Raw genomic sequence first — 57,671 nt, 5'->3', positions numbered from 1 at the left:
CTCTCACGACGAGGTGGGGCAACTCGCGCAGAACTTCAATGACCTGGCGGTTGCTCTGGATCGCACCATCGGCGCCCTCAGACAAGAGAAAAGAAAAATAGAGGACATCCTGGCCAACATGAGCGAAGGAGTGATCGCCGTCGATCAAGAAGGCCGTATCCTTTTTTCCAATCCCGGCGTGGCGAGAAACCTGGGGACGGCATGCGGTGCTGTCCTGCAAGGGGCCCCAATCGGCTCCCTGGGCTGCCCGGAACTGGCCGAGCTGTTCGCCGATGTACTTAAGTGCAAAGAAAGCCGGAGCGGTGAACTCGTGCTGAACGATGGCAAGACCTGTGTCATAACACACGTCACACCGTTGGTGGAACCGGGGGAGGCGGTGAGCGGCGCAGTGGCCGTGCTGGAGGACGTTACGGAGCTCAAGCAGGTGGACCAGCTGCGGCGGGATTTCGTGGCCAATGTGTCGCACGAGCTGCGCACCCCGCTTACCGCCATCCAGGGTTTTGTTGAGGCCCTGCTGGACGAAGTGACTCGCGATCCGAAGCAGTACCTTGAAGTGATCTATCAGGAAACCTTGCGCCTGAAAGCCTTAATCAACGATATCCTGGAGCTCTCTCTCCTGCAGTCGGGGCAACCCAAATGGGATCTGAATGCGGTGGATGTCGCCGACCTCTTTGGGCGCGTCCTCTTTAAGCTCAGTGAGCAAGTTTCTGCGAAAAGTCTCACAGTGGAACAGGATGTTCCGCCCGACCTGCCGTTCCTTCTGGCCAATGAGGACCGTGTCGAGCAGGTTCTTGTCAACTTCCTGACCAATGCGATTCGTTACTCCCCACCCGGCAGCACGATCAGCCTCAGGGCTTTTTCTGCGACCGGGAACATAACCGTGGCAGTGGAGGACCAGGGGCCCGGCATTCCGGCGGAGGACCTTCCCCACATCTGGGAACGCTTTTACCGCGTAGAAAAATCCCGGTCCCGCGCCCTGGGCGGGACCGGTCTGGGGCTCGCCATCGCCAAGGAAATCATCGAGACCCACGGGGGCCGAGTGGGTGTTACGAGCGAGGTCGGCCGCGGCTCTACCTTTTGGTTCACCCTTCCGGCCGTGCCGGAAGACTGAACTGTGGTGCCGGGCACCTGGGAACTCTTCCCAGGTGCCCTTTAATCTGAGTGGGCGGGGTGATCCCAAACATTGACAGCAGATCCCGTTACTGCTATGCTCAAATTGGGTCTTTGTGTTTCTGCATCACGTAAGACCAAGACCATCCCAAGGGGGAGGGTGTACCCTGTGACAGAGACCAGTGGAGATCTGGACGCTATTCTTAAGCGTCTTACTTCGGAACTCCTCGGACTTGCGCCGGTGGCGATCTACCTCTTTGGTTCCCAGGCCACCGGAGAGGTGCGGCCGGACAGCGATATCGACTTGGCAGTGCTGCTGCCGGAGGGCAAGGCGTTATCGGCGCTTGAGCGTTTTGACATAATCGACCGCTTACAAAGAATTGCTAACCGGCAGGTGGATTTGGTAGTGGTCAATGCTGTGCGCCTGCCGCTGCAGTTTGAAATTATCCATACCGGGCGGGTTCTCTATGAGTCCAGCTTCGACGCCCGTACGGACGCGGAAGACATCATTGTCCGCGATTATCTGGACCTTAAGCCCATGTACGAACAGAACTTCCGGGAGATCCTAGAAGCAGCAAAGGAGGGGGCGGCAACACAACATGTTTAACGAACAGCTTGTGGCAGATCACACGCAGCTGATTCAGGCCTCTATTGCTCGCCTGAAGAGTCTGGCGTCTTTATCCTGGGAAGAGTTTGCAGGAAATCCGGACAACTTTGCCATTGCCGAACATCACCTACGTCGAGCTTTACAGGCCGTTCTAGACCTCGGCGGTGGTGAAAGCGGGCCTAGGTAACCCAGCCAATTATAGGGATATCTTTGACCTCCTGGAAAGGGGCGGCGTCCTTGAACCCGATTTGACGCATAAGTTCCGTGGAATGGCAGGGTACCGCAACCGACTGGTGCATGATTACGCCCGTCTCGATGAAAGGGAGATGTGGGGCATTATCCAAAATGAGCTAGGCGATCTTACGCTCCTCCTCAATCGGCTCCTCGATTACATTGCGGAGAAATCCACCACCCGCTACGAATAAGCGCCTCGTCTTTAAACGGCCTCCTTACGGGGAAGACTAACCCTGAAGGAGGTGAGACACGTGCCGGCAAACACCAACCAGGCGCGCCAGACCATCAGCCAGATGCGCCAGATCGTGGGGCAGTTGCAGCGGAGCGAGGCGACCAACGTGCGCTCGGCCCAGCGGCTGGCCCAGGACGAGAAGGCCAACCAGCAGGTCCTCTCCAACGCGCGTTCGCCGAACTATCAGGCGACCGCTGCCAAAGAGGCCCAAGCGGCTAATCAACTCAACCAGTTCGCCAACGCCGAGAACAACGCCGTCTCGCAGCTCAAGCAGCTGGACCAGCTCCTGAGCACGCTCGAAAACCAACTGAGGTAAGGCTCAACCGTGCAAAAAAACCAACTCGGGGCACTGCCGCCGCCCCGAGTTGTTAAGTTTCGGACGTATGGTGGTGGGTATACTTACAGCAGAAAAACCGCCCAACCAGGTGAGGTGGTTAAGCCGTCATTCTCTAAAGCCGGCACGGAAAGCATCGGGAGCCATTGCTTTGACGGGCGATCCCGTAAAGTCCTTGAGATTACGGGTGATTATCAGATCAAGCCGGTTGCGTTTGGCACAAGCAGCCAGCAGGGCGTCCTCGTAATCGGACATGGGCAGGGTAAGAGCTCTTTCGCAGTCGCTTCCCGTGTGCGGCGCCCGCTGCCTTTGACCGCGGCAGGCACTCCCAGCGTTTGCTCGGGATCCCGATGTTTCTTCGGCACCCGATTTCTTTTCTAACCTCAATGCAACCTATGATGGCCTGGCGTACGACCCGGATCTTCCTCGGGTCATTTTTTACGCTGGAACTCATATACTCATACTGTAACTTTATGGGAATGGAGAACCCTGCGATTCCACTGCAAAGGAGGAATTCCAGATGGTGTGTTGGGGACGGAGATGGGCGGCCGTCGGCGTGGTGGTCATCATGCTGGTTCTTCCGCTGGTGGCCTCAGCCGCGCCGGCGAGGCCGCGCGCCAGGGACGTCGGCATTGTCACCGGTGTTTTCAAGCCAGGGCAGTATAACGCCATAACCGACGTCAAAGGTGTTAAAGTGGGGCACACCGCTCTCATCGAGGGCGAGGGCAAGCTGGTGCCGGGCCAAGGGCCGGTGCGCACCGGCGTTACGGCCATCATCCCGCACGAGGGGAATCTCTTTCAAGAAAAGGTGCCCGCCGCTGCCTTTGTTCTCAACGCCTTCGGCAAATCTACCGGCCTGCAACAGGTGAACGAGCTCGGCACGCTGGAGGTACCCATCGTTCTTACCAATACCCTCAACGTACCGCTGGTGGCCGACGCCGTCATCGAATGGTCGCTCAAACAAAACCCAGAGATCGGCATCCGCACCGGCACTGTGAATCCGGTGGTGGGCGAGGTCAACGACGGCTTCCTCAACGACATCCAGGGGCGGCACGTGCGCAAAGAGGACGTCTTCCAGGCCCTGGAGAACGCCCACTCCGGGCCGGTGGAGGAGGGGGCGGTAGGCGCCGGGACAGGGAGCTCCTGCATGGGCTGGAAGGGCGGTATCGGCACGGCGTCCCGCGTGCTGCCGGCAGAGCTGGGCGGTTACACCGTGGGGGTGCTGGTGCAGACGAACTTCGACGGGGTGCTCACCGTGGGCGGCGCTCCCGTCGGGCGCGAACTGGGCCGCTACTCTTTTAGCAAATACTTCCCATACAGCCTCCCGGAGCCGCAGGACCCCGGCGGCTCGGTGATGGTGGTAGTGGCCACCGACGCCCCGCTCGATCAACGTCAGCTCGAACGGGTGGCGAAACGCGTAGGACTCGGCCTGGCCCGCACCGGGTTTTACAGCAGTAACGGCTCCGGGGATTTCTTCATCGCGTTCTCCACGGCCCAGCGCATCCCGCACAGCTCCGGCCTCACCATCAAGAGCGAAGTCGTCAGCAACGACTCCATGTCCGCCCTCTTTCTGGCTACCGTTGAGGCTACCGAGGAAGCCGTGCTCAACTCTTTGCTCAAGGCCACCACCGTGGTCGGCCGCGACGGCAACACCCGCGACGCCATCGACATCAAAGAGCTCTTACAGGTCCTTAAGAAGTACAACGCCCTCGATTGGGACAAAAAGCTCCCACCGTGGGGAAACGGCCAAAAGTAAACCCAAGAAGAAACAAGAAGACGTAAGACAAAGGCGCCTGGTCCGTACGATTCTACTTTGAAGGAGGGCATTCACGTGCTGCGTTGGAAGTGGGGACAAAAACTGGTGGCCGTCGGCGTGCTTGTTGTTATGCTACTTCTTCCACTGGTGGGCCTGGCGAAACCACTCTATCCGCTGGAACCGGAGACGTTGTTCGAGCTCCTCAAAGGTTCCTACCGCTACCAAGAAGATGGCTGGTGGTTCCTCCACATCGAGGGTGAGCCCTTCGCCCGGGGGTTCCAGTACGGGTTTTACATGGGGCCGGAGATCGAGCAATCCATTGCCCTGCTCAAGGACTATTACGCCCAGGACAACCAGCCGTGGCAGCTCTACCGCAGCATAGCGGAGAAAATGATCTGGAACAAGGTGCCGCACGAATACCAACGGCAGCTGGAGGGGATCGTGGCCGGGGTGCAGACGCGCGGCTACGAGGTGGATATCTGGGACATCACCGCCAGCAATGCGCGCTACGACATCTCCTACTACCTGGGTTACCTCAAGAACAACAAGCTCCCGATCCCGCAGGAGTTCGGCGACTACACCGTTGCTACGCCCGGCATCTACGCTGCCATCGACTCTTTCTTGGCCAAGCAGGCGGAAAGCTGCAGCGCCTTTGCTGCCACCGGCGCGGCCACGCTCACCGGCGAGATGATCCTCGGTCACAACACCTGGACCAACTATGCTCTGGCCAAGCTGGGCGAGAACATCATCGTCCACGAAACACCCACCAGCGGCCACGAGATCCTCTACCAGCCCTACGTGGGCGGTATTTGGAGCGGCCGCGACTGGCTGATGAGCGGGGCCGGCCTGGTGGTGGCGGAGACCACCAACCCGGGCATGAGCTCCTGGTATGACGTGAACGGTATCCCCGTTTTCGTCCGTTCGCGCCAGGCCACCCAGTACGCCGACAACATCGACGAGTGGGTTAAGATCATGGTGGAGAAGAACAACGGCGCCTACTCCAACCACTGGTTGGTGGGCGACGCGAAGAACAACGAGATCGCGGCCCTGGACCTGGGCCTTAAGAAGTACGACGTGCAGCGGACCAAGAGCGGTTTCATCGGCTCCTGCAACTTCCCGCAGACCGAAGCCATCCGCAGCGAGACCACGTACGACTATACCAAACCCGAGGGTTCCTACTGGCGCTTCGAACGCTGGAACCAGCTGAAAAAGCAGTACTACGGGAAGATCACCGTGGAGCTTGGTAAAGAGTTCCTGGCCGACCACTACGACGCTATGAAAAAAGAGTACGGCCCGGACGTGCGCCGTACCCTCTGCGGTCACGGCGAACTGGGCGGCGGGACCTCCGGCGCCGTGGACGGCAAGGTGACCTCCGCCAGCCTAGCCAAGGAGATGAAATTCTGGGCGCGCTTCGGTCACCCCTGCGGCACACCCATCTCCAGCACCGAGTACTTCGCCCAGTATCCGGATAAGAACGCCTGGCTCAAGCCCTGGAACTTCAGCATGCCGGTCCAGGAGTGGACCGTGCTGGGGCCGCGGGGCGAAGGAGGGAAATTGAAAGAGACGCCGCACAACCGCTGAACCATGCTTCGTGTCCTTAAGTAGCCCTCGGTTTGAGCAAAAAGTCCCAGCATAACATGGGGAAGCGCCATGAGCTAATGGCGCATCAAGCAAGACGCCTGCCGCCCCTACCTGCGGCAGGCGTTTTCAGCGTTCTCCACCTGATGAATGCTTCGACACGTTTCGATACAAAAGAGCAACAAGTTGATACCTGACTCCGCAATCAGGCGCTTCGTACTCTCCAACCCTAATCTTGGGGTGTAGTTCGATCCAACTGTCAACGTCACCAAGCTTATGCTTATTCAGACAGCTAGTTCCGAGTTGTCTCCGAGCAACAAGCGCAGGGCCTGGCGATGACCAGTGGAGCGGTAGACCTTGACGTTATGCCCGATTAAGCTGTCTTCAATAGGACCGACGTCCGAGAGACGGCAGTTTTCCAGAATGACAGAGTGCTCGACGCTGACGTTTTTCAACGTACTGCCGGCACCGATGGCGCTGAAAGGACCGATAAAGGAATCTTCGATAATCGTGCCGGGTCCAATGACCACGGGACCTCGCACAGTGCTCCTAAGAACCTGGGCACCCGGCGGTAGCTCCACGCGGCCCATTAGCTTACTTGCATCATCGGTCTCGCCCTCTATACGCCGGACCGCAAATTCATCGAGCACCACACGATTGGCCTCGAGTATATCATCTTTCTTTCCAGTATCCAGCCACCAACCGGATACTTCTTTGGCCGTAACAGGAAGTCCTTCATCCAGCAGTTCCTGTATGGCGTCGGTGATCTCCAGCTCGCCGCGCCACGAGGGTTTGATGCGCCCGATAGCCTGGTGGATGGCGGCGGAGAAGACGTATACGCCAACCAGGGCGAGATCGCTGGGCGGATTACTGGGCTTCTCAACAAGGCGAACAACGTGGCCGTCGCCGGCGAGAACCGCCACGCCGAATTGCCGGGGATCAGAAACTCTTTTAAGCAGAATGGAGGCGGCTACTTCATTCTCATTCCGGAAACTCGCCACCAGCTGTTTTATGCCGCCTTGAATCAAATTGTCGCCCAAAAACATCACGAAAGGCGCTGCCTCCAAAAATGGTTGGGCAGTCATCACCGCGTGGGCCAGGCCTGCAGGTGCCTCTTGCACTATGTAAGTGAAGTTGGCGCCCCAGCGGGAACCATCCCCCAGCGCCGCTTTGATGCTTCCGCCGGTTTCAGGAGAGATGATGATCCCGATTTCGGTAATTCCGGCCGCTACGATTTGATCAATGACAAAGAAAAGAATCGGCCTGTTGGCAACCGGAAGCAATTGCTTGGCGGTTGTATACGTTAGAGGCCGTAAGCGGGTGCCGCGCCCGCCGGCCAGAACTAAGGCTTTCATGGGTTATATCACATCCCTTTTGAAATCGTTACGGTTCAGGCGCTGCTCGTATTGCCGTGCGTAGTACTGCCGGTAGCTACCGGCCTTCACACGCTGCCACCATTCCCTATGTTCCTTGTACCAGCGTACTACTTCCGGGAGCCATTCCTGAAAACGATACTGAGGCTTCCAACCAAGGGCTGCTTTAATCTTTGAGGCGTCAATGGCGTAGCGGCGGTCGTGCCCTGGACGGTCAGGCACAAAGGTGATTAAGCTTTCCGGTAGGTCAAGGGTTTGTAGTATACTGCGTACCACTTCGAGGTTCGTCAGTTCACAGCTGCCGCCAATGTTGTAAACCTCGCCTGGCACGCCGCCAAGGAGCACTGCTTCCAAGGCCCGGCAGTGATCCAGGACATGGATCCAGTCACGAATGTTCAGACCGTCCCCGTATACGGGGAACGGTCGGCCTTCAAGAGCGTTAGTGATCATCAGCGGAATCAGCTTTTCGGGGAACTGGTAGGGCCCGTAGTTGTTGGAGCAGCGCGTAATGAGGACGGGGAGGCCGAAGGTATGGTAATAGGTGCGCGCCAGCAGGTCGGCTGCTGCCTTACTAGCCGCATACGGACTGTTAGGAGCGAGTGGGGCGTGCTCGGTGAAAGGAGGTTCATCGGAGCCTAAAGTTCCATAGACTTCATCCGTGGACACCTGAAGAAAGCGCTTCACGCCGTGCGCGCGGGCGGCGTCGAGCAGTACGTGGGTGCCCTGAATGTTTGTTTCGATGAAAGGAGTTGCGTCATGGATACTGCGGTCGACGTGGGATTCAGCGGCAAAATTTGCAATGGCGTCAAAGGTGTTAGCACTTAAAAGTTGGGTAATGAGGGTTTTGTCGGCTATATCCCCATGCACAAACGTATAACGCGGATCAGGCGCTATGTCGCTAAGGTTTTCGAGATTACCGGCATACGTCAGCTTGTCTAGATTTACTACGTACCAGTTTTCGTGAGCGCTGAGCACATAACGAATGAAGTTGCTGCCGATGAAACCGGCACCGCCGGTGACTAGGATACGCACTATCTTAACTCCTTTCTACGGGCTCCTGGAAGACTTCAAAAGAAAACCCTTGGCTAAGCCTTGAGGTACAAAAGAAAGCGGCTCAGGGCGTCTTGCCACGCTGGTAAAAGGTATCCCACGGTTTCCCGCAGAGGGAAAGAATTTAGGCAAGAGTTCATCGGCCTGCGTGCCGGGCGTAAAAGTTCCCCAGTCCTGATTGGAACCACGTCTACCTGCAAACCGGCCTGCCGGAAAACCTCAACCGCGAACTTAAACCATGTGGTGGAACCTTGATTTGTAACATGATAGATCCCAAATGCACCTGTCTCTACCAGGCTGGAACAAGCGCGCGCAAGATCAAGCGTATAGGTGGGGCAGCCCAGCTGATCGTCGACCACGCGCAAAGGAGCTTTATTTGCAGCCAGGTTTAGCATGGCCGAGACGAAGTTTTTGCCGCCGGGGCCAAAGAGCCAGCTGGTGCGTACCAGGTAGTGGTGGGCTGTGAGCGACCGTACGTAGTTTTCTCCCCAGAGCTTGCTTTTGCCGTAGATATTGAGGGGGTTAGGGGAGTCCCAGACCTCATAAGGTTCGCCTTTTTCGCCATCGAACACGTAATCCGTGCTGATATGAAGAAGTGCGCACCCGGATTCAAGGCAGGCCAAAGCCAGGTTACGGGGCCCCAGCGCGTTTACAGCAAAGGCCGGTCCCGGTTCTGTTTCAGCCTTGTCCACAGCGGTGTAGGCGGCACAGTTAACGACGAGTTGAGGCCGTTGCGCTGCAACGGCTGCTCTAACCGCAGGGAAGTCGGTTATGTCGAGAGTGCTGTGGTCGGTTGCTAATACGTTCCAACCCTTTGCCATAAACTCGTTCACCATGGCCTGCCCCAGCATTCCTCGGGCGCCGGTTATGAGCACGTTCATGGGGCTACCTCATTTGCGTGGCCCAGTTGAAGCCAATGCTGGGGTCGTTGTAGGGCAAACGTTTTTCGTCTGGTTCATTAGGATTGTAAGACCGGGTGGTAAAATAGATGATGATAGCGGGTTTTTCACCCAGCGTCCGGTAACCATGAGCAATGCCCTTGGGGATAAGGAGGAGCTCCGGATTGTCCTCCCCAAGGTAAAACACGTTCGTTTCCCGGTAAGTCGGGGAGTCGGACCGCAAATCGTGCAGCACCACCTGGGCGTTTCCTACGGGGAAAAACCAAAGGTCATCCTGATTCTCGTGGTAGTGAAAAGCCTTGATTACCCCAGGGTAGGTTTTCGACATCGACGCCTGACCGAACCGCTCCAGCAGCCCTTCATCGTCACGCAGGATCTCTTGAAAGAACCCGCGATCGTCGGGGCGGCGAACAAGCTTCTTTGTTTTTACCCCGCTAATCATGGGGTCATAACCCTCCTTCTTGTTTTCCCTCAGTGCCCGTTAAAGCGTTTTGTAGTTCTTGGACCGCGGGGTGGCAAAGCGTTAATCCACACGCCTGGGCTTCCTCGGCGTACCGGTTAAAGACGCCCGCGGGAGCCGTGTCAATGAAGGCGTGGGCCGTGCGATAAACTGCTGCCCCAGCCCGCGGCGGTACAACATCGTTTACTACCAGAAGGAGGCGACCTTCCTCCTCCAAGTCTATTCCTTCACGTGTGGCCCAAGTTTGGAGGCGCTCTAGAATTGAACCGACATCAGGCCAAAGCAGGGGATCGATACGGATCAACAGCCCCACATCAGCTCTGGCCGCAAAAGCTTCATAAAAGGCCTTTACGGCTTCAGTCCAGCGTTCGCCCGGGCGTTCCCAGTCGGGGATGATTAAAAAGTGGTATGAACGCTTATCCAGCAGAGGCACAGGAGCGTCGTTTTCTTCGGCCAATTGCCGAGGGGTTAAGGGACAGTAGTGCCAATCCTTTGAGAAACCCTGGCACAGCATTTCTCCGTAGGGGATTCCGTCCTCTATTTTGGTTTCAGGGGCAACCTGCCATTTTGCTTTCAGAAGCTCAAAGTTCCGCCGCATCAGTTTGGCGTAATCGATGCCCCCGTTGCGGAACGAAACGCTGCCAAAATGATGAACAAAAGCATCATCTGCTATCCAGATCTTGTAACCAGCCAGTTGAGCACGGACACAAAAATCATCGTCCTCAAAATTACCGATACCGAAACGCGGGTCGAATCCGCCGATGGCTTCTATCACTGCGCGTTTGACCAGCATACAAAAGCCGATGGCGCGGATGGCGAAGGAACCCTGGTAAGCATTTTTGCGGGCCAGGGCCCGTGCAAAGCCTTCCATTAGACTCAGGTTGTTTCCATAGGAAGCGGCGGTGCACTGGCTCCCCGAGACGTTGTTGGCACGTGGCCCCACGATGCCCACCTGCGCCGCTTGGGCTGGTCGCAGGAGTAGACGCAGCCAATTAGGCGAAAGCACTATGTCATTGTTCAGGATTACCACGTAGTCGCCCGCGGCAGCGGCCAAGCCTTGGTTACACGCGTACGCGAAGCCTGTGTTGAGCTTATTGCTTATTACCACGACATTCGTATGTTGTTTTTGCAGGCTGGCGAAATAAGAAGCCGTACCGTCTGTAGAGCCGTTGTCAATCAGTATAAGCTCAAATGGTTCCTCAGTGTTACGAAAAACGCTGTCGACGCACCGCCGGGTGTATTCAACATTGTTCCAGCAGGGAATGACAACTGAGACAAGCGGTTGTTTCCTGGTGTCCTCCGCCAGACTGAACATGGCAAGAGGCTTACCTTCGCCATATACCAAGGGGCGCAGGGTTTCACGAAGCCGGAAGGTCACGGCTTGGGGACTGTAATGCTGTGCCACATGTTCAAGCCCTTTTTTACGCAGGGTTTCCCAAGCGGCAGCATTCGAGTATAGTTCCACGACTGCTTGGGCAAAGGCTTGCGGCGTTTCGGCTTCGCGAACATTGACGCGGTCTGTTAACCCCATCCCTTCCGTTCCGATAGGGGTCGTCACCACCGGAAGCCCGGCAGCAAGCGCTTCTGCAACTTTCCCTTTCATCCCTGCCCCAAACCGCAGCGGGGCAATTGAAAGGCGGGCTGAGTTTAACAAGGGACGCAAGGTTGGTACGTGGCCCATTATCTGGACATGTCCGCCGAAGCGCAGAGCGCCGGCTACGGCTTCCCTCAGCGCGTTCGGTACGGGATCGCCGACAATGTACAGGGAAATGTCAGGGATTTGCTGTACAATTGTTGGCCAGCAGTTCTGTAAGAACCATACGATACCGTCGAGGTTGGGTGGGTGCCGGAAGTTACCGACGAACAACAGGCCCTTTCGCTGGTGAAATGAATTTAATGTTGGCTCAGGTTGATGGACGTTGGGCACCACAGAAATCATCTTTGAAGGAAGTTCCTGCATCAGGATGGCTTTTTCTTTTTCGGTAACGGCAATCACCGCGTCGGACTGCCTGTATATCGCCAGCTCTTTCTCTTTCGTGTCCGTCTTTGGACCGCCTTCCAGGTCTGACATGCGCTGCTCGCGCAAGAAGTGGAGATCAACGGTATCGGTAAGGAGAGAAGCGTGCGGGGCAAATGAGCGGACCGTATCCGCAATTGCGGTAGCTATCGCGTAACCCTCAGCCCAAACGACATGAGGTTGGTAGGAAGATAGGAGTACGGCTAGTCTGGCCTTGGCTTCAATAGCAGTCTGCACTGTATTTCCTGTGACAGCGTTTCCTGTACTGGCAATGACGTACACACCGGTAGATTGCAGGATTTTCATGTATTCCTGAAAGCCATGCTCAAAGAAGGTGAAAAAGCAGACGGCATGCCCTTCTTTCTTTAGCAATTGCATTACTTGAAAAATGCGCTGGCTTCCGGAGGCGCGGTCAAACAATGGCGGAAGCTGATCAACAATCAGAATTCGGAGGGGCGGTACCCTGTGCGCCGCCCTCTCTAAGAAGGTTCGGTTCATCGGGTACTGTTGCCGCAACTCATTATTCCACTTTGAACGGAATTTGGCCTGATTAATGGCCTGGTAAGACTTTATGCCTTGATCAAGGCTCTTTCCAGCCGTTGCCCCTTCCAAGTGTACAACTACCGCCCGCGGTTGGTAAACAACACGCCAGCCGTGTTGTCGCAGGGAAAAGCAAAGGTCTGTGTCTTCATAATATGCCGGCGCGTATTGGGGATCGAATCCTCCGACAGTCCAAAAGGCACGGGCTTTTACCAGTAACGCAGCCCCGCTGCAGTAATCAACATCGCGCGGGTAAAGGAACCGAGGATCGTCTTTGTCTTCCCCTCGCCCATAGTTCCAGCCTGAACCATCGGCGAAGACAATGCCTCCTGCTTCTTGGAGTTTGCCGCTCGGGTATATGAGACGTGCTCCGACTGCCCCTACATTTTCAGGTGAAGCGGCCGCCATGAGAGCAGCAAGCCAGCCCTCTTGTACTTCGGTATCATTGTTGAGAAAGATGAGGTATTTGCCACGAGCGCCGGCAGCCCCCTGATTTGCCGCCAAAGTGAACCCCATATTGCCGGCGTTGGAGATGCATCTCACGTCTTGATGCTTTTCCAGGAACTCTCTTGAGCCATCGCTGGAACCGTTGTCGACCACGATTATTTCATAGGCTGAGGCGGGGCCGGAGTTCTTGCGAATGGCTTCAAGACAGCGGTTGATAAGCTCCAAGCGGTTATAATGAGGGATGATGATGGAAACTTGCGGTTCTGTCAGTGTTCGCCGGCCCTTCCGCGGGCCGGCAATGAAAAGTATCTGATAGGCCGTCAGCTCATCGAGTTCTTCTTTCGGTACCTTTCGGGGCAGTTTTAGCCCAGGCAACTCTATTTCTTGGGGCAGGTACAACTCGTGGCCGGTGCCTTGGGCGATGCGTACCCTGGAGTCTGCTACGAAGCGGGTCGAGTATACCTCTAGTCCAGCGTTTTCGATCATCTCTCTGGCACTGTCCAAGGTAAAGAAGCGCAGGTGAGTTCGGTCGAAAATGCCGGCTTCCGTATAACTCCAAGAGCCAGAAAGAAGAAAACCGAGCTCAACGATGTTCCTGAAATTAGGCAGGCTGATGACTACTTGACCGCGATCGCTGAGCAGAGCGGTGAGTTGATTTAGGGTGCTCCATGGATCAACCAGGTGTTCTAAAACATCCGCGCATACGATCACATCAAAGCCGCCGTCAGGGGATTTTATTTGCCCTCGCTTCAGCAATTCTTCAACATTGCCTAGCCAGACTTTGTCTAAAACCTGCCTAGCTTCATTCAATGCCGGCGGAAAGATGTCTACTCCGGCTACAAAACACGCCGAATTCCGCCTTTTGACAGCAGCCCCTAGAGCTCCCGTCCCACATCCTACGTCGAGTACGGATGTAACCCAGTACGGTATGCACGCGAGGATTTCTTCGCGTACCAACCCGTAATAGTTGCTGAGCTGTGACATCAAAGGCCTCCTCTGTTTTTCTACACTTATCTCTACTTGCCCTTACTGCTACATTTATCGACAAAGTGAGCTCTTGGGTAAAGGAAAGTGAGTAAGCTAACTCTAAAGTGCTGTCTCTTTGATGTCGATAAGAAAAGCGGAACCCTGAAATCTCCGGGGCGGCCGACCGGGGGTGAGGGGCAGGCAAGGCCCACCGCATGGAAGCGGGGGCCGAAGAATCAAGGAGGAGGAATAAGAATGGGACTTCGGATCAATGCGAACCTTGAGGCTCTCAATGCGTGGCGGAACCTCACTGTGACCTCGACCAACCTTAGCAAGGCGATGGAAAAGCTTTCGTCTGGTCTCAGGATCAACCGGGCCGGGGACGATGCCGCAGGGCTGGCCATCTCCGAAAAGCTTCGTGCGCAGGTACGCGGCTTGAACCAGGCAGTTAGGAATGCGCAGGATGGCATCTCTCTGATTCAGACGGCAGAAGGTGCTCTTACCGAGACCCACAGCATCCTGCAGCGCATGCGGGAACTGGCGGTCCAGGCGGCAAATGATACGCTAACCACAGCGGATCGCAACGCTATTCAGACAGAAGTTGACAAGCTGCTTGAAGAAATCGATAGGATTGCCAAAACGACGCAGTTCAATGCGCAGCTTCTTTTGGATGGTGGGACACTTGCAACTACGGGCCTGAACTTACAAATTGGTGCAAATGCCGGCCAGAATATTAACGTGAAAATCAGTGCGGCCGATACCGCCGCCATGACGATTTCTGGAATTAGCGTTGCCGATGCTGCTGCTGCTAGTGCTGCCATTGCTTCGCTGGATAGTGCTATCAATTATGTTTCCATCCAGCGCGCCAACCTTGGTGCTGTTCAGAACCGCCTCGAGCACACCATCGCCAATTTGAGCGTGGCTTCTGAAAACTTGACTGCTTCCGAGTCGCGCATCAGGGATGCAGATATGGCCCAAGAGATGATGAACTTCACCAAGACGCAGATCCTACAGCAGGCGGGCGTTGCTATGCTGGCGCAGGCGAATATGGCCCCGCAAGCGGTGCTGCAGCTCCTGCGGTAAGCCAATACAGCGTCAAAGGCGTCCAAATGGGCGCCTTGCTTTTTTCTGCAGCTTTCCCGCTAAACCAACCTTGGGTTTTTACCGATGAATAGAGCAAAAGAGAAGTGAGGAAGGAGAGGCACCGTGGCTGAAGCGTGCTGGGGACGACCATTGCTTTCCCTGTGCATGATTGCAAAAAATGAAGAAGAGAATCTTTCCCGCTGCCTGCGCAGCGTGCAGGGAGCTGTGGACGAGATTATCCTCGTCGATACGGGATCAGAAGATCAGACTAAGGAAATAGCTGCAGCCTACGGTGCGAAGGTACTTGACTTTGCCTGGAACGGCGACTTTGCTGCAGCGCGGAACCGCTCGCTGGAAAAAGCGAGCGGCGAGTGGATACTCTTCTTGGACGCGGACGAAGAGCTGGACCCGGAAAGCAGAGCTGAAATCCGCTCTTTTCTTCAGACGGCTACAGCTGAAGGTTATTACCTGGAGATAATCAGCTACGTAGGGGATAAGCCAGGCCTGGACGCCACAAACCACGTCTTTCCCCGCCTCTTTCGGAACCGGCCTGAGTACCGCTTCAAGGGGGCGCTCCACGAGCAGATAAGCTGCGCAATAAGCGCACAGGGCGGAAGAATTGAACTCAGCCCCTTTAAGGTTTACCACTACGGTTACCTTGACAGGGCGGTTTCAAAGAAAGACAAGATAAGACGTAACATCGCCATACTGCTTCAGGAAGTAAAAGAGAAGCCTGCGGACCACTTTACCCGCTACAATTTGGGTGTAGAATACATCCGGTTGGGCGAGCACGACCAGGCCCTGGTTCAATTTAAGAAAGCTTTTGTCGGCCTTCCCTCGCTGGACGTGGGCTATGCCTCGGTGCTAGTCAAGAACATCGTTGTTTGCTTGAAAGAGCTCAAGCGGTACAAGGAAGCACTGCAGGTTTTGAACGATGCTCTCCTCGCTTACCCCGACTACACGGACCTTACTTACCTTAAGGCGACGGTACTGGCCGCCCGGGGCGAGTACTCGGCAGCGATACGGGCCTATGAGGAATGCCTCGAGCAGGGTAAGTCGAGCTGGCGGCACATCAGCCTGCGCGGTACAGGCGGCTTTCGCGCCCGCTACGGGCTGGCCCAGGTGGCAGAGAGGATCGGGGACGAGGCCACGGCCGTTCAAAATTACACCCGGGCGTTGGATGAGAACCCTCTCTTCCTTACGCCGGTTTATGACTTGGCTCGCATCCTGCTGCCGCGCGAAGAAGTAGAGGCAGTGAAGGCCTTCTTTAGCCGGCATACGAACCTTGAGGATCCAGAGGTCCTCTTGGCCTTGGCTGGGGCTTTTGCGGCGGCAAAGAAATACGCCGAGGCCCTGGAGTATGCGGAGCAGGCTTTGCAAAAAGAAGGTTTTTCGCCGCAGGGGGCCTTTGTTAAGGGAGAAATTCTCCTCAATCTGAAAAGGTACCGGGAAGCCATCGCCGCCTTCGACTCCATCAGGCCAACCGCCTCGCTTTATGAGCCTGCCCAGCTGGATGCTATGTTCTGCCTGTCACTCTTGGGCGAAGAGAAGGCGGCGCAGGAACGGCTGGCTCGAGTGAAGGGCGAGGGCCTGGCCGCGCAAAAGGCAGTGTTCGAGGCGTTTCTCAGCCTCCTGTTTGGTGCTGGGACTGAACTGAAGGCGGAGCCTGGTGAAACGGAAGGTAGGATTGCGCTTGACCTACTGGGAAAGCTGCTTGATCTGCAGGAGTTCGATGCTTTTGCCAAGGCGTTACCCTTGAGTGGATTTGTTGCAGCCCCTCAAAAGGGGCTTCTTCTCGGCAAACTCTACTTCGAGCACGGCTTCAAGGAGTCTGCCGCGGAAGGGCTCCTGGCTGCAGCGCAGGCGGGGCAGGCGGACGCCGAGGCCTTCCGCATGCTGGGGGACATTGCAGCCGAAGCCGGTCAGGATGCGGGACCTTTTTACAGCGAGGCCATTCGCCTGGAACCGCAGAACAGAAAGTATTATTTGGCCTTGGGGGGCTTCCTCACGAAGGAAGGTCGGTTCGGAGAAGCAGAGGCTGTTCTTCTGGCGGGGGTGCGCCACTTTCCTAAGGACGAGGTTATACGGACGACCCTGCGGCTGGTGCGAGCGCTTGGGGGACACGGCAATGAGGGGAATCAAACGGGGGAACCGATCGCACGGTTAGGGTTGCACTAGCGGCCAAATTCGGGAAAGGAGGACAAGCTGTGGAGATTGCAGCGATCCAGGGACAGGGGGCGACCGGAACACGGAGTGAAGGAACGCCGCCGGCGGTAGGCGGAACTGGCGCGCTGACTAAGCCTGCTGACGCGGCAGTTGAAAAAGCGCGTATGGGTGAGGAAACAAAGTTTAACCCCCAAGACGTTGAAGATGCAGTGGCAGCCCTGGATCAGACCGTCCGGGCATTCAGCGAAAGAATTAGTTTCGTACTTCACCGTGAAAGCGGCCGGATGCAGGTGCAGGTAATTGATAATGCGACCCAAGAGATTGTCAAGGAGATCCCACCTACCGCTGTTCTCGAAGTTATTGCCCGTATACGGGAAATGGTAGGGCTTCTCCTCGACGAGAAAGTATAAGGGGGTAAGACCATGTCCTTAAGTCCCATAACCTTTGACGGCCTGGCTTCAGGGCTAAATACAACGGATATAATCAACAAGCTCATGGAGATCGAACGGCGTCCGCTGGTCCTGCTACAAGGGAAAGAGGACCAGCTGAAAGCCAAGCAGGACGCCTGGCGGCAGATCCGCACCAGTCTGTCTACCTTGCAGAGCAAACTGGCAGACCTGAAGCTCGAGAGTACGTTCTTGAGCAAAGCTGCTTCGTCTAGTAACGAGCAGGTAGTAAAAGTTGCGGCAGGATCAACGGCAGCGCTGGGGACGTATACCTTCAAAGTCCAGCAACTGGCTACTGCCCAACGCAAGTGGTCGGTGCGGGTGGGCAGTGCAACAACTACGCTTGCCGATTTAGGAGTAACAGACTTAACTATCACTATTAACGGCAAGAGCATTACCGGTGTCACGAGCGGTGATACCCTGGACGCCCTGGCGGCTAAGATTAACAACACGGCCGCAGTAGGAGTGACTGCCTCGGTGGTAGACAACCGGCTTGTAATCACGGCGAATCAAACTGGTGCCGCTTCAGACATTACTTTAAATGGTAATGTTGGGAATGGGAACGTGTGGGATAAACTTGGCTTATTGAATCCTACCACCGCAGATTATCCGGTAAATGATACTGAGGCATATGTCGTGAGCGGCAAGGATGCTATTTTCTATGTTGACGGTGCCAAGATAACGCGCTCTAGCAATAACTTGACCGATGTCATAAACGGGGTAACTATTGATCTCGTTGGTGTAAGTAAACTTGTTGGAACGGCAGGCACTTGGGAGGGTTACGAAGGCACTACCGTCACTGTTGCTGCTGATACGCAAAAGGTAGTAGATGCTGTAAAAGCCTTTGTGGATCAATACAATACCACCTGGAACGCGATCAAGGAAAAGATGTCCTACAACGCGGCAACCAAGGAAGCAGGAGTGTTGTTGGGCGACAGCGGCTTGCAGGGTATTCAGGCACAGCTACGCCGCTTGGTTACTGACCCAGTTACCTCGGCCACGGGCCCATTGAACAGCTTAGCGGACATAGGAATAAGCACAGGAGCTATAGGGACTGGTGTTTCCGCAGACGGAACGCTGACGCTGGACGAAGCGAAGCTGAGAGACGCGCTCACCCAGGACCCCGGTGCCGTAGTTTCTTTATTTACCTCGCAGACCGACGGTGTAGCTACCCGCTTGGATGGCTACCTTCAGCGCGTGACCTCCAGTGACACGACCGGCCTCATCACGTCCCGCGAAAATTCACTGGACGCGCAAATCAAGGACCTTCAAGACCAAATCGACCGGATGGATCAGCGGCTGGCACTGCGGGAGGACAACCTGCGGCGGCAATTCACGCAACTGGAAGTCATACTGTCCCAGGCGCAGGCCCAAGGAGAGTGGCTGGCGGGACAGCTCAAAACCCTGGGGAGTTGATGGGTAAGGCGTGCGGGTTCGCTCGGACAGGCGGCATATCAGGGTTGAACTGGTCAACAGGTGGATTATGCAGTTGAGACGACTGAACGGGCAAGCAGTGTATTTGGAGGAATGCAGACGTGTTGGGGGAAAACCCTTATGCCAGATATCAGGAGACTCAGGTGAATACAGCCTCGCTGGGCCAGTTGCTACTCATGCTGTACGATGCAGCCATTCGACTGGCGCGCGATGGAAGCGAGGCGCTGAAGGCCGGGCGGACAGAGGAAGCCCACCGGGCTTTGCTTAAGGCGCAGGATATGGTGGCCGAACTTACGAGTTCTTTGGACCTCGATGCGGGGAGCGTGGCGCTCAATCTCTACCGCCTGTACGACTACATGTCCCGTCGCCTGATAGAAGCCAACATCAAACGTGATCCCCAGCCGGCCGCCGAGGTAGTGACGCTTCTATCCGGCTTACGCGAAGCATGGGCTGAGGTGATGCACCAGGGTGTAGCTGGCCCTGTTGCCGGAGGAGGTCTCAACGTTGGCGGCCGCTGAAGCGGCTCCCGCCCAAGACGGCTGGAGCAACTTGGCTAAATTCTGGCATAACCAGAAGACTATTACCGATCAGATGGTCGCATGTACTGAAGCAGCGCTTACCGCCATCAAGGAAGGTGCCCTTGAGACGGCTCTGGGTGCCTTGGCCGATCGCGCTAAACTGATGGCCGAGTCAGAACAGCTGGAGAAGCAGGCAGGGACCCTTAGACTGGCGCTGGGGCGCACCGCTGCGGGGCCGGGCGGGCTTTTGGGTGCAGCGCCGGCCCTTTGGAAAGAGGAACTCAAGGCGGCCTATGAAGGGCGGCTCGGCGCCTTGGAACGGGCACTTGCTCTTAACACGGAGTTGGTAGAGGCACTGACAGGCTTTAAACGCAAGCTCCAGGGAGACATGGAACAGTTGGTCAAGCTCCGGCACACAGCCTTCCAGTACCGGCCGAAGGATGTAACGGGCGAAGGACGCTTCATCGATTCGCGTGGATAAGAAGAAGGGGTCAGGCTCAAAATCTTCCCAAAACAGCTTGCTTTTTTCTGCCAGCTGCTCTATAATGAGGCTACCAATGGCTTAGGTCTGTGGTTGCAAATCGATGCCAGCCGCGGGCGAAACGATCCACGTAAGGCAGTTGAAGGACTGCTGAGCATGGGGCGGCTTAGGGGTAAGTCCTGCCCGGGAGCGCGGGAGGGGCCTGAGGACCGGAGGGTGGCCGGTTCTGAACAGGGCTTTCCGAGCGGCCCGGAGAGAAGGAGTAGTGAGGGGCGAAGGCCCGGAGCGAGACTTCCAGCAGGCGGGTGTGGGGGCAAAGACCAGGTCAGCTAAGCTATGGTAATCAATCCAAAGTGAGGGGATTTTTTCGCATGGCCTTTGAGGACAAAGTGCTAACCTGTCGGGATTGCGGCAAAGAGTTCGTGTTTACGGCCGGTGAGCAGGAGTTTTATGCGGAGAAGGGCTTCACCAACGAGCCCTCGCGCTGCCGCGAATGCCGACAGGCGCGCAAGCAGGCCAATGCCAACCGTACTGGCGCTGGCAGGCCCCCGCGGGAGATGTACGACGCTGTGTGTGCGAACTGCGGCCAGCCCACCCAGGTGCCCTTTAAGCCGCGCAACGACCGCCCTGTGTACTGCCGCGAGTGCTATGAAGCAATGCGGGCGGCCAACGTGAGGTAACCGGACGAAGGACAAATTACCCGGGCAGGTGGTGCCCGGGTTTTTGTATTAGAGGAGAGGGGACAGGTCGGCAATTCTGGGTAGAGACGAGGGCCCGACCTGTCCCCATGGCAACCCTGGAGGCGTTTCTTTTGGAAGTCGGGTGTGCCGTGGAGTTGCACAAAGGCTTCCGGAGAGGTGACAGGTCGGCAATCTGGGGAGGAGACGAGGGCCCGACCTGTCCCCATGGCAACCCAGGATCCGTTACTTTCGGCGGGTAGGTGTGCCGTGTGCGTAGTAGGAACTGGCGCAGGGTGGGACAGGTCGGCAATTCGGGGATAGGAGTGGGGGACAGGTCGGCAATCCAGGGTGACCATTGAGGGCCCGACCTGTCCCCATGCCCGACCTGTCCCCATGGCAACCCAGGGTACGTTTCTGTCGGAAGGTGGGTGTGCCGTGAGGCCCGACCTGTCCCCATGGCAACCCAGGATCCGTTGCTCTCGGCAGGTGGGTGTGCGTGTGCGCAGTGGGGACCGGCGCAGGATAGGACAGGTCGGCAACTCCCACGGCAATAGGCGACAGGGACCGGGACCGTTCGTGGGACTTCGACACGGTGCGCGGAGCTCTCCCCAGGTTTGCCCACAGGACAAGCCCCTGAGGCGGAAGTTTTCAACAGGTTTATCCACATTATCCACAGGAAAGTGGCCCGCCGGTGCAGGCATAGGGACCGTAGGAGCATGCAACCGGGTCTGTAGCCGGTGCCGCAGGTGACATAAGGCGCTGCACCTGTCCGCGCAGCGGGCAGCCGGCACACGCGGGCCATCGGGGCCGAACGGGGACCGGTGAGAGTCGAAGCTCAGGGAGAGGCACCGGCATAAATATGCATAAAGATGCATACTGATGAGGCAGCGGAGCGTAGGCGCACAACACGGCTGAAATTGGGACTTGTAACATTATGCCTCGGCGTGTATAATGATGAACATGAAGGACGGCAATAACGCGGACAGGGGGTTCAAGTGGTGAAAAAGTTCTTCACTCTCGGCCTGGTTGTTCTCCTGGCGGTGTCGCTTCTGGTGACGGGTTGCAGCTCGAAGCCGGCGGCGGAGCCGCAAAAGCCGGCGGAGGGCGGTCAGCCGGCGGAGCAGGGCCAGGCGCAGCAGCCGGCGGAGCAGCCGGTGCTCCGGGTAGGTTTTAACGCGGCGTTCCCACCCTTTGAAAGTGTGAACGACAAGGGAGAGTTTGAAGGCTTCGATGTCGACCTGGCCAACGCCCTGGGCAAGGAGCTGGGGATGAAGGTGGAGTTCACCGATGTGGCCTGGGAGACGATCTTCGCCGGGCTGCTCGCCAAGAAGTACGACGTGATCATCTCCGGCGTAACGATCACCGACGAGCGCAAAGAGAAGATGAACTTCTCGGACCCGTACTTTGAGGCCGGCCAGGTGATTATGGTTCGCAAGGACTACGATGGGATCAAGAGTGAGAAGGACTTCGCCGGCAAGAAGCTCGGCGTGCAGATCAGCACCACCGCCGATGAGGTCCTGACCCGCATGCAGGAAGGCACCGGTGAGTACGCAGGCAAAAAGGTGGACATCAAGGAGATCAAGCGCTACGACAACTACCCGCAGGCGTTCCTGGACCTGCAGAACGGGAACCTGGACGCCGTGGTGGTGGACCTGCCGGTGGGCGTGCCTTACGCCAACAAGCACGCCGACAAGGTTAAGCTGGTGAGCGACAAGCCGTTCGTGGCCGAGTACACCGGTATCGCCCTGCGCAAGGAGGACACCGATCTCCTGAACAAGATCAACGCCGCCCTCAAGAAGTTCAAGGAAGACGGCACCTACCAGCAGATTTACGATAAGTGGTTTAAGTAAAGCACTACCACCGGGGAGCACAGGTGGCGGCCAGCGGGCGCTTTGCCCGCCGGCCGTCGTGTGTCTCTTTGTCATCCTGGGGAGAGGAGAAATTGACAAGGTATGGATTGGGGAGTAGTCCCGCAGATAATGCCGCTCCTTTTGATCGGCGTCCGCGTCACCATTCTGATCACGTTTCTTTCCGTTCTTACTGGACTTATGATCGGTACTTTCGGCGGCATGGCGCGCCTGTCCAAGAACTCCGTAATCTATGGCATCGCCACCTTTTACGTGGAGGTTATCCGCGGCACGCCGCTTATGGTGCAGCTTTTCCTGGTGTATTACGGGCTGCCGCAGGTGACGGGCGTAAATCTCCCCCCGGAGCTCGCCGGCTGGCTGGCCTTCAGCATCAACAGCGGCGCCTATGTTTCGGAGATTGTGCGCGCCGGCATCCAGTCCATCGATCGCGGCCAGCGCGAGGCGGCACGTTCCCTGGGTATGACCTTTGGTCAGTCCATGCGCTACGTTATCCTGCCCCAGGCCTTCCGCAACATCATGCCGGCCTTGGGCAACGAATTCATTACGCTCCTTAAGGATTCGGCCCTCATGTCCACCATCGCCGTGCCGGAGCTCATGCGCTACGGGCAGATGATGGTGGGGCGCAAGGTAGAGCCGTTTCCTATTTACATCACCGTAGGCGTTATCTATCTAATCCTTACGCTGTCCCTCAGCCAAGTGGTGCGGCGGGCGGAGAGGAGGTTGGGTACAGGTGATCGAGCTTAGGAATGTGCACAAGCACTTCGGGCACCTGCACGTCCTTAAAGGCATTACGAATAAGGTGGACCAAGGCGAGGTTGTTGTGATCATCGGCCCGAGCGGTTCGGGCAAGTCGACGCTCCTTCGCTGCATCAACTACCTGGAGGAGCCGAGCGAGGGCGAGATTGTGGTGGACGGGATCAAGCTCAACCACTCGGCCACCAACATCAACCGGGTGCGGCAGGAGGTGGGGATGGTGTTCCAGTCCTTCAACCTCTTCCCGCACATGACGGTGCTGGATAACATCACCCTGGCGCCGCAGAAGGTGCGCAAAATGGGGAAAGCGGAGTCGGAGGAGATCGCCCGCGACCTCTTGGCGAAGGTGGGGCTTTCCGAGAAGGCGGACGCCTACCCGCGGCAGCTTTCCGGGGGGCAGCAGCAGCGCGTGGCCATCGCCCGGGCGCTGGCGATGCAGCCGAAGGTGATGCTCTTTGACGAGCCCACGTCGGCGCTCGACCCGGAGATGATCGGCGAGGTGCTGGATGTGATGAAGCAGCTCGCCCGCGACGGGATGACGATGGTGGTGGTGACCCACGAGATGGGCTTTGCCCGCGAGGTGGGTGACCGGGTGCTGTTTATGGACGACGGGAAGATCGTCGAGGAAGGCAAACCGGCCGCCATCTTCCAGAACCCGCAGAATGAGCGCACCCAGGCGTTTTTAAGCAAAATCCTCTAAGCTGGACCTTCGGACCTTCGGAAGCTCACCGAAGGCCCTTTTGGTTTGCGCGGGGCGGGAAGGATTTTCCTCGGGCGCGGGGAATAATGTATGGGGACAGGTCTGTTTAGCGGTATGGGGACAGGTCGGCAATTCAGGGTTGAGACGAGGGCCCGACCTGTCCCCATGGCAACCCAGGGTACGTTTCTTCCGGCAGGTGAGTTTGCCGTGAGGCCCGACCTGTCCCCATGGCAACCCTGGGAGACGTTTCTGTCGGGAGGTGGGTGTGCCGTGTAGCCGGGATGACCGGCGCAAGCAGGACAGGTCGGCAATTCGGGGTAGAGACGAGGGCCCGACCTGTCCCCATGGCAACCCAGGGTACGTTTCTTCCGGCAGGTGAGTTTGCCGTGAGGACTGACCTGTCCCCATGGCAACCCGGGAGACGTTTCTGTCGGGAGGTGGGTGTGCCGTGTAGCCGGGATGACCGGCGCAAGCAGGACAGGTCGGCAATTCGGGGTAGAGACGAGGGCCCGACCTGTCCCCCCTGGCAACCCAGGGTACGTTTCTTCCGGCAGGTGAGTTTGCCGTGAGGACTGACCTGTCCCCATGGCAACCCGGGAGACGTTTCCTACGGGAATCGGGTTGCCGTGCGGCCCCACGCACGCAGGCTTTCGCGTAGAAAGGAGTGGTCAGGATGCGGATCACTGTCCGCGGGAAAAACATCGAAATCACGCCTGCCTTGCGCGACTATGTCGAAAAGAAAATGGGCAAGCTCCCGAAACTCCTGGACGACATTACAGAAGCCACGGTAACGCTCGGGGTGGAACGGGACCGGCACATGGTGGAGGTGACGGTGCCGGTGGGCGGCCGGTTGCTCCGGGGCGAAGTGGCCAGCGGCGACATGTACGCCTCCATCGACATGGTGATTGAAAAGCTGGAGAAGCAGATTGAAAAGTATAAAACCCGCCTCGCCCGTAAAGTGAAAAACGGCAGCGTCCTGGACCTGGCCGCCGGAGTCGGCGGGCGCCCGGCCGATGAAGAAGAGCCGCACCTGGTGCGCACCAAGCGCTTCGCCGTAAAGCCTATGCCGGTGGACGAGGCCCTCCTCCAGATGAACCTTTTGGGTCACGATTTCTTCGTGTTCCGCAACGCCGAAACGGAAGAGGTGAACGTGGTCTACCGCCGGCGCGATGGGAACTACGGGCTCATCGAGCCGCTGCGTTAAGAAGCTCGTGCGGGCACCCGGCACGGCCGCCGAGGCCGACCCGCCGGCCTGTTTCCCGCACGGCGGTGACGACCGGCCTAACTTGATAAGAACGTAGGCGAGCCGGCCGCCGCGCCGCCCGGGGGCGCGGGGCCGGCCTTGCTTTCTGACACTATACAACACTACAAATATATTGGCCCGTGCCTGTCCCGGGTTACAGGCATAGCAGGAAAAATCTCTCTGAGGTCGAAAATAATAGCAGGTAGGTAAATTACATGGATTATTCTGTACGTGGGTTTCCTTCGGCCTTTTTCTTGCTTCTCCCTCCTTGTCCGACAGCAATGCCAGAGCCGTTTGTATGCCACCATTTTCTTGTGCGCGGCCCGGGGATGATGCCTGCAACTTAGAAGAGAATGGAGGAAGAACTTTGCCCGACATCAAAAAAGGGGTTTCGGCAGCAGAGCTGGAGGGCATCCTGCGCCAGATACGGGACGTAATCTCGGCCCGTGTGGTTCTCGACGAGACAAGCGCCATTCAGGAGATCCACGTGCTGGCCGGGGCAGGGCGCAGCCCCAAGCAGATCGTCCGGGACATCGAATCCGCGTTCATGGCGCACTTTAACCTTCCCATCGATCACAAAAAGGTGAGTGTCGCGCAGCTGGATTGGGAGGCGGGGCTGCCGGGGGCGGCCGCCTGGGTGCGCGTGGTGGATGTCAATGTGAAGGTGAGCGGGGCCCGCGCCAGCTGCAGCGTGGGCCTGGAGATAGAGGGAGAGCTCTTTACCGGCGAGGCGCAGGGGGCGGCGGCCACGCACAACCGCCTGCGCCTGGTGGCCGTAGCGACGTTGAGCGCCGTGGAGCAGTACCTGAAGGGCGAGGTGGCGCTGGCGCTGGAGGGGCTGCGGCTCCTCGACGTGGGCGAGCGCCCGGTGGCGGTGGTGACCGTGGCGGCGGTGACGCCGGCGCGCGAGGAGAGCCTGGCCGGGGCCAGCTTTATCCCGGGGGACATGGCCATGGGTGTGGCGCAGGCCACGCTCAAGGCGGTGGAGAAATGCCTGCCTGGGGCTAATAGGAGTGGGGGACAGGTCGGCAATCCGGAGTTGAGATAAGGGCCCGACCTGTCCCCATGGCGATCGCACTCTCCGCTTGCGGCGGTGATTGAGCGTGCCTGGGAGCTGCGCCCCGCGCGGGCGCCTTTTCTATTGTCTTGACGCGGGCGAAATGCTAAAATAAAGAGACGGCGCTTACGGAGGAAGGGGCGCCCTGGTTTCATTGCTGCCGCTGAGAGACCCATAAAGAGGGTGTTTTGATGATCGGGTTACTCAAGAAAATCTTTGACGATAACGAACGTGAAGTACGTAAGCTTGCCCGGCAGGTGGAAGAAGTAAACGCCTATGAGCCTCAGGTGCAGGCCCTGTCGGACGAGGCGCTCAAAGGCAAAACGACCGAATTCAAGGAGCGCCTGGCCGCCGGGGAGACGCTGGAGGACCTGCTCCCGGAGGCCTTCGCGGTGGTGCGGGAGGCGTCCCGCCGTACCCTGGGTCTCAGGCACTTCGACGAGCAGATCATGGGTGGGATTGTGCTCCACCAGGGGCGCATCGCCGAGATGAAGACCGGTGAAGGTAAAACCCTGGTGGCGACGCTCCCGGCCTATCTGAATGCGCTCACCGGCCGGGGCGTGCACATCGTCACGGTGAACGACTACCTGGCCAAGCGCGACAGCGAGTGGATGGGGGCCGTCTACAAGTTCCTCGGCCTTTCCGTCGGCCTCATCGTCCACGACCTGGACTTTGCCGCCCGGCGCCGGGCCTACAGCGCGGACATCACCTACGGCACCAACAACGAGTTCGGCTTCGATTACCTCCGCGACAACATGGTGCTCTATAAGGAACAGATGGTGCAGCGCGACTTCAACTACGCCATCGTGGACGAAGTCGACAGCATCCTCATCGACGAGGCGCGCACGCCGCTCATCATCTCCGGGCAGGGCGAGCAGTCCACCGACCTCTATTACAAATTCGCCCGCATCGTCCCGCACCTGAAGCCGGAGGAAGACTACACGGTGGACGAGAAGGCGCGCACAGTGGCGCCCACGGAGGCCGGCGTGGCCAAGGTGGAGCGCATGCTGGGCGTGCCCAACCTGTACGATGAAAGCTTGGGCGGCGACCTGGCCCACTACCTGATGCAGGCCCTGCGCGCCCACACCCTGATGCAGCGGGACCGCGACTACGTGGTGAAGGACGGCCAGGTGATCATCGTGGACGAGTTCACCGGCCGCCTCATGTTCGGCCGCCGCTACAGCGACGGGCTGCACCAGGCCATTGAGGCCAAAGAAGGCGTCAAGATCGAGACCGAGAGCCAGACCCTGGCGCGCATCACCTTCCAGAACTTCTTCCGCATGTACAAGAAGCTGGCCGGCATGACGGGCACGGCCGCTACAGAGGAGGACGAGTTCCGCAAGATCTACGGCCTGGACGTGGTGGTGATCCCTACCCACGAGCCGATGATCCGCGTGGACCACCCGGATGTGGTGTACAAAACGGAGGCTGCCAAGTTTAACGCCGTGGCGGACGAAATTGCCGAGTGCCACAAGCGCGGCCAGCCGGTGCTGGTGGGCACCATCTCCATTGAGAAGTCGGAGCGCCTGAGTGCGCTCCTTAAGCGCCGCGGTATCCCGCACCAGGTGCTCAACGCCAAGTACCACGAAAAGGAAGCCGAGATCGTGGCCCAGGCCGGGCGCCTGGGGGCGGTGACCATCGCCACCAACATGGCCGGCCGCGGCACCGACATCCTGCTGGGCGGCAATCCGGACTTCCTTACCCGCGCCGAACTGGTGCGCCAGGGCAAAGATCCCCAGGAAGTGGACCGGGAGACCTACCAGGCCGTCTACCAGGAGATGAAGAAAAAGACCGACGCCGAGCACGAGCAGGTGGTGGCGTTGGGGGGCCTGCACATCATAGGCACCGAGCGGCACGAGGCCCGGCGCATCGACAACCAGCTGCGCGGCCGCAGCGGCCGCCAGGGCGACCCAGGCTCCTCGCGCTTTTACCTCTCCCTGGAGGACGACCTGCTGCGCCTTTTCGGGGGCGACAACATCTCCAAGATCATGGACCGGCTGGGCCTCGAGGAAGACCAGCCCATCGAGCATAACCTGCTCTCGCGGGCGGTGGAGAACGCGCAGAAGAAGGTCGAAGCCAAGAACTTCGACATCCGCAAGCAGCTCCTGGAATACGATGACGTAATGAACACCCAGCGCGAGGTGATTTACCAGCAGCGGCGCGAGGTGCTCACCAGCGAAAACCTGCGCGACACCATCCTCACCATGGCGCGTGCCGTGATCGACGACCTCCTCACCACCTACTGCAGCGAGCACGTGGTGCCGGACGAGTGGGACTTGAAGGGGCTCCTGACGGCCCTGGAGCAGACCTTCTTCCCGCCGCGGATGCTCAGCGAGGCCGACCTGAGCGGTAAGACGCGCGCCGAGCTGGGCGACTTTCTCAAGGAGAAGGCTGAGGCCTTTTACGCCGCGCGCGAGGCCGAAATGGGCCTCGAGACCCTGCGCGAGCTGGAGCGGGTGGTGCTGCTGCGCGTCGTCGACAGCAAGTGGATGGAGCACCTGGACAACATGGACGACCTGCGCGAGGGTATCGGTCTTCGGGCCTACGGCCAGCACGATCCGCTGGTGGAGTACAAGCGCGAGGCCTACGAGATGTTCCAGGGCATGGTGGCCCGCATCCAGGAGGACGCCGTGCGCTACCTTTACAAGGTGCGCGTGGAAAAGGAGAGGCGCGCGCCCGAGCGCCGCAGCGCCTTCCGCAACGTGAGCACCAATGCCGGGGACGAAAGCGGCCCGCGGCAGCCCTTCCGGCGCCAGGGCAAAAAGATCGGCCGCAACGACCCCTGCCCCTGCGGCAGCGGCAAGAAGTACAAGAAATGCTGCGGCCGGGGTCAGGTATAAACTTTTCACTGTTTTTCTCAAACCTGCGAAGAAGGATCGAGTGGGAGTGATGGTAATGCTGCTTTATGAAGACCTGAAGCGCGAGCTGAACGTGCTGGAGGACAGCATCCGCGAAATGGGGGTCTCTCTTTGACATCGCAGGCAAAGAGGCCCGCATCCGCGAACTGGAAGCGGAAATAGCCAAGCCTGGCTTCTGGGACGACCCGGCGCGGGCGGAGAAGGTGATGCCGGAGCTTTCCGCCCTCAAGGAAAGGGTGGAGCGCTACCGGGCGCTGGCCAAAGAGGCAGAGGACCTTGCCGTCCTCTGCGAGCTGGGCGCGGAGGCGGAGGATGCCGAGACGGCGCACGAGGTGGCGGCGGGGCTGGCCGAGCTCAAGCGGAACTACGAGGATTTGCACCTGGAGGCGCTGCTGGCCGGCCCCTACGACCGCCTGAACGCCATCCTCTCCCTCCACGCCGGCGCCGGCGGTACCGAGGCCCAGGACTGGGCGGAGATGCTGCTCAGGATGTACACGCGCTGGGCGGAAAAGAGCGGCTTTAAGGTGGAGCTCTGGGATGTGCTCCCGGGCGAAGAGGCCGGTATCAAGAGCGCCACCTTCCTGGTGAGCGGGCCCAACGCCTACGGGTACCTCAAGGGCGAGCGCGGGGTGCACCGGCTGGTGCGCCACTCGCCTTTCGACGCGGCCGGCCGGCGCCACACCTCCTTTGCCTCCCTGGACGTGATCCCAGAAGTAAACCAGGACATGGCGGTGGAGATCCGGCCGGAGGACCTGAAGATCGACACCTATCGCTCCGGCGGGGCGGGCGGCCAGCACGTGAACAAGACCGATTCCGCCGTGCGCATCACCCACCTGCCCACGGGGATTGTGGTCACCTGCCAGAACGAGCGCTCCCAGCACGCCAACCGCCTCACGGCCATGCGCATCCTGCAGGCCCGGCTCTTCGACCTCAAGCGCAAGGAGGAAGAGGCCAAGCTCAACGCCCTGCGCGGGGAGCAGCAGGAGATCGCCTGGGGGAGCCAGATCCGATCGTACATCTTCGAACCCTATACCTTGGTGAAGGACCACCGTACCGGCGAGCAAATGGGCAACGTGCAGGCGGTGATGGACGGCGAGCTGGACCCGTTTATCAAGGCGTATCTGAGAAGCCAGGTTAATTAGGTATGGGGACAGGTTGGCAATTCGGAGTTGAGGCGAGGGCCCAACCTGTCCCCATGGCAACCTGGGAGACGTTGCTGTCGGGAGGTGGGTGTGCCGTGTAAGCTGGGATCACCGGCGCAGGAAGGACAGGTTGGCAATCCAGGATGGAATGGGGGACAGGTTGGCAATCCAGAGTTGAGATGAGGGCCCAACCTGTCCCCATGCCCGACCTGTCCCCATGGCAACCTTGGGGGGCGTCGGTCTCGGGAGGCGGGTGTGCCGTGTGGCCGGGATCACCGGCGCAGGAAGGACAGGTTGGCAATTCGGAGTTTGAGGCGAGGGCCCAACCTGTCCCCATGCCCGACCTGTCCCCATGGCAACCTGGGAGACGTTGCTGCCGGGAGGTGGGTGTGCCGTGTAAGCTGGGATCACCGGCGCAGGAAGGACAGGTCGGCAATCCAGGATGGAATGGGGGACAGGTTGGCAATCCAGGGTTGAGATGAGGGCCCAACCTGTCCCCATGCCCAACCCGTCCCCATGCCCGACCTGTCCCCCTGGCAGCCCGAAGTACGTTTCTCACGCTGATCGGGTGTACCGAGGGTGGGGAGATCACAGAATGCAGGCGACGGCGTAAGGAGGGTGGAAGGTGAAACGCTGGTATCTGGTGGGAGCTTTGCTCCTGGCAGCCGCCCTGGCCGGGGCGGGGACGGTCGCAGGGCACCTGGTGGGGGCGGCGGCGCCCGAGCCGGGCAGCGATGCCGACCCGCTGGTGGCCAAAAGCTACGTGGACAGGCTGGCGGTGCTGCAGGTGCTGGAGCTTGAGAGCGGGCAAACGGTGCGCGCCGCGGCCGGGACGGAGCTTATCCTCCGGGCCGGCCGGGCTGCAGCGGTGACCAGCCCGCAGGGCGGCCTGGCCGACCTGACGGCCGGGCGGGACATCCAGGCCGGCGAGGCGGTGCCGGTCAATCACCTGCTCCTCATCCCGCGCGGGGACGGGCGCGGCCTCAAGGCGCTGACGCCGGCCGTCATCCTGGCGCGGGGCGGGGCGACGGTAGAGTAAGTAATGGTGGCAAGCGGCGAGGAAAGGGGAACAAAGATGCCCGGGCTGAACGTGCTGCTGGCGCTGATGACCTTGGAGACGGGCGGCGCTGAGACCCACGTGGTAGGCTTGGCGCAGGAACTGAAAAAGCGCGGCCACCGGGTGGTGGTGGCCTCCCAGGGCGGTTGCCTGGAGGAGGAGCTGCTGAAGGCCGGCATAAAACACTTCCAGGTGCCGCTGCACAGCCGTGCCCCGTGGGACATGCTGCGGGGTTTCCACCTGATGGCGCGGCTGGTGAACGAGGAAAAGATCGACGTGATCCACGCCCACGCGCGCATTCCCGCTTGGGTGGGGCACTTTGTCTCCCTGGTGACGCGGCGGCCCCTGGTGACCACGGCCCACGGGATCTACAGCGCCAACCTGGGCATGCGGGCCTTCACCGCCTGGGGGCGGCACGTGATCGCGGTGAGCAGCGACGTCAAAACGCACCTGGTGAAAAACTTCGGCGTAGAAACGGACTGCGTCACCGTGATCCCCAACGGGGTGGACACGGCGCGCTTTGCCCCCGCGGCCGATCCGGAGCCGGTTTTGACGGAGTTTCACCTGGCGCCCGCCGACCCGAAGGTGGTGTACATAAGCCGCCTGAGCGGGGCGCGCGGGGAGATTGCCCTGCGCGTGATCGAGGCGGTGCCGGAGCTGCTACGCCGCTGTCCCAACCTGAAGACCTTTATCGTGGGCGAGGGCGACAAGCTGTCCGAGGTGCGGCGCTGGGCGGAAAAGGTGAACCAGGACTTTAAGACGGGCGCTATCTTGGTGACGGGTGCCCGTACCGACACGGCCGCCCTGATCGCTCCGGCGACGGTGGTGATCGGCGTGGGCCGGGTGATCCTGGAGGGGATGGCCTCGGCCAAGCCGGTGGTGGTGGCGGGCGAGGCGGGCTTCATGGGGCTTCTTACGCCGGAGAACCTGGACCTGGCCAAGCGGCACAACTTCAGCGGCCGGGGCACAGAGCAGCCGACGCGGGCGGACCTGATCACGGCGGCGGTGGAGCGCGTGCTGAAAAACCCGAACTATGCCGCGCAGCTGGGCGAGTTCGGCCGCGGGGTTGCCCTGGAGGAGTTTTCCCTGCCGCGCATGGCGGCGGAGGTGGAGAAGGTTTACTACCAGGTTTTAGGGAGGTCTACAGATGCCCTGGCTAGATGACCGCGGACGGCTGTTCGGCCGCATCAACATCATTGACCTGGCGGTGCTGCTCCTGGTGCTCTTGGTGGCGGCGCGGCTGGGGCTGCGCTCCCGGCTGCTTCGGGCGGTGAATCCCAGCACGGCCAAGCCGGTGGAGGCGGTGCTGGTGGTGGAGGACGTCCGCCAGGCCACGGCGGACGCCATGCAGGAAGGGGAAAATGTTCTTAATACCAAGTCCAACGCCGTGCTCGGGAAACTGGTGAAAAAGGAAGTGCGTCCGGCGCTCAAGGAAGTAGAGACCGCGGACGGCCGCCTGGCCCAGGCGGAATCTCCTTTTAAGAAGGACGTGTACCTGACCGTCCGCGGGCCGGGGCAGGTGACGCCCAACGTGATCCTCATGGGCGGTTACGAGATGCGGGTGGGTGCCTCCCTGGCCGTGAAGGGACTGAAATTTGCCGTCAATACCACGGTGCTGAGCGTAAAGGTGGAGGAGTGACGTGGACGTAACCCGCAGCTGGGAGGACAGCTTGACAGGCCGGTTGCTTAAGGGGCTTATGCGCTGGGCGGCCGGGAGCGTTACGGCGCGGCTGCTCGCCGGGACGGCCGGCTTCCTTACGGCTGCCGGGCGGGGGAGCCTTGCCGGCCGGTTCTTGGCGCAGGACCTGGCGGGAAGCCGGCTCCTGGCAGGCAGCCGGGCGGCGGCGTGGAGCGGCCGCTGGGGGCGGCGGCTGGAGGCTGCAGCCCTGGCGGCCGGGCGCTGGGGCCGGGCGGCCCTGGCCTCTTCCCGGGTGGCGGAGGCCGCCCGGGGGCTGAAAGCGAGCGCGGTGCGCGGCGGCGCTGCTTTCCTGGCGGGCGGGGCGCTGGGCCTTTCCGCCGGCGTGGTGCTTCTGGGCTGGGCCCGGGGCGGGCTCACCCCGCGCCGGCTGGCTGCGGCAGCCCTGCTGGCCCTTGCCGGCGGCGTGCTGGCCGTGTCGCCCGGCGAGCCGGCCCGCTGGTGGGAGGGGAGCCTGGCGGTGCGCCTCGGCCGCTGGCTCGTAAACTTAGGGAGGGGCGAGGAGGAGTCCAGGTGAGCACACCGACCCTTATGGCTGTACAACCGAAGAAGAACCTGCCGCCGCTTACCGCCGGCCTTTTGACGGGGCTCTTGGTCGCTCTCCTGCCCGGCCTGCTGCCGGCCCAGGTGGCGGCCAAGTACCTGGCGGCGTTGGGAGCGGCGGTGCTCATCTGGCAGCGGCCGGCTGCCGGCCTCTACCTCTTCCTGGCAGGCCTGGCCTTTTTGCCTACCCTGTCGGCGGGTGAGCTGCTCCTGGCCGTGGCTGCAATCTGGGCGCTGCGGCGCCTGCTGGCGGGCGAGCGCGTACTTGCGGCCACCGGAGTGGAGCTGCCGCTGTTTGCCTTCATCTTCTTTGTGCTGATGGGCGTGGCCTTTTCGGTAACGCGGCGGGCCAGCCTGAGTGTGCTGCCGCTTTACGCGCTCGATTTCCTGGCTTTTTACCTCATGGCGGTGCTGCCGCGCCCGAAAGAGGCGGGGTGGCTCTTGGGCGGCCTGCTGCTCGCCGGCGCCCTCACGGGGCTCCTGGCCTTGGCGCAGTACAGGAGCGGGGTCCAGACGTCTCTCTCCTGGATTGATGCCCGGCAGGCGGAAGATATCAAAACCCGCGTGTTCTCCACTTTTGACAACCCCAATATCTTTGCAGAGTACCTCACCTTTGTACTCCCGCCGGCCCTGGTGTTTTTCCTGCGCGAGCGGCGCTGGGGCGCGCGCCTGGTGTGGCTTTTGGTGCTGGCCTGCGCCGGGGCCGGGCTTATCCTCACCTTTTCGCGCGGCGGGTGGCTGGCGGTGGGCCTGGCCCTCGTGGTGCTAGGCATCCTCTGGGACCGGCGGCTGCTTCTCCTGGTGGCGGTTGGTCTGGTGCTTTTGCCGCTCGCAGCCCCGGGCCAGGTGCTTACCCGGGCCGCCAGCATCGGGAGCCTGGAGGACAGCTCCAATACCTTCCGGCTTTCCATTTGGCTGGCGGTGCTCCGGATGATCGCCGCCTACTGGTCCACCGGCATCGGGCTGGGCAGCGCCGCCTTCAACCAGGTTTACCCGCAGTTTATGCTGGCGGGCACGCCCGCCATGCACAGCCACAACCTGTACCTGCAGCTGGCGTTGGAGCTGGGCGTGCCGGGCCTCGTGGCCTTCTTATGGCTGCTTGGGGCGGTGGCCGCCCGCGCCCTGAGCGCCTTGCCGCGCCTGGCCGGGCGGCGGCAGGGGCTGCTGGCGGCGCTCCTGGCCTCCTTGGCCGGTTTTCTCCTCCACGGGGCGGTGGATAACGTTTGGTACAGCCCCAAGCTGACGCTGCTTTTCTGGGCCGCGCTCGGGCTGGTGCTGGCCGTGGGAAGGGAGGCGGGCGGCCCTGCGCGTACTGCACGTGGTGAGTGACCGGAACGTGGGCGGGGCGGGGCGCTACCTCCTCAACCTGCTGCCCGGCCTGGCGGCAGAAGGGATGGAGGTGGCGGTAGCCTGCCCGGGCGGCGGCGAGTTGGAGGCGGAACTTAAGCGGCAGGGCTGGCGGCCGCTCCTCCTCAGCCGGGGCGACGTGTCCTTCAGCGCGGCGGCGGTGCGCGAGGTGTACGGTTTTCTGGCCGGCGGCCGCTACGATGTGGTGCACACCCATGCCAGCCTGGCGGGACGGGTGGCGGCGCGCCTGGCGCGGGTGCCGGTGCTGGTGCTGACGCGCCACGGGTTGGGTGGCGGCCGCCCGGCGCCCGCCTGGAAACGCCGGCTTAACCGCTTGGCCGCCCACGCCTTAACGGATGCGGTGATCGCGATCTCGGAGGCGGTGGCCGCCCAGGTGCAGGCCGAAGGGGTGGATGTCCGGCAGATCGAGGTGGTGCCCAACGGCATCGACGTGGATGAATTCGCCCGCGCCAGCGGAGCGGCGGTGCGCCTGGAACTGGGGGTGGGCGGTCGCCCGCTGGTGGGGATGGTGGCGCGCCTGGTGCCGGAAAAGGCGCCCCAGGATTTCATCCGAGCAGCGGCGCTGGTGAAGCGCCGCTGCCCGGAAGCCGCCTTTTTGCTGGCCGGGAGCGGGCCGGCCGCCGGCGAGCTCAAGGAACTGGCGAGCCGGCTTGGGCTGGGGAGTGAGTTTCACTTCCTGGGCTACCGGCGCGACGTGGCCGCCGTTACTGCCGCGCTGGATGTGGCGGTGCTCACCTCGCACCGGGAGGGCCTGGGGCTGGTGCTCCTGGAAGCCATGGCGGCTGCCAAGCCCGTGGTGGCGACGGCGGTGGGTGGCATCACCGAGGTGGTGGAGCCGGAGGTGACGGGGCTTTTAGTGCCGCCCGGTGAGCCGGAGCAGGTGGCGGCGGCCGTGGAGCGGCTGCTGCGCGATCGCAAGCGCGCGGCCCAGCTGGGGCGCGCCGGGCAGCAGCTGGCCTGGAGCCGCTTTTCCCGGGCGGCCATGGCCAGGGAAACGGCGGCGATTTACGAGGAGCTCTTGGCGAAGCGGAGGAGGGGCAGGGCTTGAGCGAGCGGGGCAGGCGGCGCGGTTGCAGGCGGGCGGCTCTGGTTTTCTTGGTTCCTCTCGTCTTAGCGGCAGCTTTTATCGTGGGCCGCAATGCCGTGGCCGTCAAGGCCAGTGACCGTGTAGGGGTGGCGCTCGACTGGAACGAGGTTCAGGGAGTGGCGCAGGCGGCGCGCCTGCCGGCGTCGGAACTGGCCAGTGCCCTCCACCAGGAAGGGGCAGGCTATGCTGTGCTGCGCGAAGACACCCTGGGCCGGCTCGCCCAGACGGGCCGGCTGCAGGCGTTCAGCGGCTGGGAGCTGGCACGGGCGGGGCGGCTGCTTGCGCCGGCCGACCCGACGGTGCGGGCGGTTCTGGCCGGCCCCGCCTTCCGCGGGGCGGACACGTACCTGGTGCTGGACGATGCAGGCCTGTTCGCCCGGCTTGAGGAGCGCCTCAGACTGCGCTACCCGGGCAAGTTGCACACCTGGGCCGGGGATAATACCTATGTGCTGGGGGTGGCGGCGCGCTGGGCCGATCTGGAGCACGTGGGCCTGGGCGTCGACCCGCGCCAGGTCGCTGCGGTGCGACGCTTGGGCTTCGAGCCGGTCCCCGCCTGGCTGGACGGGGCGAAAACGCGGGCGGAATTCGCCCTGGACATCGCGGCCCTGGAGGAGTTTGGGGCGCACCTGGTGCTGCCCGGACCGGTGCCGGCGCCGCTCAGGACATACGTCGGCGAGGGGCTGGGGGCCCAGGGCATTGTCCAAGGGGTGCCGGAGTTCAACCTGCCGCCCGGGGCAGAGGCGGTGGCGGCTGCCGGGGGCTACCGCGCGGTGCGCGTCTATGAGCGGCCGGTCCACACGGTTTACCAGGAGTACCTCCTGGCCGTGCGGGATCGCAATGTGCGCCTGGTGATTCCGCACCTCCTCTGGCACCCGGTGCCGTCCCCGGCCAAGGCGCACGCCTGGACGACCCGCGGTGCCGACGCGGCCCTGGCGGACAGCAACCTGGGACACCTGGCGCGCGCGGTGGCGGCGGTACAGGCGGCGGGTTTTCAGCTGGGCGCGCCCCAGCCGTTTCGCCCCTATGAAGTGGACCGGCACCTCCTGGCCCTGCTCTTTTCGGCACTGGCGGGCCTGGCCGTGAGCGCAGCGGCCTGGGATGTCCGGAAACAGCGTACAGCGGTCATCCTGGCGGTTACCCTGCTCCTCATTTTTCCGCTGGTGCTCCCTGCCGCGGATCTGACGCTGCTGCGCAAGGCGGCGGCCCTGGGGGTGGCCGGGGCGGCCCCGGCCCTAGGGGTGGTCTGGGGACTGGCCGAGGCGGAAGAGCTGCGGGCACGCCGCCCGCTGGCGGCCGGCCTTACGGCGCTGGTGCTGGCCGGGGGGCCGGCGCTCGCAGGGGCGCTCGTCATCCAGGCCCTCCTGGGCGATACGCGCTTTCTGCTGAAGCTGGATGCCTTCGCCGGGATTAAACTGGCGTACGCCCTTACCCTGGCAGCGGTGTTCCTCTGGGCGCGCCGCGCGGACCTTATGCGGGCCGGCTGGTGGCGGCGGCCGTTCTTTGCCCCGGCGGAACTCTTCGCCCTGGCTGGCTTGGCGCTGGTTGTCTGGGTACTATTTAACCGCAGCGGCAACGTATCGGTGATCCCCATCCCGGCCTGGGAGCTCAAAGCCCGCAGTTTTCTTGAGAGCACACTTTTGGTGCGGCCGCGCACCAAGGAGTTTCTCGTGGGCCACCCGGCCCTCTTCCTGGCGGCAGCCGGGTGGGGAGGCGGGCGCTGGTGGCGGCCCTACCTGGTGACGCTGGCGGCAGTGGGTCCTGCCTCGCTCCTTAATACCTTCGTTCACCTGCACACCCCGTTCCTTATCTCGCTGGCCCGGGCGCTGCTGGGCCTGGCGCTGGGCGGGGTCCTGGGCTGCCTGGCGGCGGTGGCCGGGCAGTTGATGGGAGGAGGGAAGAAGCGGCATGCCTAAGGTGGTGCTGTCCGGCTACTTCGGGTTCGGTAACGCCGGGGATGAGGCCATCCTGGCGGCAACGGTGGCGGCACTGCGGCGGGTGGTGCCGGCGGTAGAGATTACCGTCCTTTCCGGCAATCCGGCCGAAACGGCAGCCGCCTACGGCGTGGCCGCGGTGGAGCGGGGCAACCTGAGCGCCGTGCGGCAGGCCTTAAGGCAGGCGGATCTTCTGGTGAGCGGCGGGGGGAGCCTGCTGCAGGATGTCACCAGCAACCGCTCCATTCCGTATTACTTAGGAATTGTGGCGCTGGCCAAGGTATATGGTAAAAAGGTGATGCTTTACGGCAACGGAGTTGGTCCGGTGCGCGGGCGCCTGAACCGCCTGCTGGTGCGCTGCCTGGGTAACCTGGTGGACCAGATCACGGTGCGCGACGCCGGCTCGGCGGCCGTGCTGGCGGAGCTGGGGGTGACGCGCCCGCCCATTGAGGTGACGGCGGACGCGGTGTTCACCCTGGCGCCGGCGGGGCGGGAAGCGGCCGAGGCGGTGCTGGCCCGGGCCGGGGTGCCGGCCGGGCGACCCCGCCTGGGCATCTCGGTGCGGCCCTGGCAGCGCCTCGAGGGCTACAAGGCGGCCCTGGCGCGGGCGGCGGAGCTGTTTGCCGCCGCCGAAGGGGTGGAGGTGGTCTTTCTTCCCATGCAACACCCGGGAGACCTGGAGGTGTCGCGGGAGGTGGCGGCGCTGATGCGGCGGCCTGCCTGGGTGGTGGCGGAGCGCTGTGCTGTACCCACGGTGATGGCGCTCTACGGAGCCATGGACCTGGTGCTGGGTATGCGGCTGCACGCCCTCATCTTTGCAGCGCTGCAGGGCGTGCCTCACCTGGGCGTGGTCTACGACCCGAAGGTGGCGAGCTTCCTGCAAATCGCCGGCCAGCCGGTGGCAGGCACGGTGGAAGACCTGGATCCCGAGCGGGCGGCGGCAGCCCTCACCCGGGTATGGCGGGAGCATGAGGCCACCCGCGCGCACCTCCTCGAGGTCTCGACGGCCCTGGCGCAGCGCGCCTGGCGCAATGCGGAGCTGGCCGCGGCCCTTCTCAGGGGGGAGGGGCGGGCATGAGGGAGCGGGTGTGGGTGCTGGGGGTGCCGCTCTGGCCGGTGGGCCTCCGGGAGGCACTGGCGCTGGCCGCGCGCTGGCTGCGGGAGAGCGGTGCGGGGCCGCGCCTCATCTTCACCCCCAACGCCGAGATTATCGCCCGCGCCCAGCAGGACCCGGCCCTCAAGGCGGCGCTGGCGGCGGCCGATCTTACCGTGCCGGACGGCATCGGGGTGGTGTGGGCGGCACGCCTCTTGGGTACGCCGGTGCCTGAGCGCGTCCCGGGCATTGAGCTTTTGGAGGCCGTCCTGGCGCTGGCCGCCCGCGAGAGCTTTACGGTGTACTTTTTGGGCGGGCGCCCGGGGGTGGCGGAAGAGGCGGCACGGCGGCTCAAGGAACGCTGGCCGACGCTTCCGGTGGCCGGCACGCACCACGGGTATTTCAGCGCGGCCGAAGAGCCGGCGGTGCTGGCTGAGATCCAGGCGGCGGCTCCCGACATACTGGTGGCGGCCCTGGGGGCGCCCAAGCAGGAGCTCTGGCTCACCCGGCACCGCCGGGAGCTGCCGGCGCGCCTGGCCCTGGGGGTGGGCGGCAGCCTGGATGTTTTCGCCGGCCGGGTGGAGCGGGCGCCGCAGCTTTTCCGGGGCCTGGGGCTGGAGTGGCTCTACCGGTTGCTCCGGCAGCCGCGCCGCCTAGGGCGGGCGCTGTTATTGCCGCGCTTCGTCCTGGCGGTGCTGGGGGAGGCCTTGGCCGGAGGCCGGCGCCGGGAGTAAAGTAGAGGCGGATGAGCGCGAACGAAGGAGGAAGGTCAATGGACCTGGATGCAGAGATCAGAGCGCGCCTGGAAGAGAAGGCGCGGGCCATCCGGCGCGACATCATCCGGATGGTGGGGGCGGCCGGAAGCGGCCACCCGGGCGGATCGCTTTCCGCCGTGGAGGTGCTGACGGCGCTCTATTTGCACGTCATGCGGCTGGACCCGGCGCGGCCGGACTGGGCGGAGCGGGACCGCTTCGTCCTTTCCAAGGGACACGCGGCGCCGGCCCTCTACGCCGTGCTGGCCGAGCGCGGCTACTTCCCCGTGGCGGAGCTCACCACGCTTCGCCGGCTGGGCAGCCCCCTGCAGGGCCACCCGGATATGAAGAAAGTGCCCGGCGTAGAGATGTCCACCGGCTCCCTGGGCCAGGGACTTTCCGCCGCCTGCGGCATGGCCCTGGCGGCGCGGCTCGACAAGGCCGACTGGCGGGTGTACGTCCTTCTCGGCGACGGCGAAAACGAAGAGGGTCAGGTGTGGGAAGCGGCCATGGCGGCGGCCCACTACCGCCTGGACAACCTCACCGCTTATCTCGACTACAACCGCCTGCAGATCGACGGGCCCATCCGCAGCGTCATGAACCCCGAGCCCCTGGCGGACAAATGGAAGGCCTTCGGCTGGAACGTCCTCAGCGTGGACGGGCACAACTTCAAAGAGATCCTGGAAGCCACCGAAGCAGCGCGGGCGGTGAGCGGCCAGCCCAGTATCATCATCTGCCACACAGTCAAAGGCAAGGGCGTCTCCTTCATGGAGAACCAGGCCGACTGGCACGGCAAGGCGCCCGGCGCGGAAGAAACCGAGCGCGCCCTGGCCGAACTGGCGTGAGGAGGCAGTAACATGGCACAAAAAGTGGCTACCCGCGACGCTTACGGCGAGGCCCTGGTGGAGCTCGGGCGCGAGCGCAAAGACATAGTGGTGCTGGACGCCGACCTCTCCAAGTCCACCAAGACCGCCGGCTTCGCCAAGATCTTCCCCGAGCGTTTCTTCAACATGGGCATCGCCGAGGCCAACCTGATGGGCACGGCGGCCGGCCTGGCGGCGGCGGGCAAAGTGCCGTTCGTCAGCACCTTCGCCGTCTTCGCCGCCGGGCGCGCCTTCGACCAGGTGCGCAACTCCATCGCCTACCCGCACCTCAACGTAAAGATCTGCGCCACCCACGCCGGCATCACCGTGGGCGAGGACGGGGCCTCGCACCAGTCCATCGAGGACCTCGCCCTCATGCGCGCCCTCCCCGGGATGACGGTGATCGTCCCGGCGGACGGGCCGGAGACCAAACAGGCCGTGCGGGCGGCGGCGGCGCACAACGGGCCGGTGTACATCCGGCTGGGACGTTCCAGCGTGCCGGTGCTCTTCGATGCGGATTACGAGTTCACCATCGGGCGGGCGGCCGTTCTGCGCCGGGGCGAGGATGTGGCGCTTTTCGCCTGCGGCATCCTGGTGGCCGAGGCCCTGCAGGCGGCGAGGCAACTGGCGGAGAAGGGCATCCGGGCCGCCGTGCTGAACGTGTCCACCCTCAAGCCCTTGGACGAGGAAGCCGTAGTTGCACTGGCCCGCCAAACCGGGGCGGTGGTGACCTGCGAAGAGCACAACATCATCGGCGGCCTGGGGAGCGCCGTGGCCGAGGTGCTGGGCGAAAAGTGCCCTGTGCCGCTGGAACGGGTCGGCGTGCGGGACGTATTCGGCCAGTCGGGCAAGCCGGCGGAACTCCTGGAGCACTACGGCCTCACCGCCGCGCACATCGCGGCGGCGGCCGAGCGCGCCCTGGCGCGCAAGGCGGGGCGGGCATGAAAAAAGCGCCCCTCCTGGTGAGCGCCTGCTTGGCCGGGCAGCGCTGCCGCTACGACGGGAAAGAGAAGGGCTGCCCGCCGCTCAAGGATCTGGTGGCGCGGGGCGCGGCCGTGCCGTTTTGCCCGGAGGTGGCGGGGGGCCTGAGCACGCCCCGGCCGCCGGCCGAGATCCAGGGCGGCGACGGGGCGGACGTGCTGGCAGGGCGGGCGCGCGTGGTGAACCGGGAAGGGAAGGACGTTACCGCCGCCTACCTGGCCGGCGCCCGCGCGGGCGTCGAGCTGGCGCGGCGCCTGGAGGTGCGGCAGGCCGTTCTCAAGGAGCGCAGCCCGGCCTGCGGGGTGAAGGTTGTCCACGACGGCAGCTTCAGCGGCCGGCTGCGCCCTGGCCGGGGCGTGCTGGCCGCCGCCTTGGCCGGTGCCGGCATCGCGGTGCGCTCTGAGGAAGAGAAGAACCCCGAGCAGCGCGACGATGCCGAGGGTAGATAAAAGGGCGGCCCGTGAGGGCCGCCCTTAAGATTTATCGGCGTGGGGCCCGCGTACAACGGCCGTGGGGGCGTTACCTACAGCAGCCTTTGGATGATCTCCGCCGCCCGCACAGGGTTAAAGACCCCGCAGACGCACTGCTTGGCCAGCTCCTGGGCCGCCTTTTCCACCGTGGTGCGCCCGGCCTTCACCTCGTCCACCAGGTGTTCCACCAGCGAGAAGGCCACCATGCCGTGGCCGCACATCGTGCTGATGTCGAGCACCGCCGGGGCCGGGAGCTTCTCCCTCGCCCCGTGGATCCCCAGCGAGTGCTCCACCGTGTGCGCCGCCGTCCCGGCGGCGCAGCAGGCCTCGCCCACCTCGTGCACCAGGCCCGAGACCACGATGGAAAGCCCGATGTCCGCCTCCTTCACCTCTTTCAGGCACTTGAGGACAGTCTCTTTATCCGTGAACACCGCGTGGACGATGGAGTTCTCCCGGAAGTTCCCCAGAATCTCGTCCTTCCCCACGGTGAACATGTTCCCGCTCTTCATGTCGCCGAAGTTCACCGGGTTGTACTTCAAAGCGATGTCGGCGAACCGTTTGAACTTGGGGGCCGCGCCCTGGGAGTTGATCCCCTGGGCCGCGATGGCAAAGATCACGTAGTCGTGGGCCAGGCCCGCGGGGTCGCCGCTTCGGTGCAGGGTGTGGGTCATGGGTTAGTCCTCCTTTGCCAGGGGCCGGCCGAGGCCGGCGTTGGTTTTGCCGTTGATGGAAGGGGTGAACCCGGCCCGGCGGGCCAGCTCCGCCGTGGGGATGGTGCCGTCCTCCGCCACGCGGCTGCAGATGTCCAGCGAGAAGACAGTATCGAGCTCGGCCGCCACCTTCTTGATGGCGGTGAGGATGGGCACCACCTGGTCCTCCCGGCAGTCGAACTCCACAATGGCGGAAAGGACCTTCTCGTTCAGGCAGTCGTCCTTTAATTTCCCGGTGCTCTGGTCCACCATGAGCTGGGTGGTGGGGTTCTTCGGCTCGAACTTGACGCCGAAGGGGGCCACCGCCTGGGCCACCTTCTCCACGTTGTAGAGGCGGGTGCCGGTGCCGGGCCGGCCGAGCTCCACGGCGATGCCGGCGTGACCGCGGCGGAAGCGGCCGGTGACGTCGTTGGTCTTCATCTCCTCGGTGCCGCGCCCGGGGACGTTGGTGCCGGGGTGGGTCACCAGAGGATCGGAGAAGACCTGGCGCAGGATGCGCGGGTACTCGAGCTCAGGCGGCTCGAAGGCGTCCACGGGGCAGACGCCGGCGCGGATGCAGATGCCACACTCCACGCACTCGTCCTCGTTCACCACGGCGTGGTCTTTCAGGCTGATGGCGCGCATGGGGCAGTACGGGACGCAGGAGCCGCAGCCGATGCAAAGATCGGGGTTGATGCGCATGGGACTACCTCCTCATTAGATGATGTGGAGCGCCATGAGCAGCAAAGTAAACCCAAAGGAGACGGCACCGGAGATGACGGTGGCCGGGGTGATGGTGCGCATGGCGATGGGCAGGTCCATATTGGAGAGGGTAGTTGTTACCCAGAACCCGCTGGAGTTAGGGATCTTGATCCACTGGCCGCCCGAGGCACAGGCCAGGAAGGTGGCCAGGGGGCTCAGCCCGAGGGAACCGATCATGGGTTCCATGAGCGCGGCGCCGGTCAGGACGCCCACGGTGTTGGAGCCGGTGATGGTGCAGACCACGGCGCTGATGACGAACGGCACCACGATGGGCGGCAGACCGGAGCTGACGATCATCTGGGCCAGTTCCTTGGAGAGCGGCCCGTCTTTGAGCAGCGCCGCGAGTGCGCCGCCCAGGCCGGTGACGATGATGGGCATGGCCGAGCCGGCGATGCCTTTTTCTACCCAATCGTTAAGCACCGTCTTGTCCCAGCGCCCGGCGAGCGCCATGGCCAGAAAGGTGCCGATAAGAAGAGCCACCATGGGATCGCCCAGGAAGCTCATCACGCCGGCTGCAGTCGTCCCCTTGAGGGCGCTCTCCATCAGGCTGGCTGCGGTGATGAAGACCACCGGGAGCAGGATGGGCATAAAGGACCCGAAGGAGCCGGGCAGCGCCGTCCCGGCTTCTTCCGCCTGTTTAGCGGCGGCGACATGTTCCGGCTTGGGCTCCACCCAGTACTTTTTCTCCAGGTACTTGCAGTAGAGCCAGGTGACGATGACGGTGGGGATGGATACCACAATTCCCCAGAAGATGGACGTTCCCAGGTCCAGCTTCAGAACGGCCGCAGCGGCCAGCGGCCCCGGCGTCGGCGGGACCAGCGAGTGCGTGATATAGGCGGCCAGGAAGAGCAGGGTGCCCAGGCCGCTCATGCTGCGCTTGGTGTAGTAGGCGATGGTGGCGACGATAGGAATGAGGATGATCACGACCGAGTCGGCGAAAACGGCGATCCCCAGGAAGGCCGCGCTGATGGCGACGGCCAGGTCGACGTTTTTTTCGCCCACCAGGCGGATGATGGTCTTGGTGATGGAGACGGCGGCGCCGGTTTCCTCAAGAATTTGGCCCATCACCGTACCGAGGAAGATCACGATGCCGATGGATTTAAGTGTGCCGGCAAAGCCTGAATAGGTAAGGTCAAGGGTTTTCTTCGGCCCCAGACCGATGACCAGACCTAGAGCCAGGACGACCAGCAGGATGGCCAGGGACGGGTGCAGCTTGAATTTCCCGATGAGAAGGACGAGGAAGAAGATGGCCAGGACAAAGGCAACGATCAGCCAGGTGCCGCCCACTTGTTTAACCCCCTTTTCTTATCGCGGGTGTTGAGATAGAGGTGAGGCGCAGCTCCGGTTTTTTGTTCACCACCCCTTTTCCGGAACAGGTTGTTCGACTTTCTCCCCGGCTTCGCCTGTTTATGAAACTTAAGTAATTAACGTAAATAAAGTTCACAAGCGCGGGCGGCTGCCGAATTTTTCCTGCGAAAGAAACTGTAGTTAAAAAAGGATTTCCATGACGCATTGTCGAAGACCTATGGCGCCTGGCGAAGGGACAGGCTTTCTGGCAGTTCAAGGACGAGGAGTGTCGGCGGGTGATCGAGTTTCGCGGGGTCACCAAGGTGTACGCCAAGGGCATTACGGCGCTGACGAACGTCTCGCTTACCATAAAAAAAGGCGAATTTGTCTTTCTGGTGGGGCCGAGCGGCGCCGGTAAATCCACCTTTGTCCGCCTGCTCTTGCGCGAAGAACGGCCGACCGAAGGCCAAATCGTGGTGGACAGCGTGGATACGGGGCGGCTGCGGCCGGTGGACGTTCCCTTTTACCGCCGCAAGATCGGCATGGTGTTTCAGGACTTTCGGCTGCTGCCGGAGCGGACGGTGGCTGAGAACGTGGCCTTTGCCCTGCGGGTGGTGGAGGCGCCGCGCCGGGAGGTCTTGCGCCGGGTGCCGCAGGTGCTGCACCTGGTCGGTCTGGGGCACAAGTCGCGCGCCAAGCCGGCGGAGCTTTCCGGCGGGGAGCAGCAGCGGGTGGCGCTGGCGCGGGCACTGGTGAACAATCCGCCCATCCTCCTGGCGGATGAACCCACCGGCAACCTGGACCCCGAGACGTCGTGGGAGATTATGAAGCTTTTGGTGGAGATCAACCAGCGCGGGACCACAGTGGTGGTGGCCACCCACGCCCGCGACATCGTCGACCGGCTGCGGCGGCGGGTGATCGCCCTGGAGCACGGGCGCGTGGTGCGGGACGAAGAAAAGGGGGGCTACGACCGTGAGGTTTAGCACCTGGGAATTTTACCTGCGGGAGACAGGGCGCAGCCTGGTGCGCAACCGGCTCATGAGCCTGGCCTCCATCAGCACGGTGGCCCTTTCGCTGCTCATCCTAGGCGTTTTTCTTTTGGGTGTCGCCAACCTGAACCACATCGCCGGCACGCTGGAAAACCAGGTGGAGGTGACCGCCTACCTGGACGACAAGGTGAGCGGCGCGGCGCAGGTGGAACTTATCGACCAGGTCAAAGGGCTGCCCGGCGTGCGCGAGGCGCGCTTTGTCAGCAAGGAGGAGGCGCTGCAGCGCCTAAAAGAGCAGTTCGGTGAGCGCCGGGACCTCCTGGCGGCGGTGGAAAAGAACAACCCGCTGCGCAACGCGGTGGAGGTGCGAACCTTGACGCCCGGGGACGTTAAACCGGTGGTGGAGGAACTGAAGAAGCTTCCCGGGGTAGCCAAGGTGAGCTTCAAAGAAGAGATTATCGAGCGGCTGTTTGCCCTTACCCGCGCCATCCGCTACGCCGGGCTGGGGATAGTGCTCCTTTTGGTGGCGGGGACGGTGTTCCTCATCTCCAACACCATCCGCCTGACGGTCTTTGCCCGGCGCCGGGAGATCAGCATCATGAAGCTGGTGGGGGCAACGGACTGGTTCATCCGCTGGCCCTTTCTCTTGGAAGGACTCTGCCTGGGCTTCATCGGCAGCCTGCCCGCCGTGCTCCTGGTGGTACGCTTTTATGCCTGGCTGGCGGCGAACGTTTATACGACGTTGCCCTTCGTACCGCTCCTGGCTCCCGGCGACCTCCTGGGGCGCCTGAGCCTGCTCCTTGTGGGGCTGGGGCTGCTGGTGGGCGGCCTGGGGAGTGCCATCTCGGTGCGACGGTTCCTGCGGGTCTGACCTGGGACATCGTCCAGGGAAATGAAAGGAGAGGAGAATGGCTGTGAAGCGTGCGACGGGAAGGTGGAGGCTGGCTGCGGCTGCCGGACTGGCCCTGCTCCTCACCCTGCTGGCGGGCCTGCCGGGACAAGCCACGCCGCCGCTGCAGCAAAAGCAGCAGGAACTCAAAAGGGTAGAGCAGCAGAAACAGGCCACCGCGCAGCAGCTGAGTCAAACGAAAAAGGTTGAGCGGAACCTCACGGCGCAGTTGAATGCCCTGGAACAGGAGCTGGAGCAGGCCCAGAACGACCTGGCCTATCTTACAGCGCGGCTGACCGGTACGGAAAAGAGCATCCGTGAAACCACGGCCGCCCTTCAGGCGGCGGAAAAGGACCTGGCCGAACAGACGGACATACTGGGGCAGCGCCTGCGGGCCATGCAGGAAAACGGACCGGCTACATACCTGGAGGTACTTTTGAGCTCGCAGGATTTCAACCAGCTGCTGGACCGTTTTGATCTCATGAAGGAGATCGTGGCGCAGGATGTCAAGCTCATGGAAGCCATCAAGGTAAAGCGCGCCCAGATTGAGGACAAGAAAGGGGAGCTCGAACAAAAGAAGGCGGAGCTGCTTGAACTGCAGGCGGCCACCCAGGAGAAGAAGGCGAGCATAGAAGCCAGCAGTAAGGAGAAGGAGCGCCTGCTGGCTGCGACGCAGAAGCAGAAGGAGGCCTATGAGCGCGCCCTGGATGAACTGGAGCAGACCTCGCGGGAACTGGAGTACGCCATCCGCCAGCTGCAGTCCAAGAGCGGGCCCGGCACGGTTTCGCGCGGCAAAGGCGCGTTGGCTTGGCCCACGGCGGGGCGGATCAGCTCCTACTTTGGCTACCGGGTGCATCCGATTTTTAAGACGAAGAAGCTCCACACGGGGCTGGACATCGCCGCGCCGGCGGGGCAAACGGTGGTGGCGGCCGCCGACGGGACGGTGATCATGGCGGACTGGTACGGCGGGTACGGTAAAACGGTGGTCATCGACCACGGCGGCGGGATCGCCACCCTGTACGGGCACAACTCGGCCCTCCTGGTTTCCGTGGGACAGAAGGTACGCCGGGGCCAGGCCATCGCCCGGGTGGGCAGCACCGGCTTCTCCACCGGCCCCCACAGTCACTTTGAGGTGCGGGTGAACGGTACGCCGGTGAATCCGCTCAGCTACCTGTAAGCCGGGCGGCCGGACGGCGCCCGGCCGGGCCCGTGGGGGGCTCAGGCGGTGCGGCCGCCCTCGCGTGGGAGCATAAAAAGTGAACGGCCGAGCGGCCGTTCTTTTTTATGCTTCGGGGCGCACTAATGTTAAGGAGCAACAGGGTTTAAGGCGGTGAACGGCGAAAAGAATAATATAAATAGAACAAGAAGATGAAAAGGACGCGCAATACCCGGAAGGGGGGCGCAGGGTGCGCAGAAAGCGCTGGCAGCGGCGGCTGGGGGGACTCGTAGCGGCCATGCTCCTGGGGTTGGTGCTGGTGGTGGTTATACGGCGTTACTGCGGCCTCCAGAGCATCCTGCTGCAGTTCGGCGAGTTGAAGCCTGTGGTCGAGGCCATGTACCTTCTGGAACGCAACTACGTGGGGCCGACCGGCCGGCCGGCGCTCCTGGCGGGAGCCATCCAGGGCGTAGTGGAGGAACTGGACGACCCGTACAGCGTTTACTTTGAGCCGGCGGTGCTGGCCGGTGCGGCCCAGGAACAGGGGGGCGGGTGCGGCGGCGTGGGGATTCTGGTGACGGTGCGCCAAGGAAAGCTGGTGATCGCCGAGGCACCGGTGCCGGGTTCGCCGGCTGCCGAGGCCGAGCTTGCCGCCGGTGATGTCATCGAGGCCATCAACGGGAAAAAAGTGAGCAGCCTGACTTTTGAGACCGCCGTAGAACTGTTGCACGGGCCGGAGGGGAGCCGGGTGGTGCTCACGGTGGCCCGGGCGGGGGCCGGCCGCGCCTGGGATGTCACCCTCACCCGGGCGCGCGTGGAGCTGCCCACGGTGCGCTGCCGGCTCCTCGGCGATTACCCCGGGGTGGGCTACATCCGCCTGACCATGTTCACGGAAACATCGGGGCAGGAGCTGAAGGAGGGCCTGGCCCGCCTGCGCCGGCGGGGAGTGGGGTACCTGGTGTTGGACCTTCGGGGCAACCCGGGCGGCTGTCTGCCTGCCGCCGTGGAAGTGGCGGAGGTGTTTGTGCCCCGGGGAAAACCGGTGCTTCACATCAAGGAGCGGGGCAAGGCACGCTTTACCATAACCTCGCGCGGCTCTCCGTACCTGGACCTGCCCCTGGCGGTGTTGGTGGACAAAGGGAGTGCCAGCGGTGCCGAGATAGTGGCCGGCGCCATCCAGGATGCCGGCTCCGGTGTGGTGGTGGGACAGCGCACGGCCGGCAAGGGCTCGGTGCAGACCCTTTTCCGCCTGCAAAACGGCGGCGGGCTGAAGCTCTCCACCGCCCGGTACTTTTTACCGTCGGGGCGCAGCTTGGAAGGGCGCGGGCTGGTACCGGATGTGCCGGTGGAGCAGGGAGCGGAAGGGGTGGACGACCAGCTCCTGGCGGCTCTGCGCAAGCTGCCTGAGGCTGCGGCGGCGAAAACAGGTGGGTGGTAGCGGCTGTCGAGAAAAGGCAGAATAGCTCGTGAGGAAAGCTGCCACAATTGGGAGGAGTTTTAGCCTTTACCTAGAATTAACACTAAAGATACATTATAACTCAAGGGGAGGGTTTTGGGTGCAAAGGTTAGTACGCAAAGGGTTCTTGGTTCTAGCAGCAGCGCTTCTGGCAGTAACCCTGGTGGCTGGGTGCAGCTCACAGCCGGCACCGGCGGGAGAGCAAAAAGGAGGCGAGCCGCAACCGGCTGCGGAAAAGAAGTTCGTCAACATCGCCACCGGCGGTACCGCGGGGACTTACTACCCGCTGGGCGGTGCCATTGCCGACATCCTGAATAAGAATGTTCCCGGGGCCAACGCCAGCGCCCAGAGCACCGGCGCTTCCGTGGCCAACGTGAACATGCTGCAGGACGGCAGCGTGGAGATGGCGTTTATCCAGAACGACATCGCTTACTATGCCGCCAACGGCACCGAGATGTTTAAGGACAAGAAGGTCGAGGGACTGCGGGGCATTGCCACCCTCTACCCAGAGACTATTCAGATTGTCACTCTGGCCAAGACGGGCATTAAAGATGTCGCCGGTCTCAAGGGCAAGAGGGTGGCCGTGGGGGCCGCCGGCAGCGGCACCGAGGCGAACGCCCGCCAGATCCTGGGGGCTTACGGCATTACGTACAATGACATTACGGTGCAGTATTTGTCCTTCGCCGAGGCGGCCAACAACCTGAAGGACGGCAACGTAGACGCGGCCTTCGTCACCGCCGGGTTCCCCACTGCGGCCATCCAGGACATTGCCGCCCAGCACGACGTGGTGCTGCTACCGGTGCCGGAAGACGTGGCCGACAAGCTGATTCAGCAGTATCCCTTCTACACCAAGGTGACCATCCCGGCGGGGACCTACCCGAAGCAGGATGCGGATGTCAAGGCCGTGGCCGTGCGGGCGATGCTGGCGGTAACCGACAAGATGGATGAGCAGCTGGCCTATGACATCACCAAAGCCATCTACACCAACCTGGACCGGCTGCAAAGTGCGCATGCCGTCGGCAAACTGATCACCAAAGAGACGGCCCAGGATGGTATGTCCGTTAAGCTTCACCCCGGTGCAGAGAAGTTCTTCAAGGAATAAGCGAAGCACCTGCGCGCCGAGCGGGGGAAGCGAGCACGGTAGCAAGCAGCTGAGGGGGGTGGCTGGGCGCCGGGTCTTGCCCGGTGCCCAGCTTGTATGAAGAAGTCACGGCAGCGTTTGCTTTCGAGCGTGGCGGCGGGACTGGCTTTGCTGGCGCTCCTGAATTGGCGGCTACCTTGTCTGGTAGTCACGGGTGCGGACGGGCGGCCGCTTTTGCGTTTTCCTCTGTGGCCCGAAAAGCAGTTCACCCTGACCTACGTGCACTCGGTTCAGAAGACACCCTGCTACGAAAACATCGAACTGGGGCCGGACGGCGACCTGGTGCTGACGTCCACCGAGTACGAGTCGCTGGGGGTAGGGCTTCCTTTTTCAGCAGGGGAAGGGAAGCTGGTAAACAGGGATGGGCACTTCATCTTAACCGGTCTCAACCGGCACTTTGCCGAAATTGACCTGCGGGCCGTGCCCGTGGCCCGGCAGGCTCTTATCGTCCGCGGGCACCGTTTTGACCTGAACAATACGTTTGCTCCCGGTACCTTGATCCGCCTTAAGGTGAGGCCTGTCACGTTGTTCCAGATCTTCCGGGAGAAACTCTGCAAGGGGGAGGATTAGCCTGGTGCCGAAGGATGCTGTACCGAAAGAGGAAACCCTCGACCTGGATAAGTTCATGGCGCAGTACGACAAAGAGTCGGACTACCGCCGCCTGCAGGGTCCGGCGGCCCGGGTGGTGGCAGCTGTTGCCATTGCTTTTTCCGTTTTTCAACTGTATACGGCCGTCTTCGGTGTTCTGGACGCTCACCTGCAGCGTTCCATCCACCTTTCCTTCGCCATGGCCCTGGTGTTTCTCCTCTATCCGAGCCGCAAGAACTGGTCGCGCACGCAGCTGCACTGGTTTGACGTCCTGCTGGCGATGGCGGCGGCCGCGACACCGCTTTACATCGTGGCCTTTTATCAGGACTTGGTCCTCAGGGCCGGGCGGGTGACGCCGACGGATCTGCTCATCGGCGCCCTGGGAGTGTTTTTGATCCTGGAAGCGGCACGGCGCGTGGTGGGCTGGCCTATCGTGATCGTGGCCAGCGCTTTCCTGGTGTACGCCTTCCTCGGCCCCATGATGCCGGGCATTCTCGCCCACAAGGGGCTTACCCTAGGGCAACTGGTGGACCACCTCTATTTCACCACCGAAGGCGTGTTCGGCATCCCGCTGGGTGTATCCTCCACCTTCATCTTTCTCTTCATCCTCTTTGGCGCCTACCTGGAGAAAACCGGGATGGGCAGGTTCTTCATCGACCTGGCCAACGCTTTGGCCGGCTGGGCCAGCGGCGGCCCGGCCAAGGTGGCCGTGCTTTCCAGCGGGCTCATGGGTACCATTTCCGGGAGTTCAGTGGCCAACGTGGCCGGAACGGGCAGCTTTACCATCCCCATGATGAAGAGCCTGGGGTACCGGCCGGAGTTTGCCGGTGCCGTGGAGGCGGCGGCCTCCACCGGCGGGCAGCTGATGCCGCCGATTATGGGTGCAGCCGCGTTTCTCATGGCAGAATTCATCGGTATCCCCTACATTCAGGTGGTGAAAGCGGCGGTAATCCCTGCCGTTCTTTACTTTACCGGCATCTGGATCGGCGTCCACCTGGAGGCACAAAAACTGGGGCTTAAGGGTATCCCGCGGGAGCAATTGCCGCGCATCGGCCGGCTTTTGCTGGAAAGGGGCCACCTGGCCATTCCCCTGATTGCCATCATTTATCTTCTGGTGTCGGGCCGCACGCCGATGCGGGCGGCGCTCTGGGCGATTCTCCTGGCGATCCTTGCTTCGCTCCTCAGGCGCTCCACGCGGATCTCGCTGCGGGATGTCATCGACGGGCTGGAACAGGGTGCCCGCAGCGCCCTAGGGGTGGTGATTGCCTGTGCGACGGCCGGCGTTATCATCGGCGTGGTAACCAAGACCGGGCTCGGCCTTAAGCTGGCCACGGCCCTGGTGGACCTGGCCCACGGCGCCCTCCTGCCCACGCTGTTTTTCACCATGATCTCCTCGCTGATTCTAGGCATGGGGGTACCTACCACCGCCAACTACGTGATCACGTCCACGATTGCGGCCCCGGCGCTCATCCGCATCGGGGTGCCGGTGATTGCGGCGCACATGTTCGTTTTCTACTTTGGCATTATCGCCGACGTTACGCCGCCGGTGGCCCTGGCCGCCTATGCCGGCTCGGGCATCGCCAAGAGCAACCCGATGCAAACAGGTGTGAACGCCTCTAAGCTGGCGATCGCCGCCTTCCTGATCCCGTACATTTTCGTCACCTCGCCGGCTTTACTGCTGGTGAACGCCACACTGCCCCTGGTGGTGAGGATGATAGCCACCTCGCTCATCGGCATGGTGGGGGTGGGAGCAGCTGTCAACGGATTTCTGGTCACGACAGCCAACCCGGTGGAACGCCTGCTCTTCTTTGTGGGCGGGCTGCTCCTCATCCAGCCGGCGGTGCAGACGGACATCATCGGCATCGCCCTGCTTGTGGCCGCCTGCCTGAGCCAGCGCGTGCGCCTGGCCCGGAAGCGGGCGGAGGGCGTCCGGATGCAGTAACAGCGCCCGACCTTTTTCAAGGTTTTGTGAAGAATAGCTGCGGCTCCTGGACAGAGCGCCCGGCCGGGTAGTAAAATCTACTTGCGAAGGGAAGCTAAGCCCGGACGATGTTCAGGAGGTGCAGAACCATGGGTGGGCTCTGGCAAAGGCTCGCACATAATAGGATTTACGTTTTGGTGGCCCTGATCGCGCTGCTGGCGGGGGCGACTCTGATGGCCGGTGGGGTGGCGGCGTACAGTTACTACCTGGCCACAAACGCCGGTTACAGTACCCAGGCGCAGGCGGCACCGCTGCCGAGCGCCGCCCCGGCAGCCGTACCGGCCCTGCCGGGAGTAGGTGCGAACAGCATCGCCGACATGGTGAACCGCGTGGGGCCGGCGGTGGTGATGATCAACACCACGGTAGTGGAAAAGACATCGGGAATAGATCCCTTCCTTAACGACCCCTTCTTCCGCCAGTTCTTCGGCAACCGGTTGCCGCTGCCCCAGGAGCGGCAGAGCCACGGCATCGGGAGCGGCTTCATCACCAGCGCGGACGGTTACATCCTCACCAACGAACACGTGGTGGACGGTGCGCAGGACGTTGAAGTGACGGTGGCGGGCTACGATAAACCTTTCCCGGCCAAGGTGGTGGGCACGGACAAAGAGCTGGACCTGGCCATTCTCAAGATCAACGCCCCGAAGCCGCTGCCGACGGTGCCGCTGGGCAACTCCGATCAGACGCGGGTGGGCGAGTGGGTGGTGGCCATCGGTAACCCCTACGGGTTGGACCACACGGTGACGGTGGGTGTAGTGAGCGCCAAGGGGCGCCCGGTGCCGGTGCAGGACCGCATTTACAAGAACCTGCTGCAGACCGATGCCGCCATCAACCCGGGCAACAGCGGCGGCCCGCTCCTTAACCTAAAGGGTGAGGTCATCGGCATCAACACGGCGGTGAATGCCCAGGGGCAGGGCCTCGGTTTCGCCATCCCCATAAACACGGCCAAGGACGTTATGGAGCAGCTGCGCACCCAAGGCAAAGTGGTACGCCCCTGGCTGGGGGTCTCAATCCTGGACGTGACGGCCGACCTGCAGCAGTACTTCAAGCTGCCCGACCGCAAAGGCGCCATCGTAGGCGAAGTGATGAACGGCAGCCCGGCGGAGAAGGCCGGCCTTCAGGTGGGTGACGTGATCCGCAAGGTGGATAACCAGCCGATCGACAATGCCCAGGCGCTGGTGGATGCCATCGCTAAGAAGAAGATCGGCCAGAGCGTAGGCCTTGAGATCTACCGCGGCGGCCGTACCCTCTTCCGGTTGGTGACGATTGCCGAGAAACCTTAATAGGTTGGCAGAGGTTGGGACAAGGGCGGGGCCTGCCGCTTCCGGCAGGCCCTGCGTGCTTGCCGGCGGCCGGCGGGCGCGTTTGCCAGAGCATCGCTGCCTGTGCTACAATGGCGGTAGTGGTAAGGCGCCGCTGGATCAGCGCAGCGAATGAGGTCAGGGGGCGGCAAGGGCAGAGGAGGAGTCGCGTGGCGAAAGCAGCGCAAGGGAGCCGGCCCAGTGAGCTGAGCCGGCGCATTTGGTACCTGGCCTGGCCGGCCATCCTGGAGATGGGCCTCCACCTGCTGGTGGAGGTGGTGGATACCGCCATGGTGGGCCGGCTGGGGGCGCGGGAGCTGGCGGCGGTGGCCTTGGGCGGCCGCGTGGTGTTTTCCGTCATCTTCGTGTTCGCGGCCGTAGGCACCGGGGCGGCCGCCCTGGTGGCGCGCGCCGTGGGGGCCGCGGACCGTGAAGAGGCGCAGCGCACGGCTGCCCAGGCCGTCACGCTGGCCTTTCTCCTCGGACTCATCATGGCGGTTGGCGGCCGCGTCCTGGCCGGCCCGCTCTTCCGCCTTACCCAGGCCGAGCCTGCGGTGCAGCGCCTGGCCCGGGAGTACTTGGGGATCGTCATCTTGAGCAGCGTGCTCATGCTGCCCCTTTTTGTGGTAAACGCCCTCCTGCGCAGTGCCGGCGACACGCGCACGCCGCTTATCCTGGCGGCCTTCACCAACAGCCTGAACATCGCCGGCGACTACGTGTTGATCTTCGGCGGGGGGCCTTTCCCCGCCCTCGGGGTGCGCGGCGCCGCCGTGGCCACCGCCGGGGCGCAGCTGGCGGGGGCGCTGGCCGCCCTGGCCCTGGTGTTCTCGGGGCGAGGAGCCATCCAGGTCCGGCCGGCGCGGCTCTTGACCTGGGACGCGCCGCGGGTGCGGCGCATCCTGCGCCTGGGCACGCCGGCCGCCCTGGAGGAGCTCACCTATACCGTGAGCAGCCTGGCGCTCCTTTTTCTGGTCAGCCGGCTGGGGACGGTCTCCCTGGCGGCGCACCAGGTGGCGCTCACGGTGGAAGGGCTGTCGTTCATGCCCGGCTGGGGGTTTGCCATTGCGGCCGGCACCCTGAGCGGCCAGTACCTGGGGGCACGGGACCCGGAGGTGGCCTTCCAGAGCGGCTGGCTCACTGCCCGCTACTGCCTGCGCGTCATGGGGAGCATGGGCCTTGTCTTCTTCCTGGCACCACGATTCCTCGCCGGCCTGTTCACCGCTGAGCCCGGCGTTGCGGCCCTGGCCGCCGCCTGCATTCGCATCGGGGCGCTGGAGCAGGTGCCCATCGCCTTTGAGATGGTGCTCTCCGGCTCCCTGCGCGGGGCCGGCGACACGCGTTTTCCCTTCCTGGTTTCTGCGTTCGGCAACTGGGTTTTCCGCCTGCCGCTGGTGTACCTGATAACGGTGGTATGGGTGCTCCCGGTATGGTCGGTGTGGGTGATCACCGTGCTCGACTGGCTCATCCGCGCCGGCCTGCTTTTCACCCGCTACCGCGGCCGCCGCTGGATGGCGGCACGGGTGTAGCGGACGCGACGGAGGTAGTCCCTTTGCGGGTAGGCAAAAGGGGGTGAGTACATGAAGGAATGCTTTCACCTGGTTTCCGAGTTCAGGCCGCGGGGCGACCAGCCCAAGGCCATCCGCGAGCTGGCCGCCGGCGTCGAGCGCGGCCATAAATACCAGACGCTGCTCGGGGTGACCGGCTCGGGCAAGACCTTCACCATGGCCGGCGTGATCGAGGCCGTGCAGAAGCCCACTTTGGTGATCGCCCACAACAAGACCCTGGCGGCCCAGCTCTGCGGCGAGTTCCGCGAGTTCTTCCCGGAAAACGCCGTGGAGTACTTCGTGAGCTACTACGACTACTACCAGCCCGAGGCCTACATCCCGCAGACGGATACGTACATCGAAAAAGACGCCTCCATCAACGAGGAGATCGACAAGCTGCGCCACGCCGCCACCAGCGCCGTCCTGGAGCGGCGGGACGTCATCGTGGTGGCCAGCGTCTCCTGCATCTACGGCCTGGGCTCGCCGGAGGAGTACCGGGAACAGGTGCTTTCGCTCCGCAAGGGTGCGGCGCGCGACCGCGACGAGGTGCTGCGCCGCCTCGTCGACATGCAGTACGGCCGCAACGACCTGGAGCTTACGCGCGGGAAGTTCCGCGTGCGCGGCGACGTGGTGGAGATCTTTCCTGCCGGGTCCACCCAGCGCGGCATCCGGGTGGAGTTCTTCGGCGACGAGATCGACTCGCTCCTCGAGTTCGACACCCTTACCGGCGAGATCATCGGCGAGCGCAGCCACGTGGCCATCTATCCGGCCAGCCACTACGTCACCTCGGCGGCGACGCGGCGGCGCGCCATCGCCGGCATCGAGGCGGAACTGGCGGAGCGCCTGGCCGAGCTCCGGGCGCAGGGCAAGGCCTTTGAGGCCCACCGGCTGGAGCAGCGCACCCGCTACGACCTGGAGATGCTGGCCGAGGTGGGCTACTGCCAGGGAATCGAGAACTACTCCCGCCACCTCACCGGGCGGGCGCCGGGCGAGCCGCCCTACACGCTGCTCGACTACTTCCCGGACGACTACCTGGTGCTTATCGACGAGTCGCACATGACCCTGCCCCAGCTCCACGCCATGTACGCCGGGGACCGGTCGCGCAAGGACAGCCTGGTGGAGCACGGCTTCCGCCTGCCCTCCGCTTACGACAACCGGCCCCTTACCTTTGACGAGTTCATTGAGCGCGTCCCGCAGGTGGTCTTTACCTCAGCCACCCCGGGGCCGTTTGAACTGAAGGTGAGCAGCCAGGTGGTGGAGCAGGTGGTGCGGCCCACCGGCCTGGTGGATCCGGAGATCGAGGTGCGGCCTACCAAAGGGCAGATCGACGACCTCCTGGGCGAGATCCGGCAGCGCGCCGCCAAAAACCAGCGCGTGCTCGTCACCACCCTCACCAAGCGCATGGCCGAGGACCTTACCGATTACTTCACGGAGATGGGTGTGCGCGTGCGTTACCTGCACTCCGACATCGGCACCATCGAGCGCATGGAGATCATCCGCGACCTGCGCCTGGGCGAGTTCGACGTGCTGGTGGGGATCAACCTGCTGCGCGAGGGCCTGGACCTGCCCGAGGTGTCGCTGGTGGCCATCCTGGATGCGGATAAGGAAGGGTTCCTGCGCTCGGAGCGCTCGCTCATCCAGACCATCGGCCGGGCGGCGCGCAACGTGGAGGGGCGGGTGCTGATGTACGCCGACACCGTCACCGACTCCATGCGCCGGGCCATCGACGAGACGAACCGGCGGCGCCGGGTGCAGATGGCGTACAACGAGCGGCACGGCATTACGCCGCAGACGGTGCACAAGGCGGTGCGCGACGTGATCGAGGCCACCAAGGCGGCGGAAAAGCCGGAGGAGTACCTGCCGGAGGCCAAGAAGGTCAGCGCCATGAGCCGGGCCGAGCTCCGGGCCTGGGTGCGGGACCTGGAGGAACGCATGCACGCTGCGGCGCGGCGACTGGCTTTCGAAGAGGCGGCCGAGCTGCGTGACCTGCTCCTGGAAGCCAAGCTGCTGCTGGAGGG

The 57,671-nt window shown here is 62.4% G+C and carries 52 protein-coding genes (2 of these 52 only partly in view); 43 read left to right on the top strand and 9 right to left on the bottom strand.

The window, feature by feature from the left end; all coding sequences use genetic code 11:
* The 5 genes from K5554_RS11540 to K5554_RS11520 form a co-directional block, all read left to right on the top strand.
* Positions 1-1,111: the 3' portion of an ATP-binding protein gene (locus tag K5554_RS11540; RefSeq protein ID WP_221038610.1), read on the top strand. The gene continues 662 nt to the left of window position 1, outside the view; the window shows 1,111 of its 1,773 coding nt (coding positions 663-1,773); its start codon lies off the left edge, out of view; it ends in the stop codon at positions 1,109-1,111.
* 168 nt (positions 1,112-1,279) lie between these two features.
* On the top strand, positions 1,280-1,717 hold the full coding sequence (locus K5554_RS11535) for a nucleotidyltransferase domain-containing protein (RefSeq protein WP_221038609.1): 438 nt from the start codon (positions 1,280-1,282) through the stop codon (positions 1,715-1,717).
* The gene (locus K5554_RS11530) at positions 1,710-1,904 is read left to right on the top strand and encodes a hypothetical protein (protein WP_221038608.1); all 195 of its coding nucleotides are present in this window, start codon (positions 1,710-1,712) and stop codon (positions 1,902-1,904) included. The genes K5554_RS11535 and K5554_RS11530 overlap by 8 nt, the downstream gene beginning before the upstream one ends.
* Positions 1,882-2,142 (top strand): DUF86 domain-containing protein, encoded by a 261-nt coding sequence (locus K5554_RS11525; protein ID WP_370636890.1) that lies wholly within the window; start codon positions 1,882-1,884, stop codon positions 2,140-2,142. Before K5554_RS11530 ends, K5554_RS11525 begins: the two co-directional genes overlap by 23 nt.
* A 60-nt stretch (positions 2,143-2,202) precedes the next feature.
* Positions 2,203-2,499 carry a hypothetical protein gene (locus K5554_RS11520; protein WP_221038606.1) on the top strand — a complete coding sequence of 99 codons (297 nt, stop codon included), beginning with the start codon at positions 2,203-2,205 and terminating at the stop codon, positions 2,497-2,499.
* Between the two features lie 126 nt (positions 2,500-2,625).
* On the opposite strand, the gene K5554_RS14750 is transcribed toward K5554_RS11520, so the two are convergent.
* Positions 2,626-2,904 (bottom strand): PIN domain-containing protein, encoded by a 279-nt coding sequence (locus K5554_RS14750; protein ID WP_370636889.1) that lies wholly within the window; start codon positions 2,902-2,904, stop codon positions 2,626-2,628.
* 133 nt (positions 2,905-3,037) lie between these two features.
* Between K5554_RS14750 and K5554_RS11515 the strand changes: the two genes are divergently transcribed.
* Both K5554_RS11515 and K5554_RS11510 read left to right on the top strand, forming a co-directional pair.
* The gene (locus K5554_RS11515) at positions 3,038-4,273 is read left to right on the top strand and encodes a P1 family peptidase (RefSeq protein ID WP_255565392.1); all 1,236 of its coding nucleotides are present in this window, start codon (positions 3,038-3,040) and stop codon (positions 4,271-4,273) included.
* 75 nt (positions 4,274-4,348) lie between these two features.
* The gene (locus K5554_RS11510; protein ID WP_221038605.1) at positions 4,349-5,854 is read left to right on the top strand and encodes a C45 family peptidase; all 1,506 of its coding nucleotides are present in this window, start codon (positions 4,349-4,351) and stop codon (positions 5,852-5,854) included.
* Positions 5,855-6,135: 281 nt separating this feature from the next.
* On the opposite strand, the gene K5554_RS11505 is transcribed toward K5554_RS11510, so the two are convergent.
* From K5554_RS11505 to K5554_RS11485, 5 genes are read right to left on the bottom strand one after another with little or no spacing between them, the layout of a single operon-like run.
* Complete coding sequence (locus tag K5554_RS11505; protein ID WP_221038604.1) at positions 6,136-7,206, bottom strand: glucose-1-phosphate thymidylyltransferase; 1,071 nt, start codon at positions 7,204-7,206, stop codon at positions 6,136-6,138.
* 3 nt (positions 7,207-7,209) lie between these two features.
* Positions 7,210-8,256: a dTDP-glucose 4,6-dehydratase gene (gene rfbB, locus K5554_RS11500; RefSeq protein WP_370636887.1), complete on the bottom strand. Its 1,047-nt coding sequence runs from the start codon at positions 8,254-8,256 to the stop codon at positions 7,210-7,212.
* Between the two features lie 53 nt (positions 8,257-8,309).
* A complete protein-coding gene (gene rfbD / locus K5554_RS11495) occupies positions 8,310-9,155 on the bottom strand; it encodes a dTDP-4-dehydrorhamnose reductase (RefSeq protein ID WP_221038603.1) in 846 nt (281 codons plus the stop codon).
* A gap of 4 nt (positions 9,156-9,159) precedes the next feature.
* The gene (locus tag K5554_RS11490) at positions 9,160-9,615 is read right to left on the bottom strand and encodes a dTDP-4-dehydrorhamnose 3,5-epimerase family protein (RefSeq protein ID WP_221038602.1); all 456 of its coding nucleotides are present in this window, start codon (positions 9,613-9,615) and stop codon (positions 9,160-9,162) included.
* A 4-nt stretch (positions 9,616-9,619) separates the two neighbouring features.
* On the bottom strand, positions 9,620-13,621 hold the full coding sequence (locus K5554_RS11485; RefSeq protein WP_221038601.1) for a glycosyltransferase: 4,002 nt from the start codon (positions 13,619-13,621) through the stop codon (positions 9,620-9,622).
* Between the two features lie 237 nt (positions 13,622-13,858).
* On the opposite strand from K5554_RS11485, the gene K5554_RS11480 reads away from it, so the two are divergent.
* The 26 genes from K5554_RS11480 (at position 13,859) to K5554_RS11355 (ending at position 41,852) form a co-directional block, all read left to right on the top strand.
* Complete coding sequence (locus K5554_RS11480; RefSeq protein ID WP_221038600.1) at positions 13,859-14,686, top strand: flagellin; 828 nt, start codon at positions 13,859-13,861, stop codon at positions 14,684-14,686.
* Positions 14,687-14,809: 123 nt separating this feature from the next.
* A complete protein-coding gene (locus K5554_RS11475) occupies positions 14,810-16,864 on the top strand; it encodes a glycosyltransferase (RefSeq protein ID WP_221038599.1) in 2,055 nt (684 codons plus the stop codon).
* A gap of 29 nt (positions 16,865-16,893) precedes the next feature.
* Entirely contained in the window at positions 16,894-17,262 is a 369-nt protein-coding gene (locus tag K5554_RS11470; protein ID WP_221038598.1) for a flagellar protein FlaG, read from the top strand.
* Between the two features lie 12 nt (positions 17,263-17,274).
* The gene (gene fliD / locus K5554_RS11465; protein WP_221038597.1) at positions 17,275-18,714 is read left to right on the top strand and encodes a flagellar filament capping protein FliD; all 1,440 of its coding nucleotides are present in this window, start codon (positions 17,275-17,277) and stop codon (positions 18,712-18,714) included.
* A gap of 119 nt (positions 18,715-18,833) precedes the next feature.
* Positions 18,834-19,250, top strand: coding sequence for a flagellar export chaperone FliS (gene fliS, locus K5554_RS11460; RefSeq protein ID WP_255565391.1), 417 nt, complete (start codon positions 18,834-18,836; stop codon positions 19,248-19,250).
* Positions 19,237-19,731, top strand: coding sequence for a hypothetical protein (locus tag K5554_RS11455; protein WP_221038595.1), 495 nt, complete (start codon positions 19,237-19,239; stop codon positions 19,729-19,731). Before fliS ends, K5554_RS11455 begins: the two co-directional genes overlap by 14 nt.
* Before the next feature lie 371 nt (positions 19,732-20,102).
* Entirely contained in the window at positions 20,103-20,411 is a 309-nt protein-coding gene (locus tag K5554_RS11450) for a zinc-ribbon domain containing protein (RefSeq protein ID WP_221038594.1), read from the top strand.
* Positions 20,412-21,409: 998 nt separating this feature from the next.
* Positions 21,410-22,261, top strand: a complete 852-nt coding sequence (locus K5554_RS11445) for a basic amino acid ABC transporter substrate-binding protein (RefSeq protein ID WP_221038593.1) — start codon at positions 21,410-21,412, stop codon at positions 22,259-22,261.
* A gap of 102 nt (positions 22,262-22,363) precedes the next feature.
* Positions 22,364-23,023 (top strand): amino acid ABC transporter permease, encoded by a 660-nt coding sequence (locus K5554_RS11440; protein ID WP_221038592.1) that lies wholly within the window; start codon positions 22,364-22,366, stop codon positions 23,021-23,023.
* Entirely contained in the window at positions 23,010-23,732 is a 723-nt protein-coding gene (locus tag K5554_RS11435) for an amino acid ABC transporter ATP-binding protein (RefSeq protein WP_221038591.1), read from the top strand. Before K5554_RS11440 ends, K5554_RS11435 begins: the two co-directional genes overlap by 14 nt.
* A 673-nt stretch (positions 23,733-24,405) precedes the next feature.
* Positions 24,406-24,936 carry a ribosome hibernation-promoting factor, HPF/YfiA family gene (gene hpf / locus K5554_RS11430; RefSeq protein WP_221038590.1) on the top strand — a complete coding sequence of 177 codons (531 nt, stop codon included), beginning with the start codon at positions 24,406-24,408 and terminating at the stop codon, positions 24,934-24,936.
* Between the two features lie 406 nt (positions 24,937-25,342).
* A complete protein-coding gene (locus K5554_RS11425) occupies positions 25,343-26,023 on the top strand; it encodes a hypothetical protein (protein WP_221038589.1) in 681 nt (226 codons plus the stop codon).
* Between the two features lie 200 nt (positions 26,024-26,223).
* Positions 26,224-28,872: a preprotein translocase subunit SecA gene (gene secA / locus K5554_RS11420; RefSeq protein WP_221038588.1), complete on the top strand. Its 2,649-nt coding sequence runs from the start codon at positions 26,224-26,226 to the stop codon at positions 28,870-28,872.
* A 55-nt stretch (positions 28,873-28,927) separates the two neighbouring features.
* Positions 28,928-30,032, top strand: a protein-coding gene (gene prfB / locus K5554_RS11415; RefSeq protein WP_221038587.1) for a peptide chain release factor 2 whose coding sequence is annotated in 2 segments (ribosomal slippage) — positions 28,928-29,002 and positions 29,004-30,032 — 1,104 coding nt in all. Because the reading frame shifts where the segments join, the coding sequence is not laid out codon by codon here.
* Between the two features lie 625 nt (positions 30,033-30,657).
* Entirely contained in the window at positions 30,658-31,071 is a 414-nt protein-coding gene (locus K5554_RS11410) for a hypothetical protein (protein WP_221038586.1), read from the top strand.
* A gap of 36 nt (positions 31,072-31,107) precedes the next feature.
* Positions 31,108-32,253 carry a glycosyltransferase gene (locus tag K5554_RS11405; protein ID WP_221038585.1) on the top strand — a complete coding sequence of 382 codons (1,146 nt, stop codon included), beginning with the start codon at positions 31,108-31,110 and terminating at the stop codon, positions 32,251-32,253.
* Positions 32,237-32,728 (top strand): DUF4330 domain-containing protein, encoded by a 492-nt coding sequence (locus K5554_RS11400; protein WP_221038584.1) that lies wholly within the window; start codon positions 32,237-32,239, stop codon positions 32,726-32,728. The genes K5554_RS11405 and K5554_RS11400 overlap by 17 nt, the downstream gene beginning before the upstream one ends.
* Before the next feature lies 1 nt (position 32,729).
* Positions 32,730-33,302 carry a hypothetical protein gene (locus K5554_RS11395; RefSeq protein WP_221038583.1) on the top strand — a complete coding sequence of 191 codons (573 nt, stop codon included), beginning with the start codon at positions 32,730-32,732 and terminating at the stop codon, positions 33,300-33,302.
* Positions 33,299-34,657, top strand: coding sequence for an O-antigen ligase (locus K5554_RS11390; protein WP_221038582.1), 1,359 nt, complete (start codon positions 33,299-33,301; stop codon positions 34,655-34,657). Before K5554_RS11395 ends, K5554_RS11390 begins: the two co-directional genes overlap by 4 nt.
* Complete coding sequence (locus tag K5554_RS11385; RefSeq protein WP_221038581.1) at positions 34,647-35,744, top strand: glycosyltransferase family 4 protein; 1,098 nt, start codon at positions 34,647-34,649, stop codon at positions 35,742-35,744. The genes K5554_RS11390 and K5554_RS11385 overlap by 11 nt, the downstream gene beginning before the upstream one ends.
* Entirely contained in the window at positions 35,741-37,696 is a 1,956-nt protein-coding gene (locus K5554_RS11380) for a DUF5693 family protein (protein WP_221038580.1), read from the top strand. The genes K5554_RS11385 and K5554_RS11380 overlap by 4 nt, the downstream gene beginning before the upstream one ends.
* Positions 37,689-38,792 (top strand): polysaccharide pyruvyl transferase CsaB, encoded by a 1,104-nt coding sequence (csaB, locus tag K5554_RS11375; protein WP_221038579.1) that lies wholly within the window; start codon positions 37,689-37,691, stop codon positions 38,790-38,792. The genes K5554_RS11380 and csaB overlap by 8 nt, the downstream gene beginning before the upstream one ends.
* Positions 38,789-39,541, top strand: a complete 753-nt coding sequence (locus tag K5554_RS11370; RefSeq protein WP_221038578.1) for a WecB/TagA/CpsF family glycosyltransferase — start codon at positions 38,789-38,791, stop codon at positions 39,539-39,541. The genes csaB and K5554_RS11370 overlap by 4 nt, the downstream gene beginning before the upstream one ends.
* Positions 39,542-39,579: 38 nt before the next feature.
* Positions 39,580-40,404: a transketolase gene (locus K5554_RS11365; protein ID WP_221038577.1), complete on the top strand. Its 825-nt coding sequence runs from the start codon at positions 39,580-39,582 to the stop codon at positions 40,402-40,404.
* A gap of 12 nt (positions 40,405-40,416) precedes the next feature.
* Entirely contained in the window at positions 40,417-41,367 is a 951-nt protein-coding gene (locus K5554_RS11360; RefSeq protein ID WP_221038576.1) for a transketolase family protein, read from the top strand.
* Positions 41,364-41,852: a DUF523 domain-containing protein gene (locus tag K5554_RS11355; RefSeq protein WP_221038575.1), complete on the top strand. Its 489-nt coding sequence runs from the start codon at positions 41,364-41,366 to the stop codon at positions 41,850-41,852. The genes K5554_RS11360 and K5554_RS11355 overlap by 4 nt, the downstream gene beginning before the upstream one ends.
* A gap of 74 nt (positions 41,853-41,926) precedes the next feature.
* On the opposite strand, the gene K5554_RS11350 is transcribed toward K5554_RS11355, so the two are convergent.
* Genes K5554_RS11350 through K5554_RS11340 form a run of 3 tightly spaced genes read right to left on the bottom strand, consistent with a single transcriptional unit; the run spans position 41,927 to position 44,611 of the window.
* On the bottom strand, positions 41,927-42,544 hold the full coding sequence (locus K5554_RS11350) for a hypothetical protein (protein ID WP_221038574.1): 618 nt from the start codon (positions 42,542-42,544) through the stop codon (positions 41,927-41,929).
* A gap of 3 nt (positions 42,545-42,547) precedes the next feature.
* A complete protein-coding gene (locus tag K5554_RS11345) occupies positions 42,548-43,264 on the bottom strand; it encodes a DUF362 domain-containing protein (protein ID WP_221038573.1) in 717 nt (238 codons plus the stop codon).
* A 15-nt stretch (positions 43,265-43,279) separates the two neighbouring features.
* A complete protein-coding gene (locus tag K5554_RS11340) occupies positions 43,280-44,611 on the bottom strand; it encodes a GntP family permease (RefSeq protein WP_221038572.1) in 1,332 nt (443 codons plus the stop codon).
* A gap of 296 nt (positions 44,612-44,907) precedes the next feature.
* On the opposite strand from K5554_RS11340, the gene ftsE reads away from it, so the two are divergent.
* From ftsE to uvrB, 10 genes are all read left to right on the top strand, one after another.
* On the top strand, positions 44,908-45,594 hold the full coding sequence (ftsE, locus tag K5554_RS11335; RefSeq protein ID WP_221038571.1) for a cell division ATP-binding protein FtsE: 687 nt from the start codon (positions 44,908-44,910) through the stop codon (positions 45,592-45,594).
* Positions 45,584-46,471, top strand: coding sequence for a permease-like cell division protein FtsX (gene ftsX / locus K5554_RS11330; RefSeq protein ID WP_221038570.1), 888 nt, complete (start codon positions 45,584-45,586; stop codon positions 46,469-46,471). Before ftsE ends, ftsX begins: the two co-directional genes overlap by 11 nt.
* Positions 46,472-46,508: 37 nt before the next feature.
* A complete protein-coding gene (locus K5554_RS11325; RefSeq protein ID WP_221038569.1) occupies positions 46,509-47,666 on the top strand; it encodes a murein hydrolase activator EnvC in 1,158 nt (385 codons plus the stop codon).
* Between the two features lie 229 nt (positions 47,667-47,895).
* A complete protein-coding gene (locus K5554_RS11320; RefSeq protein ID WP_221038568.1) occupies positions 47,896-49,083 on the top strand; it encodes a S41 family peptidase in 1,188 nt (395 codons plus the stop codon).
* 118 nt (positions 49,084-49,201) lie between these two features.
* Positions 49,202-50,203: a TAXI family TRAP transporter solute-binding subunit gene (locus K5554_RS11315; protein ID WP_221038567.1), complete on the top strand. Its 1,002-nt coding sequence runs from the start codon at positions 49,202-49,204 to the stop codon at positions 50,201-50,203.
* 96 nt (positions 50,204-50,299) lie between these two features.
* Positions 50,300-50,812: a DUF1850 domain-containing protein gene (locus K5554_RS11310; RefSeq protein ID WP_221038566.1), complete on the top strand. Its 513-nt coding sequence runs from the start codon at positions 50,300-50,302 to the stop codon at positions 50,810-50,812.
* Between the two features lie 55 nt (positions 50,813-50,867).
* Complete coding sequence (locus K5554_RS11305) at positions 50,868-52,772, top strand: TRAP transporter permease (RefSeq protein ID WP_370636986.1); 1,905 nt, start codon at positions 50,868-50,870, stop codon at positions 52,770-52,772.
* 128 nt (positions 52,773-52,900) lie between these two features.
* On the top strand, positions 52,901-54,091 hold the full coding sequence (locus tag K5554_RS11300) for a trypsin-like peptidase domain-containing protein (RefSeq protein WP_221038564.1): 1,191 nt from the start codon (positions 52,901-52,903) through the stop codon (positions 54,089-54,091).
* Positions 54,092-54,279: 188 nt separating this feature from the next.
* A complete protein-coding gene (locus tag K5554_RS11295) occupies positions 54,280-55,635 on the top strand; it encodes an MATE family efflux transporter (RefSeq protein WP_221038563.1) in 1,356 nt (451 codons plus the stop codon).
* 51 nt (positions 55,636-55,686) lie between these two features.
* Positions 55,687-57,671, top strand: partial view of an excinuclease ABC subunit UvrB gene (uvrB, locus tag K5554_RS11290; RefSeq protein WP_221038562.1) — the 5' portion only. Its footprint extends 118 nt past the window's final position; 1,985 of the gene's 2,103 nt are visible here — the first part of the coding sequence; the start codon lies at positions 55,687-55,689; its stop codon lies beyond the right edge, outside the window.

The organism is Gelria sp. Kuro-4, assembly GCF_019668485.1.
Classification (GTDB): Bacteria; Bacillota; DTU030; order DUMP01; family DUMP01; genus DUMP01.
Note: the sequence above shows the minus strand (reverse complement) of the source record. Positions and strands in the feature narration are given on the sequence as shown.

Coding starts and splice junctions, on each gene's coding strand:
- K5554_RS11530 (WP_221038608.1), top strand. CDS start 1,710: ATGTTTAACGAACAGCTTGTGGCAGATCACACGCAGCTGATTCAGGCC.
- K5554_RS11515 (WP_255565392.1), top strand. CDS start 3,038: ATGGTGTGTTGGGGACGGAGATGGGCGGCCGTCGGCGTGGTGGTCATC.
- K5554_RS11505 (WP_221038604.1), bottom strand. CDS start 7,206: ATGAAAGCCTTAGTTCTGGCCGGCGGGCGCGGCACCCGCTTACGGCCT.
- rfbD (WP_221038603.1), bottom strand. CDS start 9,155: ATGAACGTGCTCATAACCGGCGCCCGAGGAATGCTGGGGCAGGCCATG.
- K5554_RS11490 (WP_221038602.1), bottom strand. CDS start 9,615: ATGATTAGCGGGGTAAAAACAAAGAAGCTTGTTCGCCGCCCCGACGAT.
- K5554_RS11485 (WP_221038601.1), bottom strand. CDS start 13,621: ATGTCACAGCTCAGCAACTATTACGGGTTGGTACGCGAAGAAATCCTC.
- K5554_RS11480 (WP_221038600.1), top strand. CDS start 13,859: ATGGGACTTCGGATCAATGCGAACCTTGAGGCTCTCAATGCGTGGCGG.
- fliD (WP_221038597.1), top strand. CDS start 17,275: ATGTCCTTAAGTCCCATAACCTTTGACGGCCTGGCTTCAGGGCTAAAT.
- K5554_RS11450 (WP_221038594.1), top strand. CDS start 20,103: ATGGCCTTTGAGGACAAAGTGCTAACCTGTCGGGATTGCGGCAAAGAG.
- K5554_RS11440 (WP_221038592.1), top strand. CDS start 22,364: ATGGATTGGGGAGTAGTCCCGCAGATAATGCCGCTCCTTTTGATCGGC.
- hpf (WP_221038590.1), top strand. CDS start 24,406: ATGCGGATCACTGTCCGCGGGAAAAACATCGAAATCACGCCTGCCTTG.
- secA (WP_221038588.1), top strand. CDS start 26,224: ATGATCGGGTTACTCAAGAAAATCTTTGACGATAACGAACGTGAAGTA.
- K5554_RS11405 (WP_221038585.1), top strand. CDS start 31,108: ATGCCCGGGCTGAACGTGCTGCTGGCGCTGATGACCTTGGAGACGGGC.
- K5554_RS11400 (WP_221038584.1), top strand. CDS start 32,237: ATGCCCTGGCTAGATGACCGCGGACGGCTGTTCGGCCGCATCAACATC.
- csaB (WP_221038579.1), top strand. CDS start 37,689: ATGCCTAAGGTGGTGCTGTCCGGCTACTTCGGGTTCGGTAACGCCGGG.
- K5554_RS11370 (WP_221038578.1), top strand. CDS start 38,789: ATGAGGGAGCGGGTGTGGGTGCTGGGGGTGCCGCTCTGGCCGGTGGGC.
- K5554_RS11365 (WP_221038577.1), top strand. CDS start 39,580: ATGGACCTGGATGCAGAGATCAGAGCGCGCCTGGAAGAGAAGGCGCGG.
- K5554_RS11360 (WP_221038576.1), top strand. CDS start 40,417: ATGGCACAAAAAGTGGCTACCCGCGACGCTTACGGCGAGGCCCTGGTG.
- K5554_RS11355 (WP_221038575.1), top strand. CDS start 41,364: ATGAAAAAAGCGCCCCTCCTGGTGAGCGCCTGCTTGGCCGGGCAGCGC.
- K5554_RS11350 (WP_221038574.1), bottom strand. CDS start 42,544: ATGACCCACACCCTGCACCGAAGCGGCGACCCCGCGGGCCTGGCCCAC.
- K5554_RS11345 (WP_221038573.1), bottom strand. CDS start 43,264: ATGCGCATCAACCCCGATCTTTGCATCGGCTGCGGCTCCTGCGTCCCG.
- K5554_RS11325 (WP_221038569.1), top strand. CDS start 46,509: ATGGCTGTGAAGCGTGCGACGGGAAGGTGGAGGCTGGCTGCGGCTGCC.
- K5554_RS11310 (WP_221038566.1), top strand. CDS start 50,300: ATGAAGAAGTCACGGCAGCGTTTGCTTTCGAGCGTGGCGGCGGGACTG.
- K5554_RS11305 (WP_370636986.1), top strand. CDS start 50,868: ATGGCGCAGTACGACAAAGAGTCGGACTACCGCCGCCTGCAGGGTCCG.
- K5554_RS11300 (WP_221038564.1), top strand. CDS start 52,901: ATGGGTGGGCTCTGGCAAAGGCTCGCACATAATAGGATTTACGTTTTG.